The sequence below is a fragment of the Bacillus sp. EU63 genome, from assembly GCF_038592915.1.
Lineage (GTDB): Bacteria > Bacillota > Bacilli > Bacillales > Bacillaceae > Bacillus > Bacillus velezensis.
Genome location: NZ_CP151944.1, coordinates 345,515 through 403,185 on the forward strand (window position 1 = coordinate 345,515; position 57,671 = coordinate 403,185).

The window sequence follows — 57,671 nt, forward strand, 5'->3', positions numbered from 1 at the left end:
TGACGACAAACGTACATGAAGCCTATCACACCGAAATGAACGACATCCTGCTCACGGCGCTCGGACTGGCGCTGAAAGAGTGGACGGGTGAAGACACGATCGGCGTTCATTTGGAAGGCCACGGGCGCGAAGACATTCTTGACGGCTTGAATATCACCCGGACGGTCGGATGGTTTACGAGCATGTATCCGATGATCCTTGAGATGAAGCACGCCGACGATCTTTCATATCAGCTGAAACAAATGAAAGAAGACATCAGACACATCCCGAACAAAGGAGTCGGCTACGGTATTCTGCGTTATGTAACGGCGCCTGAGCATAAAGAGAATCTTTCATTTGAGATTGATCCGGATATCAGCTTTAACTACTTAGGCCAGTTTAATGAGATGTCGGATTCCGGCTTATTTACAAGATCCGGGATGCCGTCAGGACAATCGCTGAGCCCTGACACAGAGAAGCCGAATGCGCTTGATATTGTCGGATTTATAGAAAACGGGCAGATGACGATGACGTTTGCCTATCATTCTCTCGAATTTCATGAAAAAACCATTCAATCGTTCAGTGACAGCTTTAAAGGGCACCTCTTGAAAATCATAGATCACTGCCTGGCCCAAGACGGACCTGAGCTTACGCCTAGCGATCTTGGCGATGATGATCTGACGCTTGATGAACTTGATAAATTAATGGAAATTCTCTAACAGAAAAGACAGAGGTGACATATGAGCAAAAAATCAATTCAAAAGGTGTATGCACTCACACCGATGCAGGAGGGAATGCTGTATCATGCGCTGCTTGATCCGCATTCTTCCTCCTACTTCACACAATTAGAGCTTAGGATTCACGGAAGCTTTCAGCTGGAGCTTTTTGAAAAAAGCGTCAATGAGCTGATCCGGACATATGACATCCTGCGTACGGTATTCGTGCACCAGCAGCTTCAAAAACCGCGCCAAGTCGTATTGGCGGAGCGGAAGACGAAGGTGCACTATGAAGATATCAGTCAATTAGATGAAGCGCGCCAAACCGAATATATTGAACGCTATAAACGCGGCGTGCAGCAGCAGGGCTTTCATCTGGCGAAGGATATTCTCTTTAAAGCGGCGGTGTTCAGACTCAGTGAGAAGGAGCTGTATCTCGTCTGGAGCAATCATCATATCGTCATGGACGGCTGGAGTATGGGCGTTTTGATGAAAAGCCTGTTTCAAAACTATGAAGCGCTTCGTGCCGGCCGGCCCGCCGGGGGAAGCCAGGGCAAACCTTACTCTGACTATATCAAATGGCTCGGAGGCCGGGATTATGAGGAGGCGGAACAATATTGGAGCAGCCGCCTGGCGGATTTCGAACAGCCGAGCCTGCTGCCGGGCCGTCTGGCAGCAGAAAAGAAAGACTACCAAAATGAAGAATATTCTTTTGTCTGGGATGAGGAGCTGGTCGCGCAGATTCAGCAGACCGCCAACCGGCATCAAGTCACGGGGCCTAACCTGTTTCAGGCCGTTTGGGGTGCGGTGCTCAGCAAATACAACTATACAGACGATGTGGTGTTCGGCACCGTCGTATCAGGCCGTCCTTCAGAAATCAACGGCATTGAAACGATGGCGGGGCTGTTCATCAATACGATTCCCGTCAGAATCAAGATTGACAAAGATGCAGCCTTTTCGGACGTGATGGCGGCAGTTCAGAAAAACGCCGTGGAAGCCGAGCGCTATGATTATGTGCCGCTCTATGACATTCAAAAGCGCTCCGCCCTGGACGGCAGCCTCTTGAATCATTTGGTCGCGTTTGAAAACTATCCGCTGGACAAAGAGCTGGAAAACGGGGGCATGGAGGAAAGACTGGGCTTTTCCATTAAAGTTGAACATGCTTTTGAGCAGACGAGCTTTGATTTCAATCTCATCGTGTATCCGGGAAAAACGTGGACTGTCAAAATCAAATACAATGGAGCGGCTTTCGCTCATGATGCCATCGAACGAACGGCGCACCATCTGACCCGCATGATGAAAGCCGCGGTCGGAACGCCTGACGCGCCTGTGCGGGAACTCGGCCTTGTTTCAGGCAAAGAAGAGCGGCAGATTGTTGAGGTATTCAATGATACGAAAACGGCGCTTCCGGAAGAGGAGGCCGTTCACCGTTTGTTTGAAGCACAGGCAAACCGGACGCCTGCAAGCAGCGCAATAAAAGAAGCGGGACGCGAATGGACCTACCGTGAAGTGAACGAAGCGGCCAACCGCCTGGCGAGACGCCTTGTGAAGAGCGGGCTGGAAAAAGGCCGGACCGCCGCTATTATGAACGACCGGTCTGCGGAAACCGTTATAGGAATGCTTGCCGTCCTAAAAGCAGGCGGCGCATATGTGCCGATTGATCCGGCTTTTCCGGAGGACCGTCTCCGCTTTATGGCGGAAGACAGCTCGATTCGGCTCGTGCTGACGGTTCAGGCATATCAAGAACAAGCGGGCGCATTGCAAGTCCCGGTCGTCATGCTGGATGAAAGCGCGGATGAAACGGTAAGCGGAACAGACTTGAATCTTCCGGCCGGCGGCAACGACTTGGCGTATATCATGTATACATCCGGATCGACCGGCAAACCGAAAGGCGTCATGATTGAACACAGAAATATCATCAGGCTCGTCAAACATTCGAATTACGTGCCGGTTCATGAAGAAGACCGGATGGCGCAAACGGGAGCCGTCAGCTTTGATGCCGGAACCTTCGAAGTCTTCGGCGCATTGCTGAACGGAGCGTCATTGCACCCGGTGAAAAAAGAGACGCTGCTTGACGCCGGACAATTCGCCCAATTTCTGAAAGAGCAGCGGATCACGACCATGTGGCTGACGTCTCCGCTGTTTAATCAGCTTGCCCAAAAGGATGCCGGCATGTTTAACACGCTCCGGCACCTCATCATCGGCGGTGATGCGCTTGTGCCGCATATCGTCAGCAAAGTGAGGAAGGCATCACCGGAGCTGTCGCTTTGGAACGGCTACGGGCCGACGGAGAATACGACGTTTTCGACGAGTTTTCTCATTGATCAGGACTACGACGGCTCGATCCCGATCGGGAAGCCGATAGGAAATTCCACTGCGTACATTATGGATGAAAACCGCAGCCTCCAGCCGATCGGCGCGCCCGGTGAGCTGTGCGTCGGCGGAAGCGGAGTGGCAAGAGGCTATGTGAATCTGCCTGAATTAACGGAGAAGCAGTTTGTACGCGATCCGTTCAGACCGGATGAAATGATATACCGGACGGGGGACTTGGCGAAGTGGCTTCCGGACGGCACGATCGAGTTTCTCGGCAGAATTGACAACCAAGTAAAGGTCCGCGGTTTCAGAATCGAGCTCGGCGAAATCGAGGCGAAAATCAGCCAGGCGGAGAATGTGACGGAATCTGCGGCTGTGATCCGGAAAAATAAAGCGGATGAAAATGAAATCTGCGCTTACTTTACCGCAGACCAAGCCCTTTCGCCGGAAGACCTGCGCAAAACGCTTTCGGAATCACTTCCGGAATACATGATTCCGGCGCACTTCATCCAGATGAATCAGTTTCCGCTGACGGCGAACGGAAAGATTGATAAAAAAGCGCTGCCTGAGCCTCAGGCTGAAGCCGTTCAAAAAGAATACGTAGCGCCGAAAACGGAAGCGGAGCAGAAACTCGCGGACATTTGGGAAGGCATTCTCGGTGTAAAAGCGGGTGTGACTGACAATTTCTTCACGATTGGCGGACATTCTTTAAAAGCCATGATGATGACCGCTAAAATTCAGGAGCACTTTCAAAAAGAAGTGCCGATTAAAGTGTTATTTGAAAAGCCGACCATTCAGGAGCTTGCGCATTATTTGCAGCATGAGAGCGAGGAGGAGCAGCAGTTTGAACCGATCCGACAAGCGCCTTATCAGAAGCATTATCCTGTTTCCTCAGCACAGCGCAGGATGTATATCCTTAATCAGCTCGGACAGGCCAGCACGAGCTACAACGTCCCTGCTGTACTTCTGCTGGAAGGATCAGTAGACAAAAAGCGTCTTGAGGAGGCCATGCAGGCATTAATCAACCGTCATGAGACACTGCGTACGTCGTTTGACATGGCAGATGGAGAAGTCGTGCAGACCATTCATAAAAATGTGTCGTTTGAGCTTGAAACCGCCGAGGGCCGGGAAGAAGATGCAGAAGAGCTGACAAAAGCCTTTATCAGACCGTTTGCGCTCAACCGCGCGCCGCTTGTCCGTTCGAAGCTGATCCGGCTTGAAGAAGACCGGCATCTTCTGCTGATTGACATGCACCACATTATTACGGACGGAAGCTCAATGGGCATTTTCATCGGTGATCTTGCGAAGCTTTATCAAGGCACGGAGCTTGCGCTGCCAAAGATTCATTATAAGGATTTTTCAGTCTGGCAGCGTGAAAAAGCAAATCTCGAACAGCACGAAGCCTACTGGCTTGAGACGTTCAAAGGCGATCTGCCGGTGCTGGATCTGCCGCTTGATTTCCCGCGTCCTGCCGAGCGCAGTTTTGAAGGGGAACGCGTCATCTTCGGGCTTGATAAACAGGTGACGGCGCAGATTAAGAAGCTGCTGGCTGATACGGATACGACGATGTACATGTTTTTGTTAGCCGCTTTTCAAGTGCTGCTGTCCAAATATTCGGGGCAGGAAGACATCGTAGTCGGGTCTCCGGCGGCCGGTAGACAGCATCCTGATCTCCAAGACGTGCCGGGCATGTTTGTCAACACAGTTGCGCTTCGGTCGCATCCTGCCGGCAAAAAAACGTTCAAACAATTTCTGGATGAGGTGAAAACAGCGAGCCTTCAAGCTTTTGAGCATCAAAGCTATCCGCTTGAAGAATTAATTGAAAAACTGCCGTTAACGAGGGACACAAGCCGGAGTCCGCTGTTCAGCGTGTTATTTAATATGCAGAACATGGAGATCCCGTCCCTGCGGCTCGGAGATTTGGAGATTTCTTCTTACTCCATGCATCATCATGTCGCTAAATTTGATCTTTCCTTAGAAGCGGCTGAGCGCGGAGAAGAGGTCGGATTGAGCTTTGATTACGCGAAAGCCTTATTTGCGGACGAAACCATCCGCCGCTGGAGCGCTCATTTTGTCAATCTGATTAAAGCCTGCGCTGAAAATCCGGATATTCAGCTGGCCGACGCAAGCCTGCTGTCCGCTCCTGAACGGGAAGCGCTCCTTTCTGATGAAAAACGTACGGAAGCGGATCTGCCTGAGGGCACTTTTGTTTCGCTGTTTGAACGGCAAGCGCAAAAAACGCCTGATCTCACGGCGGTTGCGGGCGGAACAAGTCTGACATATCGTGAGCTTGATGAACGCTCGAACCGGTTTGCCCGCCACCTTCAGTCTTGCGGAACGGGCAGTGAGGACATCGTGGCCATTATGATGGATCGTTCGGCCGACTTGATTACCGCGATTCTCGGCGTCATGAAAGCCGGAGCGGCATTTCTCCCGATTGATCCGGAGACTCCTGAAGAGAGAATCCGCTACTCTCTTGAAGACAGCGGAACGAAGCTTCTGGTCGTCAATGAGAGAAACATGACCGCGGCCGCAGTTTATAAAGGAAAAACGGTCGTAATGGAAGACGGAGAATGGCGGAACGAAAGCGCCGATCGGCTTGAAACGGAGCCCGGCGCCGACCAGCTTGCATATATCATTTATACTTCGGGAACAACGGGCAAACCGAAAGGCGTCCAGCTGGAGCACCGCAATCTAATCAATTATGTTACATGGTTCAGCCGTGAAGCCGGTTTGACCGAAGCTGACAAATCCGTGCTGCTGTCTTCTTACGCATTTGATCTCGGCTATACGGCCATATTCCCGATTCTTCAGGCGGGCGGCGAGCTGCACATTGTGCCGAAAGAGACGTACACCGCGCCTGATCAGCTTGGTGAGTATATACAGAAAAACGGCATTACGTATATGAAACTGACGCCGTCATTGTTCCATATGATCGTCAACACAGCCCGTTTTACGTCAGAACGCCGTTTCAGCCCGCTTCGTTTAGTGGTGCTCGGCGGAGAAAAGATCATCACGTCCGATGTCCGCAAGTTTCATGACGTATACGCCCATACCGACTTCATCAATCACTACGGGCCGACGGAAACGACGATCGGCGCCATTGCGGAACGGATCAATATGGAGCGTCTTGATCAATATGAGCAGCGTCCCGTCATCGGCCGCCCGATCGCAAATACCGGCGCGCTTGTATTGGACGGAGCAATGCAGCTCGTTCCTCCGGGCGCAAGCGGCGAGCTTTATATTACCGGGAAGGGGCTTGCCAGAGGATATCTTCACCGTCCGCAGCTGACGGCGGAGAAATTTCTCTCAAATCCTTTTTCACCGGACAGCCTGATGTACAAAACGGGAGATGTCGTCCGCAGGCTTTCTGACGGGACGATTGAATTTATCGGCCGTGCGGATGATCAAGTGAAAATCCGGGGCTACCGCATTGAATTAAAAGAGGTTGAAACTGTGCTGTTAAGCGTAAACGGCATTCAGGAGGCGGTCGTTCTCGCAGTCAGCGAAGGCGGGCTGCCGGAACTGTGCGCGTACTATAAAGCCGACAGCGGGCTGAAAGGCTCTGAGCTTCGCAAACGGCTTTCCGAAACACTGCCGTCTCATATGCTTCCGGCTTACTTCGTGCAGGTAGACCGCATTCCGCTCACAGCCAACGGAAAAACCGATAAAAACGCCCTCCCGAAACCGGGCGTCAGCCAAACGGCGCAAATTGCTTCAGCCTTGCCGGAAACGGAATTGGAGGAAAAGCTGTGCCGCATTTGGAAACAGACACTCGGTACGGATACGCTCGGCATCGACGATAATTTCTTCGATTACGGCGGGCACTCTTTAAAAGGCATGATGCTCCTCGCCAATATTCAGGCTGAACTGGACAAAACGGTTCCGTTAAAAGCGCTGTTCGAACAGCCGACTGTCCGCCTGCTTGCCGCATATATCGAAAAATCGGCGGTATCTGAGGGATATCGGATGATCACACCGGCAGACAGTGCAGACGCGTACCCGTTATCATCCGCCCAAAAACGGATGTACGTCCTGAACCAGCTTGACCGGGAGACAATCAGCTATAATATGCCGTCCGTTCTTCTGATGGAAGGAGAAGTCAATATTTCAAGGCTTCAGGAAGCGCTCAATCAGATGATCAATCGCCACGAATCTTTGCGGACGTCCTTTATCGATCAAAAAGGTCAGCCGATGCAGAAGATCGCAGAACAGGCTGACATTGACCTGCACATTTTTGAAGCAGCGGACGAGGAGAAAGCGGATCTTATCATTCAGGCATTCATTAAGCCGTTTGATCTGAGCGCGGCTCCGCTCATTCGGGCCGCTCTTGTCAGACTGAATGAAAAGAAACACCTGCTGCTGCTGGATATGCATCATATTATTGCCGACGGCGTGTCCAGAAGCATGCTGGTCAAAGAGCTCGCTCACCTTTACAAAGGCGGGAGCCTGCCGTCGCCGAACCTGCACTATAAAGACTTCGCCGTCTGGCAGAATGAACCTGAGCAGGCCGAACGGATGAAAGACCATGAGCGTTATTGGCTCTCCGCATTTTCCGGCGAGCTTCCTGAATTGAATCTGCCGACTGATTTCCCCCGTCCGCCGGTTCAAAGTTTTAAAGGACAATACGTCCGTTTCAGAGCGGGGCGTGAAACGGAAAAAGCGGTGCGTGAATTAATGGAATCATCAGGAGCGACTCTTCATATGGTGCTTCACGCCGCGTTCCATGTCTTTTTGAGCAAAATCACGGGGCAGCGCGATATCATTATCGGCTCGGTGACCGCCGGAAGAACGAACGCCGAAGTTCAGGAAATGCCGGGGATGTTTGTCAATACGCTTGCGCTTCGCAATGAAACGCGCAAAGAGCAGACCTTCGCCGGGCTGCTCGAACGGGTGAAACAAACCAATCTCGACGCGCTGGCGCATCAGGATTATCCGTTTGAGGATCTGATCGGAAAGCTTGACCTGTCGAGAGATATGAGCCGAAATCCGTTGTTCCAAGTCATGGTGACGACAGAAGATCCGGATAAAGAAACACTGGAACTGGAGAACCTGCGCATCACTCCGTATGAGTCAAACCAAGGCACGGCGAAATTCGATCTGACACTCGGCGGATTTACGGATCAAGAAGGCCTCGGCCTTCAGTTTGAATATGCGACTGATCTGTTTAAAAAAGAAACAATTGAAAAGTGGAGCGCCGGGTTCCTGCGGATTCTGAAGCAAGCGGCAGAAAGTCCGGACAGAAAGCTGCCTGAGATTTCACTGATCAGCGATGCTGAAAAACAAGCCCTCCTTGACGAATGGAAAGGAAAAACAATTTCTGTGCCGCGGGACAAAACGGTTCACCGTCTCTTTGAAGAAACGGCCGCCCGCTACGCGAACCGGCCGGCCGCGGCATATAACGGCGCGAAATGGACGTACGGCGAGCTGAACGCAAGGGCGAACCGGATCGCGCGCATTCTCATGGACTGCGGCGTCACGGCTGACGAGCGTGTCGGCATCCTGACGAAACCGTCCTTGGAAATGGCCGCGGGCGTACTCGGCGTCTTGAAAGCGGGCGCGGCATTTGTGCCGATTGACCCCGACTACCCGGAAGAGCGGATCAGCTACATTCTGCTGGACAGCGGCGCCAAGCTTCTTCTCACACAGGAAGCGCTGGACGTGCCGGACAGCTACAACGGAGAAACGATTCTGCTTGACGGCGGACGCTCCATTCTGAGCCTGCCGCTTGATGAAAACGATGAAGCGAACCCGCAGACGGAAACAACGGCGGATCATCTCGCTTATATGATTTACACGTCAGGAACGACCGGACAGCCGAAAGGTGTCATGGTCGAACACCATGCGCTGGTGAACCTGTGCTTCTGGCATCACGACGCATTCGCCATGACGGCGGATGATAAAAGCGCCAAATACGCGGGCTTCGGTTTTGACGCCTCCATCTGGGAGATGTTCCCGACATGGACCATCGGCGCGGAGCTTCACGTCATTGACGAAGCGATCCGGCTGGATATCACCCGCTTAAATCACTATTTCGAAGAGCACGGCGTGACCATCACCTTCCTGCCTACGCAGCTCGCCGAACAATTTATGGAGCTGGAAAATACCTCTCTCCGCATGCTTCTCGTCGGCGGCGATAAGCTGAAGCGGGCGGTGAAACAGCCGTACACGATCGTCAACAACTACGGCCCGACGGAAAACACCGTCGTCGCGACAAGCGGCGTCATCAATCCGGAGGAAGGGTCGCTTTCGATCGGACGGGCGATTGCCAATACGAGAGCTTATATTCTCGGCGACGGCGATCAGGTGCAGCCGGAAGGCATTGCCGGTGAATTATGCGTGGCAGGCCGCGGACTTGCGCGCGGATACCTGAACCGTGAAGAAGAAACGGCGAAGCGGTTTACCGCCGATCCGTTCGTGCCCGGCGAGCGCATGTACCGGACCGGCGACCTCGTCAAATGGAACGCGCAGTGCGGCATCGAATACATCGGGCGTATCGACCAGCAGGTCAAAGTGCGGGGCTACCGGATCGAGCTTTCAGAAATCGAAGTCCGCCTCGCCCAGCTTGCGGACGTTCATGACGCAGCGGTGACGGCGGTGGAAGACAAAGCGGGCAATACCGCGCTTTGCGCCTATGTCGCGCCTCAGCAGGACGATATCGAAACGCTCAAAGCCGCGCTGAAAGACACGCTGCCTGACTACATGGTGCCGGCGTTCTGGGTGGAGATGGACGAGCTTCCGGTCACCGCAAACGGAAAGATTGACAAAAAAGCCCTGCCGGAACCGGACATTGAAGCGGGAAGCGCCGCGTACAAAGCGCCGGAAACGGAGATGGAGACGCTGCTTTCTGACATTTGGCAGGAAGTGCTCGGTCTTGACCAGATCGGCGTAAGCGATAATTTCTTCACGCTCGGCGGCGACTCGATCAAAGGCATCCAAATGGCGAGCCGCCTGAACCAGCACGGGTATAAATTGGAGATGAAAGACCTCTTCCAGCACCCGACCATCGAAGAACTCGTCTCTTATGTGGAGCGGACGGAAGGCAAGCAGGCCGACCAGGGCCCTGTCGAAGGTGAAGCGGAGTTAACGCCGATCCAGCGCTGGTTCTTTGAACGAAACTTTACCGACAAACACCACTGGAATCAATCCGTCATGCTTCACGCGAAAGACGGCTTTGATCCGGACCTGGTGGAAAAAACCCTGCAAGCATTGATTGAACACCATGATGCGCTCCGCATGGTTTACCGTGAAGAAAGGGAAGGCATCATTCAGACATACCTCCCTGTCACAGAATGCAAGGCAAGCTTTGACATCGTTGATCTGTACGGAACTGACGAGGATATGCTGAAAAGCCAGATTCAGCGGCTTGCCGATCATCTTCAGGGCAGTCTTGATCTGGAGAACGGCCCGCTGTTAAAAGCGGAGCAATACCGGACAGAACAAGGCGATCATCTGTTAATCGCGGTTCACCATCTCGTCGTGGACGGGGTTTCATGGAGAATTCTGCTTGAGGATTTCGCTTCAGGTTATAAACAGGCGCAGCAGCAAAACAGCATCGTCCTCCCGCAAAAAACCCACTCCTTTAAAGATTGGGCGGAGGCGCTGAACACATTTGCGCAATCAGAAGAGCTGAAAAAGCAGGCGGATTATTGGGCACAGGCAGATGCGGAAGAACTCCGGCCGCTGCCGAAAGACCATGATCCGAACAAACGGCTCGTCAAACATACGGCGGCCGTGAAATGTGAATTAACTGAGGAAGAAACGGCACAGCTGCTTACAGATGTTCATCATCCGTACGGAACGGAAATCAACGACATTCTGCTCAGCGCGCTCGGCTTAACGATCGGTGAATGGACGGAAAACGGCAAAGTCGGCATCAACTTAGAAGGACACGGCCGGGAAGAAATCATACCGAATGTCAATATTTCACGGACGGTCGGCTGGTTTACTGCCCAATATCCTTTGATTCTGCAAATCAGCAAGGAAGACGGCGTCTCTTCCGTCATTAAAACGGTAAAAGAGACGGTGCGGCGCGTTCCTGATAAAGGTGTAGGATACGGGATTCTCCGGTATCTGTCATCCGATGAAACAGAACAAGGCGCCGCGCCTGAAATCAGTTTTAACTACTTAGGGCAGTTTGACAATGAAGTGAAAACGGAATGGTTTGAGCCGTCTCCATATGATATGGGACGTCAAGTCAGCGAAGAGTCAGAGGCGTTATACGCACTGAGCTTCAGCGGGATGGTTACAGGCGGCCGCTTCGTCATTTCCTGCTCATACAATCAGGAAGAATATGAAAGAAGCACCGTCGAAACACAGATGCAGCGGTTTAAAGACAATCTCTTAATGATCATCCGCCATTGCACGGCCAAAGAAGAGAAAGAATTTACGCCGAGCGATTTCAGCGCGCAGGATCTTGAAATGGATGAAATGGGAGACATCTTTGACATGCTTGAGGAGAATTTAACGTGACAAAAACAGATCACAGAAGGGGGGAGCGGAGCAGATGAGCCAATTCAGCAAAGATCAGGTTCAGGACATGTATTATTTGTCGCCGATGCAGGAGGGAATGCTGTTTCATACTCTCCTGAATCCCGGCCAAAGCTTTTATATCGAACAAATGACAATGAAAGTAAAAGGCAGCTTGAATATCAAATGCCTTGAAGAAAGCATGAATGTGATCATGGACCGGTACGATGTATTTCGTACCGTGTTCATTCACGAAAAAGTAAAAAGACCGGTCCAAGTCGTATTGAAAAAACGTCAGTTTCAGATAGAAGAAATCGATCTGACACATGTAACGGACAGCGAGCAAACAGCCAAAATCAATGAATACAAAGAACAGGATAAGATCAAGGGCTTTGATTTGACGCGGGATATTCCGATGCGGGCAGCCATTTTTAAAAAATCGGAAGAAAGCTTTGAATGGGTGTGGAGCTACCACCACATCATTTTGGACGGCTGGTGCTTCGGCATCGTCGTGCAGGATCTGTTTAAGGTATACAATGCCCTGCGCGAACAAAAGCCGTACAGCCTGCCGCCGGTCAAACCGTATAAAGACTATATCAAGTGGCTTGAAAAGCAGGATAAACAAGCATCACTGCATTACTGGCGCGGGTACTTAGAAGATTTTGAAGGACAAACGACATTTGCGGAGCAAAGAAAGAAACAAAAGGACGGCTACGATCCGAAAGAGCTGCTCTTCTCACTGCCGAAGCAGGAAACAAAAGCATTTACCGAGCTTGCAAAATCGCAGCATACCACTTTGAGTACGGCGCTGCAGGCGGTTTGGAGTGTATTAATCAGCCGCTACCAGCAGTCCGGCGATTTGATCTTCGGCACAGTCGTTTCCGGGCGCCCCGCAGAAATCAAAGGCGTTGAACATATGGTCGGGCTGTTTATCAATGCTGTTCCGAGGCGGGTGAAGCTGTCTCGGGATACCACATTTAACGGCTTGCTCAAGCAGCTGCAGGAGCAATCGCTGCAGTCTGAGCCGCATCAATATGTGCCGCTCTATGACATCCAAAGCCAGGCCGATCAGCCAAAGCTGATTGACCACATCATTGTGTTTGAAAATTATCCGCTTCAGGATGCAAAAAATGAAGAGAACAGTGAAAACGGCTTTGATATGGAGGATGTACACGTTTTTGAGAAATCGAATTATGATCTCAACCTGATGGCTTCTCCAGGTGATGAGATGCTGATTAAGCTTGCCTATAACGGGAATGTGTTTGATGAGGCGTTTATCCTGCGCTTGAAATCTCAGCTTCTCACAGCGATTCAGCAGCTCATCCAGAAGCCGGATCAGCCTGTCAATACGATCAGACTTGTTGATGAAAAGGAAAGAGAGCTTCTGCTTACCGGCTTAAACCCGCCGGCTCAGACTCATCAGGCGAAGCCCCTGACGGATTGGTTCAAGGAAGCGGTGAATGTAAATCCTGATGCGCCGGCGCTTACGTATTCCGGCCAGACTCTTTCCTATCGTGAATTAGATGAGGAAGCGAACCGTCTTGCGCGCCGTTTGCAAAAGCAAGGTGCGGGCAAAGGCTCCGTTGTCGCGTTGTACACGAAGCGCTCGCTTGAGCTGGTGATCGGCATTCTCGGTGTATTAAAAGCAGGAGCGGCTTATCTGCCGGTTGATCCGAAGCTGCCGGAGGACCGAATCTCGTACATGCTGGCTGACAGTGCGGCAGCCTGTCTGCTGACACATCAGGAGATGAAAGAAAAAGCGGCTCAGCTGCCGTATACAGGAACAACACTTATCATCGATGATCGGGCACGGTTTGAGGAACAGGCAAGCGATCCTGCAGCCGCAATTGATCCCGATGATCCGGCGTATATTATGTATACGTCCGGCACAACCGGAAAGCCGAAGGGCAATATCACCACTCATGCCAATATTCAAGGATTGGTCAAGCATGTAGATTACATGGCATTTTCTGAAAAAGATACGTTCTTATCTGTTTCCAATTACGCCTTTGACGCATTTACCTTTGATTTCTACGCATCAATACTGAATGCGGCACGGCTCATTATCGCAGATGAACATACACTGCTTGATACAGAACGGCTCACTGATCTGATCCGGCAGGAGAATGTCAATGTCATGTTTGCGACAACCGCACTTTTTAATCTTCTCACCGATGCGGGAGGGGAGTGGCTGAAGGGGCTTCGCTGTGTGTTATTCGGGGGTGAGCGCGCGTCAGTGCCTCACGTCAGAAAGGCGCTTGAGATCATGGGGCCTGGCAAGCTGATTAATTGCTACGGGCCGACTGAGGGCACGGTGTTTGCGACAGCTCACGTCGTGCATGATATCCCGGATTCCATTTCCTCATTGCCGATCGGAAAGCCGATCAGCAATGCCAGTGTTTATATTCTGAACGGGCAAAATCAGCTTCAGCCGTTCGGAGCTGTCGGTGAACTGTGCATCAGCGGAATGGGTGTATCAAAAGGGTATCTGAACCGTCCTGACCTGACGAAGCAAACGTTTATCCCAAATCCGTTCAAGCCGGGAGAAACGCTTTACCGCACAGGGGATTTAGCACGCTGGCTGCCGGATGGAACAATTGAATACGCCGGGCGTATTGACGACCAGGTCAAAATACGCGGACACCGGATTGAGCTTGAAGAAATCGAAAAGCAGCTGCAGGAATACCCGGGTGTGAAAGATGCGGTCGTTGTTGCAGACCGCCATGAGTCCGGAGATGCATCAATCAACGCCTACCTCGTGAACCGGACGCCGCTTTCAGCTGATGACGTAAAGAGGCGCCTGAAAAAACAGCTTCCTGCTTACATGGTGCCGCAAACCTTTACTTTCTTAGAGGAGCTTCCTTTAACGACAAACGGGAAGGTCAATAAACGGCTGCTGCCGAAACCGGATCAGGCTCAGGCGGCGAAAGAATGGATCGGGCCTCGAAACGCGACGGAAGAAACGATTGCGCGCATCTGGTCCGACATCCTCGGCAGACAGCAGATTGGGATTCATGATGATTTCTTCGCGCTCGGAGGACATTCCTTAAAAGCGATGACGGCAGCGTCGCGCATTAAAAAAGAGCTCGGTGCTGATATCCCGGTGCAGCTGTTGTTCGAAGAGACGACAATCGCAGACATTGCCGGTTATCTGCTTCACGGTGAAGAAAAAGGAATGAAAGATCTCACCATCATGAATAAAAATCAGTCTGACACACTGTTTGCGTTCCCGCCGGTTCTCGGTTACGGGCTGATGTACCAGCCGCTGGCAAAACAGCTGTCCGGCTATCGAATCTGCGCGTTTGATTTTATCGAAGAAGACAACCGCATCGAACGCTACACAGAGCTGATCAATCAGCTCCAGCCGGAAGGACCGGTCAAGCTGTTCGGATACTCGGCAGGCTGCACGCTCGCCTTTGAAACGGCCAAACGGCTTGAAGCCGAAGGACGTGAAGTGGAGCGGCTGATCATGGTCGATTCCTATAAAAAACAAGGCGTCAGCGACTTAGAAGGCCGCACCGTAGAAAGTGATGTCCAGGCGCTGATGAAGGTAAACCGGGACAATGAAGCGCTGAATAACGAAGCCGTCAAAGAAGGTCTCGCCAAAAAAACAAACGCGTTTTATTCTTATTTCGTGCATACCGTCAGCACCGGCACGGTCAATGCGGATATAGATCTATTAACGTCAGAACCGGACTTTGTAATGCCGCCGTGGCTCGCTGCGTGGGAGGAAGCCACGACAGGTGAATACCGTGTGAAAAAAGGCTGCGGCACTCACGCAGAAATGCTTCAGGGAGAATGTCTCGAAAGGAATGCGGCATATTTGCTCGAATTCCTAAGGAAGGAACATCTGAAGCTGACAACTTCACGATAGAAAAGGAGGAAGCCCGCCAATGGTCCAGCTCTTTAAATCGTTCGATACCACGGAAAAAACGCAGCTTATCTGTTTTCCGTTCGCAGGAGGCTATTCCGCATCATTCCGCCCGCTCCACACCTATCTTCAAGGTGAGTGTGAGATGCTTGCCGCGGAACCGCCGGGACACGGAACAAATCAAATGTCCGCCGTTGAGGATTTTGAACAGCTTGTCAGTTTATACAAGCAGGAGTTGAATCTCCATCCTGACCGCCCGTTTGTGCTGTTCGGCCACAGTATGGGAGGCATGGTCGCTTTCAGGCTGGCGCAAAAGCTGGAGCGGGAGGGCATTTACCCGCAGGCCGTGATCATCTCAGCCATTCAGCCGCCGCATGTGGAAAGGAAAAAAGTGTCTCATCTTGATGATGAAAAATTTCTCGCTCATATTATCGAACTGGGCGGAATGCCGCAGGAGTTAGTGGAGAATAAGGAGGTCATGTCATTTTTCCTGCCTTCTTTCAGATCCGACTACCGCGCGCTTGAAAGCTTCCGTCCGTCTGATTCTCACATGATTCAATCACCCGTCCATATTTTTAACGGGCGGAAAGATAAAAAATGTATCAAAGATGCGGACGGATGGAAAAAATGGGCCGGCAATCCCGTATTTCATGAGTTTTCGGACGGCCACATGTTCATATTAAGTGAAACTGAAAAAGTGGCGGAACGAATCTATGAGATTATTAACAGGAGCACTGCAGGCCAATTGTTATAGGATATGACAGACAGCATTCGCTGTCTGTTTTTTGTAACAAAATCCGCCCGTGAGTTTTCTCATTTATCAAAAATTTTATGTTATGATTTGATGGAATATAATTTTGAAGGGATTGTCGTACATGAATGATGCAGCAAAAGAGCTGAACAGAACATTATCTGAAGAAAACCCGTACGTGCTTCATATGCTTTCTGATTTGGGCAGAGAGTTGTTTTATCCGAAAGGGGTGCTGACACAATCGGCGGAAGCGAAAGCCAAGGCCGGAAAGTATAATGCCACGATCGGGATTGCCACCTCACAAGGCGAGTCCATGCACTTTTCCCATATTCAAGAGACACTGTCCGCCTATAACCCCGATGATATCTACGATTATGCTCCGCCGCAGGGAAAAGAGCCGCTCAGACAGGAATGGCTGAAAAAAATGCGTCTCGAAAATCCTTCATTAGCCGGCAAAGACATCAGCACGCCGATCGTGACAAACGCTTTAACACACGGGCTGAGCATTGCCGCCGACTTGTTCGTCAATGAAGGGGATGCGCTGCTTCTGCCTGATAAATATTGGGGAAATTACAATTTCATTTTCGGTGTCCGGCGCAAGGCATCCATTGAGACGTACCCGCTTTTTCAGCAGGATGGGCGTTTTAATGCGGCGGGGCTATCCGAGCTGCTGAAAAAGCAGAAAGAAAAGGCGATTGTTGTGCTGAATTTCCCGAATAATCCGACAGGCTATACGCCGGGGGAAGAGGAAGCGTCAGAAATCGTCAGCGTGATTCTGGAGGCGGCGGAGGCCGGCAAAGAGATTGTCGTGCTCGTAGATGATGCGTATTACAATCTGTTTTACGATGAAACGGCCATTCAGGAATCCATCTTCAGCAAACTCGCCCAAGTGCACGACCGGGTGCTTTGCGTGAAAATAGACGGCGCGACGAAGGAAAATTACGCATGGGGATTCCGCGTCGGTTTTATTACGTACAGCACAAAAAGCGAAAAAGCGCTGCGCGTGCTCGAGGAAAAAACAAAAGGGATTATCAGGGGAACGATTTCAAGCGCCCCGCACCCGTCCCAAACATTCATGCTTCGGGCGATGCAGTCACCGGAATACGAGAAAGAAAAATCGCTGAAATATAACATCATGAAAAAACGGGCTGACAAAGTGAAAGCCGTTCTTGCAGAAAACAAGCATTATGAAGACGTATGGACGCCTTATCCGTTTAACTCGGGTTATTTCATGTGTGTCCGGCTGAAAGACATAAACGCCGGCGAATTGAGAGTGTCGTTGCTTGAAAAGAGAGGAATCGGAACGATATCCATTAATGAAACCGATTTGCGAATCGCATTTTCATGTGTTGAAGAAGAACACATCGCGGATCTGTTCGAAGAAATTTATCAAGAAGCAAAGCAGCTGCAGAAACAGGCGGAAATATCAGGCTGACAAAAAAGGAGGGGGCCACCCTCCTTTTTCTATGCTTACAGCAGCTCTTCATACGTTTTCATCTCAATCCCGTCACAAAAATCGGGATGCGCCGCACAAACGGCCAGCTTATACTCCTCGTCCGCATCATATGTGCGGATGAAACAAGGTTCATGTCCGTCCGGGAGCTCAATGGACACATGGCCGTCGTCTTTAAGGCGGACGCTGAATGAATCAAGCGGCAGGGAAAGCCCTTTTCCGGCCTGTTTGATAAAGCTTTCTTTCATCGACCACAGGTGGTAAAAATAATCGGTCTGCTGATCGGGGTGTTTCGCTTGCAGATCACTGTATTCCGTCGGCGAAAAAAAACGTTTGGCGATATCAATTGTGCCGGGCTTCATTTTTTCAATATCAATGCCGATCGGTTTTGAATCAACGGCACACACGATCCAGCGCCCGGAATGGGAAATGTTAAAGTGCATGTCCGGAAGCGCGGGGATGTACGGCTTTCCGTATTCCTGGACGCTGAATGAAATCCCGGCCGGATCAAGTCCGTAAGCCTTCGCCGCAGCGGTGCGGATCAGCATGTCGCCGATCAAGGTGCGGTGAGCATCCTCCTTATGGTAAAAGCGCCGGCATTTTTCCCGCTTTTCGGCGGACACGGCCGCCATCATCCGATCCTCTTCCCCTGCAGAAAGCGGGCGGTCCATATATACTCCGTAAATCTTCATGTCCAGATCCTCCGTCTGAAAATATTGTCAAAACCATCCTATCATATCAGACGAAAGCTGTCCGAAAATAAAAAAACAAAACCGTTTCGGCTTTGTTTTTAATGAACGGACGTTGCCCGCCCGGAGATCGCGTATGTTAACAGTTTAGAGGACTGCGGCAAAGAAAAACGCAGAATCAGCCCCGTCAAAACAGCCGTAATAATGGTACCGGCGCCGATCGGTCCGCCCATCATCCAGGCTGCGGCAAGAATCGTCAGCTCAATGCCGTTCCGCACCCATTGCACGTTCCAGCCCGTTTTTTCAGATATCAGCATCATCAGAGAGTCCCGGGGGCCCGCGCCGAGCCCTGCTGATACGTAAATACCGACGCCGCAGCCGATTAGCAGCAATCCGATCGAAAAAAACACGGCCGCTAAGGAAAAAGCGTGCGCCTCAGGAAGCAGAAACGAAAAGAAATCAATAAACATTCCCATCAGCACCATATTTAAGATAGCGCCGATTTTCGGGAGCGTCCTCGTGAACAGGCAGGTTAAAGCCACGATGACCGCGCCGACCACGATGGACCATTGTCCGACAGAAAGCCCGAAATGCTGAAAAAGCCCATAATGAAAGGCATCCCAAGGGCTGATGCCGAGAGCTTTTCCTTTAATGGTTAACGATACCCCGAAAGACAAAATCAACAGACCGGCAAAATAAAACGTCCAGCGCATCACGAATTCCCGCTTCAAAGAGGTCCCTTCTTTCATAAAATTTCATTAATTGTCATTGTAGCATAACCGCCAAAAAAAAGAAGAAGCGAAATCAGTGTTTCGCTTCTTCTCCCGCTCCTACAAAGGATTCAGTATACGATTTAAAAACCGCTGCGTGCGTTCTTCTTTCGGCGCGGAAAAAATGTGGGACGGCGGTCCTTGTTCCACAATGACGCCGCCGTCAATGAAAATGACTTCATCGGCCACTTCCTGCGCGAATTTGATTTCATGGGTGACGACGACCATCGTCCAGCCTTCGTTTGCCAAATCCTTAATCACTTTGAGCACCTCGCCGACCAGCTCCGGATCAAGCGCTGACGTCGGTTCGTCAAACAGCATCAGCTCGGGCTGAATCGCAAGCGCGCGGGCGATGCCGACACGCTGCTGCTGACCGCCGGAAAGCTGGAACGGATATAAATCCATTTTGTCTTTCAGTCCGACTTTTTCCAGAAGCTCCATCGCTTCTTTTCTGACTTGCTCCTTGTCGCGCTTTTGCACTTGAATGGGTCCTTCCATGACGTTTTCAAGCGCCGTGCGGTGAGGAAACAGATGATACGCCTGAAAGACCATGCCTGATTTGCGGCGGAGGCGAAGAATATCAGCCTGCTTCACTTTTTTGGAGAAATCTATTGCAAAATCTGAGAATGCCAGCTCGCCGCGATTGGGGATCTCAAGCGCGTTCAGACAGCGCAGAAGCGTCGTTTTTCCTGAACCGGACGGTCCCAGAATGGCGATGACTTTCCCTTTTTCTATCTCCATATCTATCTTTTTTAAAATTTCATTCTGTCCGAATGATTTATTTAATCCTTTGACGGAAAGCATATCGAAACCTCCTTATTTGGCCACATAACGGTCGAGACGCCGTTCGATCACATGCTGTACGATTGACAGCAAGAAGCAGATGATCCAATAAATAAAGGCGGCTTCAATATAGATGACCAAGATTTGATCAAGGTTTTGCGCGCCGATTTCCTGCGCTTTTCTGAACAGCTCCGCGACGAGAATCTGTGACGCGAGAGATGTATCCTTGATCAGGCTGATAAATGTATTTGATAATGGCGGAATGGACACGCGAAACGCCTGCGGCAGGATCACGCGGAACAATGTCTTGCGATAGGTCATGCCGATCGTATAACCGGCTTCCCATTGCCCTTTCGGCACGGATGAAATAGATGCCCGGATGATTTCAGAAGCGTAGGCGCCCACGTTTAATGAAAACGCGATGACTGCGCTTGGGAAAGGGTCCAGCGTAATATTAAATGTCGGGAACAGATAAAAAATGATGAACAATTGAACGAGAAGAGGAGTGCCGCGCACCGCTGATACGTATACGCTGAACACCCATCTCAATGGTTTCATATTTGACATTCTGGCGAGCGCCGTAATCAGCGCGATGATCATTCCGAAAATAAAGGAAAGAATGGTAAGGGGGATCGAGTAATAGATTCCCCCGGAAAGAATCGGCCAGAATGACTGCTGCACCAAATCCCATGGAATGGCTGTTGCAATCACGGGCTCCGGCATGTTACTTAGAAACATCTTCCCCGAACCATTTTTTCGCTATTTTAGAAAGAGTCCCGTCCTCTTTCATTTCTTTTAATGCTTTGTTGACGTGAGTCACAAGTTCGCCGCTTCCTTTTCGGAATGCGAAATACGTCTGCTGCGGCTGGCCTGCTTCAAACGCGATTTTCACGTTTTTATTGCCGGACGTTTTTAAGTAGTTCAGTACGGCAAGTTTATCGTTGTAAGTCAGATCAGCGCGGCCCTGCTGAATGAGCTGAAGGGATTGAGCCATGCCTTCAACGCCTTCAATTTTCGCGCCGGCTTCTTTCGCTAATTTATTGTAATTGCTTGTTAATGACTGAGCCGCTGTTTTTCCTTTGACATCAGCCTCTTTCGCAATCGTGCTGTCTTTTTTCGTCACGACGACTGCATTTGACGTTGTGTATTTATCAGAAAAATCATATTGGTTTTCACGGCCTGTTTTGCCGACTTGGTTGGCGACGACGTCAAACCGTTTCGCGTTTAATCCGGCAAACATGCTGTCCCATTGCGTTTCTTTGAAGTCAGCTTTCAGACCGAGGCGTTTCGCGACTTCTTGAATCACTTCAACATCATATCCGGTCAGTTTGTCACTCTTTTTATCATGGAAGGTAAACGGTTCGTACGTTCCTTCTGTGCCGACGGTCAGTACGCCTTTTTTCTTGACAGAAGCCCAAAGATCGCCGTCTTTTGACTTAGATCCGCTGTCCTGTGAGTTTCCGCAGGCTGCAAGCACCGCGATGCTGACCATCATGAACAAAGCGAATAATGCTTTTTTCATCTTCTTTATTCCCCACTTTTCTGAGTAGTTTTATTGAGAAAAAATAGCTCCCAATTGTAAAGGATAACTTTTTTTTAGTATGAGTCAAGTAATTGGTTTTCATAAGCGGGAATTCTTCGTGTTCTGAGATCAAAATAATTCCAAAAACTGTCTGACAGGCTTCGGCAGGTAGCTGTCTTTCCTCCAGATGACGGCCGGTGTCATGACAAACGGGTTGTCTTCGATGATAACCGTTTTGACATGCGAGCGCATATGGACGGGAATCATCGTCAAAGGCAGAATCGTGGCGCCGAACCCTGACGATACGAGGCTCAAAAGCGTCGCGGAGTCATGACATTCACAGACAACCTGAAGGTCGAGACCGTACTGTTCACAAACTTGGAGGACTTGGTCATACACACCTCTTCCATTGACGGTACGCAAAAGGATCAGAGGCAAAGAGGCGATGTCATTCAGTTTAATCGTTTCACCGCACAGTCGTTTTGAATGCTCGGACAGCACCAATACACACGGAATGTCTTCAAGCTCCTTCGATTCAATGCCGTCGTTTTTAATCAAGGTGGTGGTCACGGCGGCGTCAATCTGCCGGGTTTCCAGAAGCTCGAGCAGTGAGACGGGTTCATCTTCCCAAATGTTAAAGGTGAGATGCGGAAACCGCTCTTTCATCTGTGACACTTTCTCAAGCATGAGCGCTGCGCAGTAAATGGTTGACCCGACGGCAAGTGTGCCGGCCACTTCTTCCTTCAGCTCTTGTACCTCGATTATGGCATCCTCAAACTTATGAAGAATCTCTTTCGCTCTTTTCAAAAAGACATTTCCTTCATATGTAAGGGTCATTTGTTTCTTTTTATTGCGGTCAAACAGAATGACGCCCAATTCTTCTTCGAGCTGTTTCAGCTGTCTGCTTAAAGGCGGCTGTGCCATATGAAGCTTTTTGGCGGCCGTCGTGATTTTCTGCTCTTGGGCAATGGTGATGAAATAACGCAATTGCCGGATATCCATGAGAACGCGCTCCTTTCTTTTATACCTTTAAGGTATGATACATAGATTTAACGAATATTTTTCATATGGATATATCAGGAGTATGATGGTTTTGACACCACATTTCAAGCGTAAAGGAGGGGTCAATATGAAGCTCGTCATCGGAATGACCGGGGCAACGGGAGCCATATTCGGGATCAGGCTTTTAGAATATTTAAAAGCCGCGGAGATCGAAACCCATCTTGTCGTGTCTCCTTGGGCAAATGTCACCATTACACATGAAACCGATTATACGTTAAAAGATGTCGAGAAACTCGCATCCTATACGTATTCTCACAAAGACCAGGCGGCGGCGATTTCAAGCGGTTCGTTTGAAACGGACGGGATGATCATCGCTCCGTGCAGCATGAAATCACTGGCAAGCATCCGCACCGGAATGGCTGACAATCTGCTGACAAGGGCGGCTGACGTCATCCTGAAGGAGCGGAAAAAACTTGTGCTGCTGACTAGAGAAACGCCGCTCAGCCAAATCCATTTAGAAAATATGCTAACGCTTACAAAAATGGGTTCCGTCATTCTTCCGCCGATGCCGGCATTTTATAACAAGCCGGCTGACATGGATGAATTGATCGACCATATTGTGTTCCGGACGCTCGATCAGTTCGGCATCCGTCTGCCGGAAGCGAAACGGTGGTACGGAATTGAAAAACAAAAAGGAGGAATCTGATAATGGCCTATCAGGATTTTAGGGAATTTCTCGCCGCTCTTGAAAAAGAAGGGCAGCTCTTAACCGTCAATGAAGAGGTAAAACCGGAGCCGGACCTGGGCGCCGCCGCGCGTGCAGCCAGCAATCTCGGGGATAAAACCCCTGCGCTTTTGTTTAACAATATTTACGGACATCACGATGCTCAGGTGGCTCTGAATGTCATCGGCTCGTGGCCGAATCACGCGATGATGCTCGGCATGCCGAAAGATACGCCTGTAAAAGAACAATTCTTTGAGTTCGCCAAACGGTACGATTCATTTCCGGTATCGGTCAAACGGGAAGAAACCGCGCCGTTTCATGAAAATGAAATAACGGAAGACATCAATCTTTTTGACATCCTTCCGTTATTCAGAATCAACCAGGGAGACGGCGGCTATTATTTGGATAAAGCGTGCGTCATTTCCCGCGATCTTGAAGACCCGGACAATTTCGGCAAGCAGAATGTCGGCATTTACAGAATGCAGGTGAAGGGAAAAGACCGCCTCGGCATCCAGCCCGTGCCTCAGCATGATATTGCGATTCATCTTCGCCAGGCTGAAGAACGGGGCGTGAATCTTCCCGTTACGATCGCGCTGGGCTGTGAGCCGGTGATTACGACGGCCGCGTCAACTCCGCTGTTATACGATCAATCCGAGTATGAAATGGCCGGAGCGATTCAAGGGGAGCCTTACAGAATCGTCAAATCCAAGCTGTCCGACTTAGACATCCCGTGGGGCGCCGAAGTCGTTCTGGAAGGAGAGATTCTCGCGGGAGAACGGGAATACGAAGGCCCTTTTGGTGAGTTCACGGGTCATTATTCAGGCGGCCGCAGCATGCCGGTGATCAAAATCAAACGTGTATATCATAGAAACAATCCGATTTTTGAACATTTGTACTTAGGCATGCCGTGGACGGAGTGCGACTATATGATCGGCATTAATACATGTGTGCCTCTTTACCAGCAGCTGAAGGAAGCATATCCGAACGAAATCGTCGCCGTCAATGCCATGTATACGCACGGTCTGATCGCCATCATTTCAACGAAAACACGATACGGCGGCTTTGCTAAGGCGGTCGGCATGCGCGCCCTGACAACACCGCACGGACTCGGCTACTGCAAAATGGTCATTGTCGTGGATGAGGATGTCGATCCGTTTAATCTGCCGCAAGTCATGTGGGCGCTTTCAACGAAAATGCATCCGAAACACGACGCAGTCATTATTCCTGACCTGTCCGTTCTTCCGCTTGACCCGGGGTCTGATCCGGCAGGGATGACACACAAAATGATTCTTGACGCCACAACGCCTGCCGCGCCGGAAACAAGAGGCCATTATTCGCAGCCGCTTGATTCTCCGCTGACAACAAAAGAGTGGGAACAAAAACTGATGGACTTAATGAATCAATAAGAAAGGATGAGTTTGCAATGAAAACATGCCCGCGCTGTGAATCGAAAAAAGGAGAAACCGTCAGCCAATCGCCGGTCAAAGGCGCTTGGGAAATATACCAATGCCAAACCTGCTTTTTTACATGGAGATCCTGTGAACCGGAAAGCATCACGAATCCGGAAACATTCAACCCGGCATTTAAAATTGATCCGAAAGAAACGGAGACGGCCACACATGTTCCCGCTGTTCCGGAAAGAAAAGCGTAATGCTGACGGAGCATTTGCCGGAAGCCCTTTACACGCTTTTAGACGGGACGGAGCTTGAGAAAAAGCAGCACGATGCATTTGTACTGCAATCCGTGACAAAACAAGGCCGTCCGCACGCGGCCATGATCAGCGCCGGTGAGATTCTGGCCGTGAGCAGCACAAATCTCCGGATCGCCTTATGGAAAAACACGACGACTGTAAAAAGCCTGCTGCATTCGGGACAAGCTCTTTTCATCGCCTGGCACGGTGGAGCCGCCTATTACGTCACATTGGAATGTAAGGCGCTTCCGCCGCTGAAAGAGGCGAAACACGAGCGGGAACGGTTCAGCTGCCGCGTGATCACCGTCAAGGAAGATCGGGCGAAATACGCGGATCTGACATCCGGACCGGCCATCCAGCTCCACGAACCGGAAGATGTCTTGAAGAGATGGAGAGAAACACTTGAGGAGTTAAAACGATAGACGCATAAAAAAAGCCTGCGGACGATTCCGCAGGCTTTTCTTTTATTGTACGCCTTTCATCGCCCGTTTAATGACGGGAGACAGAAGAATTAAAATAATACCGAGAATGATCGAAACAAGACCGATTGAGCCGAAGTAGGCCGCTTCAGAAATCTTATCAAACAAACCGACTACTTTTGCGTTCAGGGCTTGACCGCAGGCGTTTGTTAAAAACCACATGCTCATCGTCTGCGCTGAGAAAGCGGCAGGCGCAAGTTTCGTTGTGACGGATAAACCGACCGGTGAAAGGCAAAGCTCACCAAGCACAACCAAAAGGAAGCTGAGCACAAGCCAAAGCGGGCTCACAAGCTCGCCGCTTCCGCCCATAACCGGAAGCACCATGACTAAAAATGATAATCCGGCAAGGATAATGCCGATCGCGAATTTAATCGGTGTTGAAGGCTGGCGTTTGCCGAGCTTCATCCAGATCCACGCGAACACCGGCGCGAAAATAACGATGAATAACGGGTTCAGAGACTGGAACCATGAAGACTCAAGATGCATGCCCGCAAAGGAAAGTCTCGTGCGCTGATCCGCATATAAAGCAAGAATCGTCGCGCCCTGCTCCTGAATCGCCCAGAACATTGCCGCTGCAATAAACAGCGGAACATAAGCCGCAAGCCGTGATTTTTCCGTTTTCGTCGCTTTTTTGCTTGTGAACATCACGATAAAGTAAATAACCGGAATGACAATGCCGAGGATACTGACGGTGTCAATCACACGCTGGATCGTCAGCCAGCCGGTTTGAATCAGAACGATAATAACGGCTGCTGCGATGACCACTCCGATTCCCGTGCCGATCACTGATGATTTAGAAATCGGATTCGGTACATTGGAGCCTGCTTTGCCGAGGTATTTCTTTCTCGTAAGAGCGAAAACAATCAGTCCGAGGAACATACCGGCCGCGGCGCATCCGAAGCCTAAGTGGTAGTTGTACTTCTGTCCGAGTGTTCCGACAATTAGCGGCGCAAGCAATCCGCCGAGGTTGATCCCCATGTAAAAGATGCTGAAACCTGAGTCGCGGCGCTCGTCTTCCTTCATATATAAATCTCCGACAACGCTGGATACGTTTGGTTTAAGCAGGCCGGTTCCGATAATGATCAGAGCCATGCTGGTAAAAAACGCCGCCGTGCTGCCGGGGAAGGCAAGAGCGATGTGCCCGAACATAATTAAAATTCCGCCGTAAAATACGGTGTTTGCCGTGCCGAATACCCGGTCGGCCAGCCATCCGCCGATGACGCTCGACATATATACGAGAGATCCGTATATGGACATGATGGCAACTGCGGTCGTTTTATCAAAGCCGAGACCGCCATGAGCGACTTCCGTGTATAAATAGTAAAGCAATATGGCTCTCATACCATAGTAGGAGAAACGCTCCCAAAATTCGGTGAAAAACAGTGTGAACAAGCCGCGGGGATGACCGAAAAAGCCTCGTTGCGGCACAGTTTCTGTTATAGATTCCTTATCAATAGATGCCACCTGAGCCAACCCTTTCTTAAAAAAGTGTATTACAAAAATCATATTCTTATATAATACTTGTGTCAATATAATTTATACTGAATTCAAAAAAATCCAGAATGAAAAGATATTAAAACGTTTAATATAGACGAATTTTCCTGATTCCAATGACTTATTTTGTTATATTATCTGACTAAACTATCTTTATAAACTTTTTTAATAAAATTTAAAGTATGTACAGGCGGAGCGGGATATGGCGGAATAAGATGACAATAAGAGAGGAAGGAGGAGATTATCACTTGCCGAATCGTATATTGGATATTACGGATTGCGGTGTGGCAGCAGACGGGACTGCCGATGTGACGGCCGCCATCAATCAATGCTTGGCCAAAGCTGTCAGTGAGGGCAGTCATACGGTGTTTTTTCCGCCCGGAACATATAAAATCAACGGCACGCTCGGCGGTGACAAAAGCCAGCCGTTTAGGAACGCGGGAATTAATGTGCCGAGCCATCTCTCCATCATCATGGATCCGGAATGCACGATTAAAGTGTCGCCGAACAGCTCCTGGGGTTATTCGGCTTTCTATATAGGCAGGCGGGAAAATGTCACTATCACCGGCGGCCGCATCATCGGGGAACGGGATGAACACACGTATACCAATGTTCCTTTACGGTCGACTCATGAATGGGGATTTGGTATCTGTATTGAAGGCAGCAGCAATGTGCTGATCGAAAATGTGAAAATATCGGATTTTACGGGAGACGGCATTATTGTCAGCCCGCTCGGTTTAAAAACAAACAGTGATTACGAAACATCAGAACGTGTGACCATCCGCCGCTGTGAGATCAGGCAGTCAAGACGGAACAACATTTCAATCACCGGCTGCAATACCGTTACGGTGGAAGAATGCGTGATTGAAGACGCCGGGCAAGGGAACGGAACGGCTCCGAAATTCGGAATCGATATTGAATCGTACGGAGAAGGCGATATTGATTATGAAGAAGCTCTTTATATTACGGTCCGCAACAACTTCTTTTCCGGAAACGCCGCAAGCTCAGTCACCAATTTTAACGGATATAATGTGTTAATTGAAGGAAATCATTGCGATAACACAATCAGCTACGGGTACGGGGCACATACCGTCATTTCGGGGAATGTCTTCTTTCGGTCAGACGGCGGCTCAAGGACCGCAGTCGCCGGACAAGGTGTGTCACAAGGACAGGACAGCAGCAATGCCGTCATTTCCAACAATCTGATTACCGGGTTTTCCACCGGAATAGATGTAAGGGGAAAAAGCGTCCTCGTCACCCACAACAAAATTAATCAATTTGAAAATACGGGCATTTCCGTCTATCAGGCAGAAGATGTGACCGTTGACGGCAATGTCATTGAAAACGGACGTTCCGAAACGAGACGAAGCACGGGGATGCGGGCGACGCTTTCGGAGAACGCCGTCTTTACGAATAACACTCTGAATCAGGTGACAGACGGAATCAGCATGTCGGCCGGCAGTATCATTGTAAAACAAAATGTGCTGAAATCGTTCAGCCGGGGCATATGGGTCACAGGCGGAAATGCCGTTATTGAAGGAAATACGCTGATTCCGAATGCGTATCAGGGCGCCGCGGAGTCCTATGCCGTATCTGTGACAAATGACGCCGGGGCTGTCATCAAAGGCAATCTCTTTAAGAACTATAAAAACTATCCCATTTTCAGTTCAACATCCTCGGGAACCTCTGTCATCAGCAACCGCTTTGAATCATCACCGCTTATCGTTACCGTGTATCTGAACTCAGGCACGCATGAAGTCATAGACAATACGCTCACGATCAACCGAACGGCGGGCAGCCCGATCGGCATCTATCTGAACGGAGCCTCCAATTCCCTCGTGTCGGGCAATACCATCAACAACCTTTCCGCCGCTTCTGCTTCCGCCATCCAAACCAATTCCTCCGTAAGTACTAAAATCATCGGCAACCGCATTATCAAAGGCGTCATTGTGAAACACACGACAGATACGGAAAGCGGAAATATCGTCATCTGAGAACAATCTGCGCCGGAAACATAAAAAGAACACATGAACTCCGAAAGAAGGAGGGATGTGTTCTTTTTTGACACAATACAGCCGTGCGCCTGTCAGGCATCTTTTTTACCTGATTTATATAAAACGATCATTTCTCTGATTAAAAAGAGGGCGAATAAAAACAGCATCAGCCATTCTGAGAAGGTGGTCAATTTAAAAGCGGACAGGTTGTTTTGGACCGCTCCATAGAAACTGAAACCTTGCAGCATATCCATCGTTACTGAAATGATCAGACAGGCAGCAAGCAAAAAAAATGAAACCCCCAATATTTTCATGCGCATCACTCTCCCTTTTTATCCTTTTCGATTACGCAGAACTTATACAGACTTTCCGCCGTGCATAATCTTTTGCCGTACAGGAAGAATATGAAAAAAACGAGGAAAGGTTTTTTGCGATATGCCGCCATTTTTTAAGCAGAAGAAACAAAAAAAAGCCGATCAAAACGACCGTGGCAATGAAGACAGAAAAGAACCGGAAAACAAATCAGACAAAGAGCGGGAGGAGCCGATCTCCCTCAGCTTAGAGAAAAATATGAAGAAGCTGTCTGCGAGGTTCGGCAACAGTGCTGATGTCGTTATCCGCCGGCTGAAAATCGGAAAGGAAGAGCTTCCGGCCGCGATTGTGTATATCGCCGGTTTGGTAGACGAACAGCTTGTCAGCCAATCTCTTCTGGAAGATTTAATCGATATTCCGTCCGTTCAGCCGGAACAAGCGGTCTGCCTGATATACGAAAAAACGCTTGCGATCGGCGGAGTAAAAGAGGAAGAGAAATGGAAAAGCCTTTTTGCCGGGCTGGTGGCGGGCAGCACGCTCATTTTTGTCGACGGGGCTGACAAGGCGCTGATCGCCAGTACGGAAGGAGGGGAACACCGGTCCATTCAAGAGCCGAGCACTCAGGTGTCCTTCCGCGGCCCGCGGCAGGGATTCACAGAATCTCTGCAAACCAATATTTCCATGATCCGCAGGTATGTAAAAACGCCTGATGTATGGGTTGAAAAAATGGAGATCGGACACGAGACGAATACGGACGTCGCGCTGATGTATATCAACGGAATTTGTGAAAAAAAGCTGATTAAGGAAGTCCGCAAGCGGCTGAAGCACATTGATATCGACAGCATTCTGGAATCCGGCTACATTGAGCAGCTTATAGAAGACGCGCCGTTTTCCGTGTTTCCCACTGTGTATCATACGGAACGTCCGGACGTTGTTGCGGGAAATCTGCTGGAAGGAAGATTTGCGATTATCGTGGATGGAACGCCGTTTGTTCTCCTCGCACCGGCCTTATTTATTCAATTTTTTCAATCAGTTGAGGATTATTATTCACGATTTGATATCGCTACAAGCATCAGGCTGCTTCGGGTTTTGATATTCTTCATTTCACTGGTGGCGCCGGGGATTTATGTGGCGGCGGCGACCTTTCATCAGGAAATGATTCCGACGCAGCTGCTGATTGTCATCGCCGCCCAGCGGGAGACGGTCCCGTTTCCGGCCGTCATTGAAGCGCTGACGATGGAAGTGGCCTTCGAGATTCTCAGGGAGGCGGGCGTCCGTCTTCCGAGAGTTGCGGGTTCCGCCGTTTCTATAGTTGGAGCGCTCGTCATCGGCCAGGCCGCCGTACAGGCCGGCATCGTTTCCCCGGCCATGGTTATCGTCGTCGCGCTGACGGCGATTGCCAGCTTTGCGACCCCGGCTTTTGACATGGCGATATCTGCGCGCCTGATCCGGTTTGTCTTTATTCTGTCGGCGGCGGTGATGGGATTTTACGGGCTGATTCTGGGCATTATCATGATGTTTGTTCATCTGTGCAGCCTGCGTTCATTCGGTTTTCCGTATATGTCCCCGCTCGCTCCTTTGTCCCCGGGCGGGCTGAAGGATTCCCTTCTCCGCGCTCCGCTGTGGGCGGATGAAAAAAGGCCGGGACTGCTCGTGCAGAAAAACAACAGGCGCCAAGGAGAACATCAAAGACCGAAACCGGAGACATCCAGAGGAATGGTTAATAAAGATATAGAAGAGGGCGACGGTAATGAAAAGACGTAAATGGATACTCCTCCTTTGTACGATGGTTTCCCTCATGTTTGTATCCGGGTGCTGGGATAAAAGAGAGCTGACCGATTTGGCGGTGATCTCCGCCATCGGTATTGACCGGACCGAATCGGGAAAATACGTCCTTCACTTTCAAATTATCAACCCGGGAAACGTGGCCGGCGGTCTGCAGGGCGGCGGAGCGGGAGACCGGCCTCCGGTTTCCGTCTATTCGGTGTCCGGAGACAATATGACGGAAGCTTTGAGAAAAGGCTCGATGAAAGTGTCCAGAAGGCTCTATTTTGCGCATACGAATCTCGTGGTGTTCAGTGAAAAACTGGCGAAAGAGGAAGGGCTCAGTTTTATTCTGGACAATCTTGACCGCGACACCGAATTCAGGACGACCGCAACCGCGGTTATCGCGCATAATTGCAAGGCTGAAGACATTATTAAAGTGCTGACGCCGATTGATAAAATCCCTTCCAATAAAGTGAACAAGACGCTCAGCTTCACGCAGGAACAATACGGCAGAGTCATTAAAACCAGCCTTCAGGACGTTCTGATTGATCTCGCTTCTCCGACCGGGTCGCCGTTTATACCGGGTTATGAAATGCACGGAGACGAAAAAGCCGGCCCTACAATGGAAAATACGCAGACGACTGAACCGAAAGCAGTGCTGTCAGCGGACGGATTGGCTGTGTTCAAAAAGGATGGGAGACTCGATTACTGGATCGAGGATGACGACAGTGTGGGCGCGGTATGGCTGCTGAACAAAATCAAGCATACGTTCATCAATGCGGATTGGAAGAACGTGAAGCATGCAATCAGTCTGCAGGTCACCCGCCAGAATACAAAGGTGACGGCCACTTTTCCGAACGGAAAACCGCATATTCACGTTCATGCTGAGGTCGAAGGACTGGTGGACGCCGTCAGATACCCTTTCCATCTGTCTGATCCGAAAGTGCTGATGACCATGCAAAAGGCGCTCAGCGCGCAGCTTGACAAAGATATCACCAAATCTATTGAAGATATTAAGGCTCATAAGAATGATTTCATCGGCTTCGGAGACCTGATTTATCGGCAGCATCCGCATAAATGGAAAAAGTTAAAAGGGAAGTGGGATGAAGAAATCTTTCCTAATCTCCCCGTGGATGTAAAAACGGAAGTCATCATCAGAAGAACGGGCTTGCGGAATAATCCTCTTTCAGACGAGCTCCAGCATGATTGATTTGAGGAGAAAGGAGCAAAGCACATGGAAAATGCCAAAATCGGCACGCGTCAGCTGTTTATTATGATCATTTTGTTTGAATTGGGCAGTTCGTTATTGATCCCGCCGGGCACGATGGCCGGACGGGATGCATGGCTGTCCGTGCTTCTCGGGTGCGTTGTCGGTCTCGGACTTTTCTACGTTTATCAGGCGCTGTATCAGTATTTTCCTGAGTCTTCTCCGAGAGATTACATGAACGAACTGATCGGCAGGCATCTGAGCTGGGTGGTCTTTCTTCTCTATATTCTCTATTTTGCTTATATCGCCGCCCGTGTATTGAGGGATTTTGGCGAAATGCTTGTCACCTTCGCCTATCAGGACACACCGCTTGTCATTGTGAATGCCATGCTGATGATTGCTGCGATATTTGCGGTCAGAAAGGGAATTGAAGTCATAGCGAGAGCCGGCGAGCTGCTGTTTGGCATTATGTATTTCCTGACGGCCATCGGGCTGATCCTCCTTATCAGCTCCGGCACGATAAACCTCAGATTTCTCCAGCCTGTCTTAGCGGAAGGCATGGGGACAGTCATTTATTCCGTGTTTAAACAGACCATGTTCATCCCGTTCGGTGAATTAATCGTGTTTGTCATGATTTTCCCTTACTTAAAAGATCGGAAAAAAGTGAAGAAAACAGGATTTCTGGCGATTATCATCAGCGGTCTGTTTTTGGCGATGTCGGTGGCGATTAATATTTGTGTGCTGGACGTCAACTTAATGCTCCGCTCTCAATTCCCGCTGCTGAGCACCATACAGACGATTAAAGTGGAAGAGTTTTTAGACCGGCTGGATGTCTTTTTTATGCTCGTGCTCGTCATCGGCGGTTTTTTCAAAGTCAGTCTTTTTACATATTCGGTTGTCGTGGGGGTCTCCACGCTGTTTAAAGAGAAAAATCCGTCCCAGCTGGCCTTGCCGGTCGGATTGGGAGTACTGATTCTCTCCATCAGCATCGCAAGCAATTTTTCGGAACACATGAATGAAGGCTTAAAAATTGTGCCGATCTATATTCATCTTCCGTTTCAAGTGCTGTTCCCCGTTTTGCTGCTTATCATTGCCGTGATCAAGAAAAAAGTCAAAGGGAGCGTCTATACAGTTTCGAAGAAATAACCCGGCCGGTGCGCCGGGTTTTTTTAAATATCATGATTTTTGTCTTCATGCATTGACAAACTTGCCTGACAATTGTACATTTTGATTTATTCTTATAAAATTACTAGGAAATATAGGTTTAGTGGTGTTAATATTTTCCGAACCGTATTTCAGAATAGAAGGAGATCCATCATGACAAAGAAAAAAGAAATCAAACTCGGTGTGTTTCTCGCGGGCACCGGCCATCATGTCGCTTCTTGGAGACATCCTCAGGCACCGGCGGACGCGAGCATGAATTTGGATTATTTCAAAGAACTGGCGAAAACGGCTGAGCGGGGGAAATTGGACATGCTGTTTTTGGCGGACAGTTTATCAATAGACGGCAAATCACATCCGAATGTGCTGACGCGCTTTGAGCCGTTTACGCTGCTGTCGGCGCTCGCTCAGGTCACATCCCGCATCGGTCTGACGGCGACCGCATCTACCACATACAGCGAACCGTTCCATATCGCGAGACAATTTGCATCGCTTGATCATCTTTCCAACGGCCGCGCGGGCTGGAATGTCGTCACATCTTCGATTGAATCGACCGCGCTTAATTTCAGCGGCGAAAAGCATCTTGAGCACCATCTCAGATATCAGCGCGCGGAAGAATTCGTTGAAGTCGTCAAAGGATTATGGGATTCGTGGGAGGAAGACGCCTTTATCCGTGACAAAGAATCAGGAGCATTTTTTGATAAAGACAAAATGCATGAATTGAACCATAAAGGAACATATTTCTCCGTGAGAGGGCCGTTAAATGTCGCCCGCACACCTCAAGGGCGCCCGGTCATTATTCAGGCCGGATCATCAGGAGACGGAAAAGCGCTGGCCGCCAAAACGGCGGAGGTCATTTTCACCGCGCAAAATCATTTGGAATCCGCGCAGGATTTCTATCAATCTATTAAAGAACAAGCGGCTTCTTTCGGCCGTGATCCTGAAAAAATCGCGATCATGCCGGGAATTTTTCCCGTTATCGCCGATACCGAAGAAGAAGCAAAGGCAAAATATGAAGAGCTCCAAGACCTCATCATTCCGTCTGTCGGCCTGAACATTCTGCAAAACTATCTGGGCGGCGTCGACCTTTCCGCCTTCCCGCTTGACGGCCCGCTGCCTGAATTGGATGCGGATGCGTCGAATGCCGTTAAAAGCCGGTTCAAGCTCGTTCAGGAGATGGCCAAACGCGATAACATGACCATCCGCGAACTTTACAAATATGTGGCGGGTTCAAGAGGCCATCATATCTTTGTCGGAACGCCGGAACAGCTTGCCGATAAGATGGAAGAATGGGTCGGAAAACAAGCTTGTGACGGTTTTAACATCATGCCGCCGCTTTTGCCTGAAGGTCTCACTCTTTTTGTAGACAAAGTGATTCCGATTTTACAAGAACGGGGCGTGTTCAGAAAAGAGTATGAAGGAACGACGCTCAGAGAACATTTCGGACTGGAAAAACCGGCAAACCGATATGCCGGCTAAAGGAGGGCTCATCATGTCAAGACAATACCGGCTCGCAACGGAGGCAGACGCTGATGAGCTGCTTTCACTGACACTGCGGGCGTATGAACCGATCCGCAAGCTCGGCATCAACTTTGCCGCTGCCACGGCGGATAAGGAGCTCGTTTTGAATAACATACAAAAAAACGCCTGTTACGTTTTGGAAGAAGACGGACGGATTCTGGCGACGATTTCTCTGCGGATGCCGTGGGGGCCGAATCCCGGGCCGTATGGTGTCCCTCATATTTGGTGGTTCGCCGTCGATCCTGAAACCGGAAAAAAAGGGACGGGCTCGGACATGCTGGAGTGGCTGGAGAATACAGTGCTCCGCGATACATTAAAAGCGCCTTTCGTGTCACTGGGCACAGCGGACAAGCATCCGTGGCTGATCGGCATGTACGAGCGGAAAGGCTACGTCCGTGCAGGCGAAAAGGATTTAGGAAAAGGGCACATCACCATTTATTTAAAAAAACAATTGCAGGATTAACATTTTAATAGGAAAAGGCGGGATTTCAATGAAGAAGAAAACATGGGCTTTGCTGCTGTCTGCCGCGCTTTTGGCGGTCTTATCAGCATGCGGAAACGGAAAAGAAAGCGAAGGCGGCGATAACGTACTGCATGTAGGCGCCACCGGACAAAGCTATCCGTTCGCATATAAAGAAAACGGCAAGCTGACCGGCTTTGACGTGGATGTCATGGAAGCCGTCGCGAAAAAAATCAACATGAAACTGGACTGGAAGCTGCTTGAATTCAGCGGTCTGATGGGAGAGCTCCAGACCGGTAAACTCGACACCATCTCTAACCAAGTCGCTGTCACGGACGAACGCAAGAAAACGTATAACTTCACAGAACCGTATTCGTATGCGGGCACTCAAATCGTCGTCAAAAACGATAACAAAGACATCAAATCAGTCAACGATCTGAAAGGAAAAACAGTGGCGGCCGTTCTGGGCTCAAACCACGCGAAAAACCTTGAGAGCAAGGACCCGGATAAAAAAATCAACATTAAAACATATGAAACACAAGAAGGCACGCTGAAAGACGTGGCTTACGGACGGGTTGACGCTTATGTAAACAGCCGCAGCGTCCTGATCGCCCAGATCAAAAAGACCGGTCTGCCTCTGAAATTAGCAGGAGACCCGATTGTCTATGAAAAAGTCGCTTTCCCGTTTGCGAAAGATGCGGCTCACGATAAAATCCGCAAAAAAGTAAACAAAGCCATTGAAGACCTGCGGAAAGACGGCACTCTGAAAAAGCTGTCTGAAAAGTACTTTAACGAAGATATCACAACGGAAGCAAAGCATTAAGAAACGGCGGTGAAATTCGAGAATGAACAGCATTGATTGGGGATTTATGTTTTCAGCTTTTCCCGCGTTAATCGAAGCCTTGCCGATCACATTACTTATGGCCGTCGCGGCCATGGTATTTGCCGTGATCGGCGGCCTTATATTAGCGCTTATCACAAAAAATCGTGTTCCTGTGCTTCACCAGCTGTCAAAGGTGTATATTTCATTTTTCCGGGGCGTGCCGACGCTCGTGCAGCTTTTCTTAATTTATTACGGCCTGCCTCAGCTGTTTCCCGGAATGAGCAAGATGACGGCGTTAACTGCGGCGATTATCGGGTTAAGCCTGAAAAATGCCGCCTACTTGGCTGAAATCTTCCGCGCGGCGCTCAACTCAGTCGATGAGGGGCAGCTTGAAGCCTGTCTGTCTGTCGGAATGACAAAATCCCAGGCGTACAGACGGATCATTTTCCCGCAAGCCGTCAGAAACGCGCTTCCCGCGACGGGAAATACGTTTATCGGCCTGTTAAAAGAAACATCACTCGCCTTTACATTAGGAGTGATGGAAATGTTCGCCCAAGGAAAAATGTACGCATCAGGCAACCTCAAATATTTTGAGACGTATTTAGCCGTCGCGGTCATGTACTGGATTCTTACGATTATTTACAGTGTGCTGCAGGATCTGCTCGAACGGGCGATCAGCAAGCCTTATCGCACATAGGAGGAGGCTCAGGATGATACAAGTCAGACATATTCGAAAAGCATTTAAAGACCTTACCGTACTTGACGGGATCGATCTTGAGATCAAAAGCGGCGAAGTCACGGCCATCATCGGCCCGTCAGGCTCGGGAAAATCAACGCTCCTCCGTTGTTTGAATCTGCTGGAGCGCCCGGATGACGGCATCATTGAAATCGGTGATGCAAAGCTGAATGCCTCGTCCTATTCGCGCAAAGACGTTCATAAGCTTCGCCAGCAGACGGCGATGGTGTTTCAGAATTACAACCTGTTCAAAAACAAAACCGCCCTGCAAAATGTGACAGAGGCGCTGATCACCGCGCAAAAGAAACCGAAAAAAGAAGCGGAACAGATCGGTATGGATCTGCTGCGGCAAGTCGGTTTAGAACACAAAGCGGACAGCTACCCGATTACGATGTCAGGCGGGCAGCAGCAGCGGATCGGGATTGCGCGCGCCTTGGCCGTTGATCCTCACGCGATTTTACTGGATGAACCGACTTCGGCCCTTGACCCTGAGCTTGTAGCCGGGGTGCTCCAAGTCATCAAATCAATTGCCGAAAAACAGACAACCATGATCATTGTCACGCATGAGATGGCTTTTGCTCGTGAAGTGGCCGACAAGGTTATTTTTATGGCGGACGGACGCATCATCGAACAGGGAACGCCGGAAGAGCTGTTTGACAATCCGCAGAACGAACGGACGAAAAAATTCATTAAGCAAGTGGGAGAGCCCGCCGAACTTGTCTAAGAAGGGAAGAAGAAGAAATGGCAAATGAAACGTATGAATCATTAAACAAACGTTTAATCAATATCCGCCGCGACCTTCATGAACACCCTGAGCTGTCAGGCGAGGAATACGAAACGACGAATAAAATCCGCCGCTGGCTGGAGGAAGAAGGAATCACGGTTCTTGATGTGCCGAAACTTCAAACCGGAGTGATCGCTGAAATCAAAGGAGACAAAAGCGGCCCCGTCATCGCCGTCAGAGCGGACATCGACGCACTGCCGATCGAAGAGAAAACAAACCTTCCGTTTGCTTCGCGAAACAGCGGCGTGATGCACGCCTGCGGCCATGATTTCCATACGGCATCTATTCTCGGCACGGCTTTCTTATTAAATGAGAGAAAGCATGAGCTGAAAGGAACGGTGCGGTTTATTTTTCAGCCCGCAGAAGAAATCGCCGCCGGAGCAAGACAGGTCATTGAAGCCGGCGCGCTTGACGGTGTATCGGCGATATTCGGCATGCATAACAAACCTGACCTCCCCGTCGGCACGGTCGGACTGAAAGAAGGCCCGCTGATGGCGAGTGTCGACCGCTTTGAAATCACCGTTAAAGGAAAAGGCGGCCACGCCGGAATCCCTGATAACAGCATTGATCCGATTCAGGCGGCAGGGCAGATCATCGGCGGCCTGCAATCAGTTGTCAGCAGAAATATCAGCTCGCTTCACAATGCCGTCGTCAGCATCACAAGAGTTCAGGGCGGCAGCTCTTGGAATGTCATCCCGGACCATGTTGAAATGGAAGGCACCGTCCGGACGTTTCAAAAGGAAGCGCGTGACGCTGTTCCGAAACATATGAAGCGGGTTGCCGAAGGAATCGCGGCAGGGTTCGGGGCAGAAGCCGAATTCCGCTGGTATCCCTACCTTCCGTCAGTGATGAACGACGCTCGTTTCATACAGGCGGCGGAGCAAACGGCTGAAGATCTCGGGCTTCAAACCGTTCGGGCAGAACAGTCGCCCGGCGGCGAAGACTTCGCATTATATCAAGAAAAAATCCCCGGCTTCTTCGTCTGGATGGGAACAAACGGAACAGAAGAATGGCACCATCCCGCCTTCACACTCGACGAAAAAGCGCTCCCGGCAGCGGCTGAGTTTTTCGCCCGGCTGGCCGTCAACGTATTGGAGCAGACGGATTGAATACGGAAAATCTGACGGCCGGGCTTGCTCAGGCCGTCATGTCGTCTGTGCCGGAAACATCCGCTGAAGCGATGAAAGAAGCGCGCAAAGGACTGCTTGATTTTACAGCGGCAGCCTTTGCGGGGAGACGGGATAAAGGGGTTGAGAAGCTGGTAAAACTGGCCGAAGAAGAAGGCGGGGTGCCGATAGCGCCGCTTATCGGCAGAAATCAAAAAACCACGCCGTCCCAATCCGCGCTCATTAACGGCTTCATCGCACATGCGCTTGATTTTGATGATGTTCATTCTGATGTAAGAGGACATCCGAGCGCCGTCATCCTTCCGGCTTTGATTGCAGCCGCATCAGCCGGCCGTATAGACAAAAGCCGTTTTCTCGGTGCTTATGTGACGGGAATCGAAGTGATGGCGCGGCTCGGCGAGTCAGCTGGAAGGCATCATTACGAGAAAGGCTGGCACAATACAGGAACGTTAGGTGCCATTGCGGCTGCATGCGCCGTCGGATTCGCGGAGAATCTGAATCAAACCCAATTGCAGAAAGCAATCGGGTTTGCGGCTGCCCGCTCCGGAGGCATGAGAGTGCAATTCGGGACAGAAATGAAGCCGCTCCACGCCGGACTGGCCGCTCAAGCCGGGTTGTTCGCCGTAAAGCTTGCAAAGGCCGGTTTCGGCGGCTCAGTTCATGCGCTCGACGGGGAGAAAGGTTTTTTCGGACTGTACGGCGATCTTGAACGGGCAGAAACCCTGCTTGTAAACGGGTGGGGAAAACCTTGGCGGATTGTGAGCCCGGGACTTTGGTTTAAGGTTTATCCGTTTTGCTCGGCGGCTCATCATGCGGCGGACGCCATTCTCAAGCTGAAGGCCGAACATGGTCTCACTTTCGGCCAAACGGAACGGATCGAAGTGATTTATCCGCCGGGCGGGGACGCCGCATTGACAGAACGGCGCCCGAAAACAGGCGAAGCGGGACGGTTCAGCGTGGAATATGTGATCACCTTAGCTTTGCACGGTAAGGATTTTTCAGTTGAACATTTCACATCCGAGCCGATTCCGGAATCCTTTCAAAAAGGATTTGAGCGGATTCACCGCAGCTGCGATGAACAAATTCAGCCGGCTGAAAACGCCGTTCCGAAGGGCCGTTTTACAATTGTACGGGTTACGGCTTCCGGCGGTCATGTCTATGAAACACGTATCGACTGTCCGAAGGGAGCGCCGGGAAACGGCCTTTCTGAAAAAGACATTGAAGACAAACTCCGGCTCGCTTTGCCGGGGGAAGAGGAAAAGGCGGAAGAATTGATCAAAGCAGCCCGACAATCAAATATGGACCGTTATTTACAGCTGATATAAATAAAAAGAGCGGGGGGATGCAGCCCTCGCTCTTTTTACGTTCACTTCTATTGAATAGGGGGATATAGGGTGCGCCCCTGTCTGCGCTGGCAGGGGCGCGGTATCAGGAAACGGCCGTGCCGTTTTCTGATACCGTGAAACCTCCTCTTAATAAGCGGATGTTGATATCCGAAACTTTGGCAATTTGTTCGTCGTGCGTAACCATGATGACGCATTTGCCGTCTTTATGCGCCAAGTCCTGAAAGAGCCGGACGATTTCCTTTGACGTATCCTCGTCGAGATTTCCCGTCGGCTCGTCCGCGCAAATCAAATCCGTGTCACAGCAGAAAGCCCGCGCAATTGAAACGCGCTGCTGCTGTCCGCCGCTTAATGTCAGCACCCGCTGACGGGCCTGCTGTTCGGTGAAGCCGACTTTTTTCAGCATGCTGAGCGCGAACGCATCTTTGTTGTTCTCCTTAGAGCCGGTGATCTCCATCGCCGTTGTGACATTCTGGAGCGCCGTCATATACGGGATCAGATGATAAGATTGAAAGACGATAGAGACATATTGATTTCTGAATTTGGTTAATCCGATTTTGGAGATGTCTTCTCCGTTATAAAGGATGCTTCCCTCTTTAGGTGTGTCAAGGCCGCCCGCCAGAGACAGAAACGTTGTTTTTCCCGTTCCGGAGGCGCCGACAATTGTATAAAACTTCCCTTTTTCAAAGCTGATCGTTATATCCTGAAACAGCGGCTGTGATTTGTCTTGGTACCAGTAGCCGGTCTGTTGAAAGGTTAATAGGCTCATTATGCTGCCTCCTCTTATTCCTGCTTGGTCAGGATCGTTTTAGGGTGAAGCCGCATGACTGATACAGACGGCAGTAATGTGGCGATGACGGCAATTGCGACGCCGATCCCGCCAAGAATCAGAAGGTCATTCAGCGAGACGTTTACCTGCATTGTACTGATGACATCCGCGCCGGATGAATGCTGACCGAACATGCCGCCTCCCCGCAGCATTTCTCCTCCGCCCCAGCCGCTTGTTTGCTGCGAATCACCGGCTGAGCTGACCTGCTGGGAAAGAAGCTGATTTCCGAGCTGATTCGCCACAAGGCTGCCCGTGACGGATGCGATCCCGATGGCGATAACCGCGACAACCAGAATTTCTGTTAAGAATTGTCCGATGAGCTTCCAGCGCTTTTCGCCGATCGCCATCAAGACACCCATTTCATACTTACGTTCCCTGATCGACATCATCACGATCAACCCAAGAATGACCGCGCCCGCGATGGATACAAGGTATACCACGTTTTTAGAAAATGACGCAACATTTTCAATCGGGCCGACCATTTGCTGATACACCTGATCATTTGTCGTCAGCGCGTAGGTTTTATCATCTATAGATGTTTTTTTCGCAGCCGCAACGAATGAGTCAATATATTTGGCATCATCCATATAATAAACGGCTGAGCTGATTTTGTTTTTGTTATCAGACCCTTTTAACGCCGCCGCGGCGGTGTAAGGCGTATAGATTTTATTGTCAGGATTTAAGAATGAAAAATGCTGTGCCTGGTCGTCTCCTGATGATGTTGTTTTATAGATTCCCACAATTTTAAGCTTCGTTTTCACAGAATCAGCCGCTGCTGAGGAAACGGTAATGGAGCCTCCGACCTTCAGCTTGTTTTGATCTGCCAGCGTTTCATTAATCACGGCGACTTTTGTGTCCGCATCTGTTTTTGTGATGGCGCGTCCGTCAGTGATTTTTGAGCTCCCGTCCGTGAAATCATCAAGCAATGCCGTAGAGAGCACGCCTTCGATCGAGATATCCGCTGAAATCATCTGTCTTCCGCCGCCTTGAAAACGGCCGGCGCCGGAACTGTTATCGGCTGATTCGCCTGAGCTTTTTATCGCATCAAAGCTTTCTGCATTTGCTGACGCTGTCGTGAGGAAGTTGTAATTTTTAACATGCTGTAAAGATGTAAGCTTCTTGGCATCTGAGACGGAAATCGGTGTTGATTCAAACGTCCTCTTTTCACCGTCTTTTTGCTGCTGCGCCATTTGCTTTTGGCGGTCAGCCTGGAGTGTGACGCTCCCGCCGAGCTGCTGCCTTGCCAGTTCGCTTGATTTCTTTGCCGCTGACTGGATCGCAAGACCGGACAGGGCAAAAATGCAAATCACTGAAAACACAACCAGCTGCAAAAATGTTTTTCCCTTTTTTGCCTTCATGCTCCAAAAGGCTCTTTTTATAAAGTTCATGTCTGTTCCTCCGTATGGATGTCAGATCTTGTAAAACCGGCCTCCTTTAGCACCGGCCATCCGATATGTATATAGTAGGAGAAATGTATGAAAAAAATATGAACAAACTATTTCCGGGTGATGAAATAAAAACTAACATTTGTGAAACCCGAAAACATCCGGGTAAAATGGTGCTATTATAAGAAAAAGCGTCAAGATAAGCGGAGGAACAAATGAAGATATTAATGATAGAAGATAATATAAGCGTATGCACCATGACGGAAATGTTCTTTTTTAAAGAAGGATTTGAAGCCGAATTTGTCCATGACGGAGTGGAAGGCTATCAGCGGTTCACGGAAGAGGACTGGGATTTGGTCATTCTGGACATTATGCTCCCATCCATGGACGGAGTGACGATCTGCCGGAAAATAAGAGAGACGAGCAGTGTGCCGATTATTATGCTGACCGCAAAGGACACGGAGTCTGATCAGGTGATCGGGTTTGAAATGGGGGCCGACGACTATGTCACCAAGCCGTTCAGCCCGCTGACACTAGTAGCGCGGATTAAAGCGGTGATCAGAAGATACCGGGCGACGGGGCAGGCCGTAAAAAGCGACGACTTGATCGAAACGGCGTGTTTTTCAATCAATAAGAAGACGCGGGAAGTGTTTCTGCACGGAAAACCTGTCGAGAATCTGACGCCGAAGGAATTCGATCTGCTCTTTTATCTCGCACAAAACCCGCGCCAGGTCTTTTCGAGAGAGCAGCTGCTTGAGCAGGTGTGGGGCTATCAATTTTACGGCGATGAACGTACGGTTGATGTTCATATTAAACGGCTGCGCAAAAAACTGTCCAGTGACGAAAAACCGTTTTTATACACGGTGTGGGGGGTAGGATACAAATTTGATGAGGATTAAATACTTATATCAGCTGCTGTTAAGCCATGTCAGCATTTTGATTTTGGCCTTTTTCATCATCATTTCCCTGTTTTCGCACTTTGTGAAAGATTTTGCGTATCAAAATAAAGTGGATGAGCTGTCATCTTACGCCCAACAGATCACAAGTGAGCTGAACAGCCGCGATCTTGATCTGCGCCGCCTGTATCCGTATCAGGACATGTTAAAAACGCGCGAGACCAGGTTTATTATTTTTGATGAACATCAGCAGCCTTACTTTTTTCCTGACGATATGCCGCCGCGCGAGAAGCTGAAAAGTAAAGAGTGGCACATGCTGAAGCAAGGGAAAACCGTTCAGATCAGAGCAGAAATGAACCGTTTTAATACGGAAGGCTTGGAAGTATCGCTTGTCGCAAAACCGCTTTTTATCAACGATCAATTTAAAGGAGCGGTGCTGCTCGTGTCTCCCGTCAGAGGGGTTGAACAGATGATCAGCCAGGTCAACCGCTATATGATTTACGCGATCATCAGCACCCTTATCATCACGATTCTGCTGAGCTGGCTTTTATCTAAATTTCACGTCAAGCGGATTCAGACATTGCGGGATGCGACCGGAAAAGTGGCATCCGGTGATTACGATATTTCGCTCAAGAACAGCGGCGGTGATGAAATCGGCATGCTGGCGTCCGATTTCAACACCATGGCCAAAAATCTGAAGCAATCAAGAGAGCAGATTGACCGCCTCGAAAAACGGAGGCGCCAATTTATCGCCGATGTCTCCCATGAGCTGAGAACGCCTTTGACGACCATTAACGGACTTGTGGAGGGGCTTAACAGCAACACCATCCCGGAAAAAGATAAAGAGAAATGCTTCTCGCTGATCAGCGAAGAAACGAAGCGGATGCTCAGGCTCGTGAAAGAAAACCTGGATTATGAAAAAATCAGATCCCAGCAAATCAAACTGGATAAGCTCAGCCTGCCGCTCATCGAGGTGTTTGAAATTATTAAAGAGCATCTCAATCAGCAGGCGGAGGAAAAACAAAATCAGCTGCGGATTCAAGTGGAGGACGGCGTCAAAGTGTTCGCCGATTATGACAGGCTGATCCAGATTCTCGTCAACATCACGAAAAACAGCATACAATTTACGCAAAAGGGAGACATCACGCTGCGCGGGTATGAAGGCTATAAAGAAACGGTGATTGAAATCGAAGACACCGGGATCGGCATCTCCAAAGAGGAAATTGAGCATATATGGGAGCGGTTTTATAAGGCGGACGTGTCCCGGAGGAATACCGCATACGGCGAATACGGACTCGGCCTGTCCATCGTCAGGCAGCTCGTCGAAATGCACAAGGGCACGATAGATATTGACAGCGAAAAAGGAAAAGGCACGACCTTTACAATCCGCCTTCCGCTGAATACGAAAAATGAATAATCTTGAAACCGGCGGTCCCGTCTGGCCGCCGTCTGTTTTAACTCCACTCGGAAAATTGCGCTCTGCCGAAACAAAGTTTGCGTGTTTTTCGGGATGGAAAGAGACGGAAACGTGATAAAATAACTGGTAAACAGGTCTTGGATGGGGAGGGTGAAGGAATGAAGAGCGGGTTAATTCCTTCTTCAGCAGTCGGGCAGAAAATTAACGAGTGGTATCGATACATCAGAACATTCAGCGTGCCGGATGCGGAGATCTTGAAAGCCGAGATCAAACAAGAGCTTGACCGTATGGAGCCTGATTCGAACTTAGTGCTTTATTATTCCCTCATGGAATTTCGCCATCAGCTGATGCTGGACTACTTGGAGCCGCTGGAAAAACTGAAGATAGAAGACCAGCCGACCCTGTCGGAAATTCTTGATAACATTGATAACAGCCAGGCCGGCCTCAAAGGGCTTCTCGATTATTACGTCAACTTTTTCAAAGGCATGTTTGAATTTGATAAAAGAGAATTTATCTCAGCGATTACATATTATAAACAAGCTGAGAAAAAACTGGCCTTCGTATCGGACCATGTGGAACGGGCGGAGTTTTATTTTAAAGTGGCCGAAGCTTATTATCATATGAAACAAACGTATTTTTCTTTGATACATATAAAAAACGCTTATGAAATATACGTAGAGCAGGACACATATAACGTCCGGATCATTCAATGCCATTTTGTATTCGGCGTCAATTTAATGGATGAAAGGCGCTTTGAACAGGCGGCCAAACATTTTCAGCACGCTCTGCAAATGGCCGAAAAAGAACAAAAAGCGCAGCTTGTCGGGAGGGCGCTGTATAACCTCGGACTGTGCTACTACAATCAGGACCGCATCGGCGAAGCGATTCCGTACTTTGAACGGGCGGTCGATACATTTGAATCACAAAGAATCGTCAATTCTCTTCCTCAAGCATATTTTCTAATCACACTCATTTACTTTAAACTCGGAAAAAAAGAAAAAGCGTCGGAATATCACAAGCGGGGATATGAATATGCTAAAGAAACAGACGATCCCGTTTACACGGTAAAATTCGAATGGCTGCAGGCTCTGTATCAGGCGAAACCGGACGAGGAAAAAATCAGCGCATGTTTCCGTTACCTGGAAGATAAAAATTTATACGCCGATATAGAGGATTTAGCACTAGAAGCAGCTAAATATTACTATGAACAAAATTGCTTTAAGATTTCTTCTGACTATTTTCTGAAAGTCGAAGAGGCAAGGAAACAAATACAAAGGAGTGAGGGTTTGTATGAAATTGAAATCTAAATGGTTTGTTATTTGTTTAGCAGCCGCCGCGATTTTTACAGTGACAGGTGCAGGCCAGACAGATCAGGCTGAATTCCATGTAGCTGAAAGAGGAATGACGTGAGAAGAAAATAACCTGAACAAAGGAAAAGACTGCCCGGGAATGTTCCCGGTAGTCTTTTTTTTGCGCGGCCGGACTTGGACAGCGGCGGAAAACAAAAGAAAACGCCGCAGGTCAAAACCCGCAGCGTCCTCATATAGACGGAGTGATGCTTAGAAACCGCCAACATAGGCAGTACCTACAATAACCAACAGGATAAATAAAACAACGATCAAAGCGAAAGAGCTGATTCCAGAATATCCTGACATGAGCTTCACCTCCATATTGTCTATACCATACAATATGTAAAAGAAGCTGCTTTGTAAGGGATATTAGTGGACAAGAGAAAAAAGAGGCGGTGTCCTATGAGAGTAAGACTCCGGCGAAAAACTCGTCATACAGCGCCCGCACCGCGTGTTTTTCCTGTTCTTCTTTCACCCCGAACATCATGCTGACTTCCGATGACCCCTGATTGATCATCTCGATGTTGACGCCGGCTTCGGACAGTGCTTTGGATGCCCTGGCGGTTGTGCCGACATTATGGCGCATCGCTTCCCCGACGACCATAATCAGCGCCAGATTGTGCCTGACTGTGACTTCATCTGCTTGAAGTTCCTGCTTCAGACGGGTGACGAGCCTGTGTTCCAGTTCTGAGTCCATCTGATTGTGCCGAAGGATGATCGTGATGTCGTCAATGCCGGATGGAACGTGTTCATACGTCAATCCTTCTTCCTCCAAAATGTGAAGGGCTTTGCGGCCGAAACCGATTTCCCGGTTCATTAAATATTTGCTTATGTAAATGCTGCAAAAGCCCGTGTCGCTTGCGATGCCGATGACTGGCCCGTTCGTATTGTCACGGCTGCTGACGACGCGCGTTCCTTTCGCATCCGGATTATTCGTATTCTTAATCTGAACGGGAATGCCGGCCCGAAATGCGGGAATCAGCGCTTCATCATGAAAAACGGAAAACCCGGCATAGGAGAGCTCACGCATTTCCCGATACGTCAGTTCGTTAATTTCTTTCGGATGCCGCACGATTGACGGGTTGACGGAATAGACGGCGTCCACATCAGTAAAGTTTTCGTACAGGTCGGCTTTTAAGCCGTTAGCGAGAATGGAGCCGGTAATATCAGAACCGCTCCGGGAAAACGTCACAATCTCATGCTCCTTCGTGTAACCGAAAAATCCCGGAAAAATGATCAAGCCTTCCCGGTTTCTCAGACGGTACAAATGATCATAAGACTCAGGGAGCACCTGCGCGCTTCCGGGTTCATTCGTCACAAACAGCCCCGCTTCTTTCGGACTTACGTATTCCGCTTTCACGCCCCGGCGCCGGAAGTAGGCTGCGATCAGCTTCGCGTTGTTGTCCTCGCCGCTCGCCTTCACCGCATCCATATATTGTTCGGGATTGGTTTTACAGCTGTTTAAGAGAGCGAATAGGTCACTGCGGATTCTTTCTATAATAGAGAAATCCAGGTTCAGCTCACGCGCGATGGCGGCGTACCGCTCAATGACCGTTTCGGCAAGCTCGGGCGCTGCACCTTTTTGTAAATAATGCTCCGCACAGCGGATTAACAGATCCGTCACCTTTGTATCGTCCGAGAAGCGTTTTCCCGGTGCCGATACGACGACGGCTTTCCGCGCGGGATCAGCCGTCACGATTTGAAACACTTTCTCAAGCTGGGCTCCTGACGCAAGAGAGCTGCCTCCGAATTTTACAACTTTCATGATTTACATCCCCTAATATTTAAATTTTCTCACAAATTTAATTTTTATTATCTCTCTTTCAAACATGTAAATCAAGGATTTTTTCTACGTGGGGAGAACATTTGTATTTTCATGGAGGAATTTTGCCGCTGTTTGTCAGATTGTTTCCCTCAAGCGTGTCATCATGTGCAAAAAATGATAAGCAGCCAAATGAAGGTTATAGAAAATCCTGCAAATTCTTGATAGACTGATTGTAAGACAATTTAGTGTACGGCCCGCGGATGACCGCTTTTGAAAGCAAAACTGTATTGACTGCGCTTGGAAAGATGATAAGATTATAATTGTCGTTGATAATGATAATCATTACGAGTGGGATATATGGGAGTTGTTTGGCAATCAGTCATACCGTTTGTGATGGGTGCAGGGAGGCAGCATGAAGCTACGTTACTTACTTTTGCTACTGGCGGTTTTGGCGTGTACTTCTATATTTATCGGTGTAGAAGATTTGTCGCCGCTGGATATTTTTCATTTAAATAAAGAACAGGCAGGTACATTGTTTGACAGCCGGCTGCCGCGTTTGGTGAGCATTATCATCGCCGGCATGAGCCTGAGCATCTGCGGATTAATCATGCAGCAGATCAGCCGGAATAAATTTGTATCGCCGACGACTGCGGGAACGATGGACTGGGCAAGGCTCGGAATTTTGATTTCATTAATGCTTTTTACGTCAGCGAGTCCGCTTGTGAAAATGTCTATCGCTTTCGTTTTCGCGTTGGCGGGAAATTTCCTTTTCATGAAAATCCTCGAGAGAATCAAGTTCAATGATGCGATTTTTATTCCTCTCGTCGGTTTAATGCTTGGGAACATCGTCAGCTCAATCGCCACGTTTATCGCATATAAATACGATCTGATCCAAAACCTGTCATCTTGGCTGCAGGGAGATTTTTCACTGGTCGTCAAAGGCCGGTATGAGCTTTTATATCTGAGTATCCCGCTGGTGATCATCGCTTATGTGTATGCGGATAAATTTACGGTGGCGGGAATGGGAGAGAGCTTTTCCGTCAATCTCGGCCTGAAATACAAACGCGTCGTTAATATCGGTCTGATTATCGTGTCGCTCATCGCTTCACTGGTGATCCTGACCGTCGGGATGCTGCCGTTTCTCGGTTTGATCATTCCCAATATGGTGTCGATTTACAAAGGGGACAACCTGAGGAGCAGCCTGCCCCACACCGCTCTCTTGGGCGCTGTTTTTGTACTGTTTTGCGACATTTTGGGAAGGTTGATCATTTTCCCGTACGAAATTTCCATCGGCCTGATGGTCGGTGTTATCGGCAGCGGCATCTTCCTGTATATGCTGTTAAGGAGAAAAGCATATGAGTCATAATAAAAAAATTACGCTGCTGGCGGCGCTCGCCATGATATGTATCGGATTCTTCCTGTTCTACGGACTGGGCAATTGGGAATACTCCCTGCCGAGACGATGCTTCAAAGTGCTTGCCATGATGCTTACCGGAGGAGCGATCGCGTTTTCAACGGTCATCTTCCAGACGATTACAAATAACCGCATACTGACACCGGGCATTTTAGGCCTCGATTCCCTGTATATGCTCATTCAGACCGTCATCGTGTTCCTGTTCGGTTCAATGAATATCGTCATGATGAACAAAAATCTTAATTTCGTCATCTCCGTCGGGCTGATGGTGCTCTTGTCACTCGTTTTGTATCAGCTCATGTTTAAAGGCGAGGGGCGGAACGTGTTTTTTCTTCTGCTTGTCGGCGTCGTGTTCGGCACGCTGTTCAACAGTCTGTCATCCTTTATGCAGATGCTGATTGATCCGAATGAGTTCCAGGTTGTTCAGGACAAAATGTTTGCCAGCTTTAACAATATCAACACCGATCTTTTATGGTTTGCCGGTGCTGTCTTTCTTCTGACGGGCATTTATGTCTGGCGGTTCACGCGGTTTTTTGACGTGCTGTCGCTCGGCAGGGAGCACGCCGTCAACCTGGGGATTGATTACGATAAGCTTGTGAAACAGATGCTCATTGTCGTCGCCATTCTTGTGTCTGTCTCTACGGCTCTTGTGGGGCCGATTATGTTTTTAGGACTGCTTGTCGTCAATCTGGCGAGAGAGTTTTTAAAAACCTACAGGCACACGTATTTAATCGCGGGTTCTGTCCTGATCAGCATTGTCGCGCTCGTCGGAGGCCAGTTCGTCGTGGAGAAAGTGTTCACGTTTTCCACGACGCTGAGCGTCATCATTAATTTTGCCGGCGGGATTTATTTTATCTATCTGCTGTTAAAGGAGAATAAATCATGGTAGAGGTCAAAAATGTAAGCAAACAATACGGAGGGAAAACCGTCCTTGAGAAAACGTCTCTATCCATTCAAAAGGGCAGGCTCACCTCATTTATCGGTCCGAACGGCGCGGGAAAAAGCACGCTGCTGTCTATCATGAGCCGGCTGATTAAGACGGATTCCGGGGAAATCACGGTCGACGGGCAAGAGATCGGGGCCTGCAAAAGCAACGATCTGGCGAAAAAAATCAGCATCTTGAAGCAGACGAACCAAATCAATATCAGACTGACAATTAAAGACCTGGTCAGCTTCGGCAGATTTCCGTATTCCCAAGGGAAACTGACGGATGAAGATTGGGTGCATATCAACCAGGCCCTCAGTTATATGAAGCTGGATGAATTAAAGGATAAATACCTCGATCAGCTCAGCGGAGGCCAGTGCCAGAGGGCGTTTATCGCGATGATCATCGCTCAGGATACGGACTATATTTTTCTCGATGAGCCGCTGAACAATTTAGATATGAAGCATTCCGTTGAAATGATGAAGCTGTTGAAGCGGCTTGTGGAAGACTTCGGAAAAACGGTCGTCGTAGTGATTCACGATATCAACTTCGCATCCGTATATTCAGACCATATCGTCGCTCTGAAAAACGGCCGGATCGTCAAAGAAGGGCCGGCGGAGGAGATCATTGAAACCTCCGTGCTTGAAGATATTTATGATATGACCATCCCGATTCAAGAGATTGACAGTCAGCGGATCGGTGTGTACTTTTCTTAAAAACCAGATGAGGTGAAAATCATGAAAAAAATCGCATTGCTATTCATTGCGCTAGTTACGATTTTTGTTGTTTCTGCATGCGGAAACGGGGACAAAACATCAGGCAAATCAAAAGAAACAATCACAATCAAAGATGACCTGAACAAAGAAGGAGTCAAAGTGCCGAAGAATCCGAAAAAAGTCGTCGTATTCAACTTCGGAATGCTGGACACGATGGATGAACTCGGTTTACAGGATCACGTGGCGGGACTTCCGAAACAAAACCTTCCAAAATACTTATCTTCATATAAAAGTGATAAATACGCCAATACCGGCGGTTTAAAAGAACCGGATTTTGAAAAAGTCGCGGATATTGATCCGGATTTAATCATTATCGCCCACAGACAATCTGATTCTTATAAAGAGTTCTCAAAAATCGCGCCGACGATTTATCTTGATGATGACTATACAAACTACGTTGACAGATTCAAGCACAACACCGAAGTGATCGGCAAAATCTTTAACAAAGAAAATGAAGTGAAAGATAAGCTTGCGAAAATTGACAAATCCATTGCCGATCTGAAGAAAAAGACAAGCAGCACGGATAAAAACGGGTTAGTGGTGATGGCGAACGACGGCAAAATCAGCGCGTTCGGATCTAAATCAAGATACGGCTTCATTCATGATGTGTTCGGCGTCAAACCGGCTGACAAAAACATCGAAGCCTCACTGCACGGACAAAGCATTTCCTATGAATATATCGCCAAAACAAACCCTGATTACATGTTTGTCGTTGACCGCGGAACAGCGATCGGCACAAAATCTTCAACAAAACAAGTTGTTGAAAATGATTATGTAAAATCGGTGAAAGCCGTGAAAAACAACCATGTTGTCTACCTTGATTCAGCTACATGGTATTTATCAGGAGGCGGCCTGGAATCCATGGCGCAAATGGTGAAAGAAGTAAAAGACGGAATCGAGAAGTAAAAAAAGAACCCGGTCACATACGTGATCGGGTTCTTTTTGGTTTACCGCGTAACGGCCTGCTGCTGCTCGGGCTGACGCGGTTTTTTCTTCAATGTAAAAGATAGGAGGAAGCCGGCCAGCGCGATGCAGGCGGCTACGACAAATGCCGCATTCATGCCGTGCAGGGCGGCGTTTGCCGGAGTTGACGCATTTGCGTGCGCGGCCTGGCTGCTCATCACGGAAACTAAAAGTGCCGTACCGATAGAACCGCCGACTTGGCGGACGGTATTGTTCATGGCTGTGCCGTGCGGAATTAAGTGGCGCGGCAGGGCGTTGATTCCCGCTGTCGTTACCGGCATCATAATCATGGCTGTTCCCAAAAGCCGCGCGGTATAAACGACGACAATCCAAATGAGAGACGTCGAGTCCGTCAGATTCATAAACGGCAGGGACGTGAGCAGGATGATGAAGAATCCGGTCATCGCAAGGCCTTTTCCGCCGATTTTGTCAAACACCCGGCCGATAAACGGAGACATCATCCCCATCACAATCGCGCCCGGCAAAAGCATTAATCCGGTATCAAACGCGGATACGCCCCGGACTTTTTGCGTGTAAAGCGGGAGAATGGTTTCCGTTCCGATCAGCAGCGCGAAAACAAGCGTTCCGAGCAGGGTGGTCAGGCTGAAAATCCCGAAAGAAAACACGCGGAATTCCAGCATCGGTTTTTTGAGCTTCATCTGTCTTGCGATAAAGAAAATCAGCGCGACCGCTCCGACAAGCAGTGAAGTCAGCACTTCAGTACTGGTCCACCCTGATGAACCGGCGCTTGAGAAGCCGTAAAGCAGACCGCCGAATCCGAGGGTCGATAAGATCACAGATAAAATATCAATCTGTGTTTCTCGTAATGTCGTGACGTTTTTCATCAGAATAATCGCTAAAAGCAAATCGATGACTGCGATCGGGAAGATAATATAAAACAAAGACCGCCAAGAGAATGCTTCGACCGCCCAACCGGAAAGCGTCGGGCCGATCGCCGGCGCGAACGAAATAACCAAGCCGACCATACCCATGGCGCGGCCGCGCTTTTCCATCGGGAAAATCGTGAGAAATACCGTCTGCATGAGAGGCAGCATAATTCCGGCGCCGGCCGCCTGAATAATCCGGGCCGTTAAGAGCACCGGAAAGTTCGGGGCGAATGCGCCGACAATGGTGCCCGCCGTGAAAATACTCATGGCGGAAATCAAGAGGGTGCGGCTTGTGAATTTCTCTATTAAAAACGCGGTAATCGGAATCAAAATCCCGTTCGTCAGCATAAACGACGTTGTCAGCCATTGCGCTTTGTTGGCGTCTATATTGAAGTCATTCATAATGTGCGGCAGCGCCGTGATAAGCAGTGTCTGGTTCAAAATGGCGACGAACGCACCCGCCAAAAGAATCCCGACAATGACAGAGCGGTTGTATGGTGCAGTTTTAATACTCTTATTCAAGCTGATTCCTTCTTTCTTTATAGTTTGAGCAATGTTTTAACGGCTGCAAGCGGCTGGTGCAGCGGTCCGGCCTGCTCCAAATAACCGATGAGCGCTTTGATGAGAAAATCCCGCGGCTGTTTGTCCGCTGATTCTTTCTCCAACATAGCCGCCGCGGAAGCGAGTCCTGCGGCGTCATATTTTTCCTCCGGAAGGGCTGAGACGGCTTCTTTCAGTTCCTTCAGGCTTTCAGCCAGCAATACGGTTTTGCCTTTCGGCTCAAATGAGGAAGCGGAGGCGATATAAAGGTCAATCATCTCCTGAGGCAAAGCGGTTTCGGTTGTCCTGTTTTCGACGATGAGATTGAGATGGCGGATGATAAACTCCGTGAGCGGCTCCAGGGCGAGCGGTTCTTTTTCCAGCTTAATCAGCGTGATGCATTCTCTCAGGAGCCCCTGCAGGACGATCACCAGCTCCCATACATAAGGAATAATGTCTTCGCCGTACGTCTGAATCAGTGAATCGCGATGCCAGCAGATAAAGGTGGAGCGGGCCCTGTGAATATGCCGTTTTACCCGCTCATTAATGGAAGAGGGGCTTCCGTACATCAGCATATTAAAAAACTGCTGATTGCGCCTGAAGCCTTCAAGCTCAGCCATCAGTTTTTTGGCAAACCGTTCCTCAGGGGAGAGGCTTGTTTCTTCATTCAATAATGAAGCCGCGGCTACCATCTGTTTCTGGTTAAAGTCGAGCAGCTCCAGGAGCAGGTCTTCCTTTGATTCAAACAGCTTATATAAAGATGCTTTGGAGACTTTGCACTCCTCTGCGATCGCCTGCATCGAAACTGACGAAAAGCTTTTCCCGGAAAAAAGCTTTCTTGCCGCCAGCAGAATATCCGTTTTCTTATCATTCATAAGCCCAGATTCCTTCTTTCGTCACAATAGAAAACCCATCGGTTCACAGAAAACCAATGAGTATATGATGAAAATATTAACAAAAATTTTTACATAGTGTCAACGCTTTTGTTTGAGAAATAGAAAAAACCTGCCGGAGTGTTCCGGCAGGCTGATCCGCTTATTTATCCGTCTTAAATCCTTGTTTTTCAAGCATTTCACGAATGTGAGGATAATAAAGCTGCTTATAGTAGGAGGTGATGCCTTGTGACCAGTTTCTCGTTTCCTGTCCGTCGGTGCGTTTTTTCATGTATTCGGACATCTGCTTGTCATAGGCCTCGATATGTGTTCTTACATCTTCTTCTTGATACGTTTCATGATGCAGAACGGCTGCTTGCGGCAGACGCGGTTTTTTCGCGGAGCGGTCTGCCGGATGGCCGATGACGAGACCGGAAACCGGGAAAACGTATTTCGGAAGTTTCAGCAATTCAATGAGTTCGTCCGGCTTGCCGCGCACGGCGCCGATCGGCACAGTGCCGAGTCCCATTGATTCAGCTGCAGCCGTTGCCGTACCCAGCGCAATCCCGACATCTACGGCTCCGACAAGTACGGACTCTAAACCGTTCGTGATCTCAAGCGGTGTATCATTATATTCTTCAAGCGCAATTTTGGCGCGGTTAAAATCAGCGCAGAATAAAAGGAAAACCGGCGCTTGGTCAATCCACGGCTGGCCGCCCGCCAATTCGGATATTTTTTTCTTCCGTTCCTTATCTTTCACCGCTATAACGGTAAATTGCTGGCCGTTAATGGAAGTCGGCGCTGCTTGAGCGGCTTGGATGATAAGGTCCAGCTGTTCATCCGATACGGGTTCATCTGTGTAGCTGCGGATGGAACGGTGGTCTGTTAATAATTGAAGGACTTCGTTCATGTCATTCATCCTTTCGTTACTCTGACAGTTCTGTGCGGACGACGTCAAGCGGCGCACTCAGCAGTTCTTTTGCTTTTGCCACGAATCCTTGGAAATGGTCAGTTGCGTTGTGGAATTTCATCGCTTCTTCATCTTTCCATTGCTCAAGCATGACGAATGTATTTTCCTCACCGACTTTTTCGAAAAGGTCGTATTGCACATTTCCTTCTTCCGCGCGTGAATGCTGAACAAGTGATTGCGCTTCTCCTAAAAATTCCTCGCGTTTATCCGCTTTTACTTTCATGTAAGCCTGTAAGACGATCATTGTTATTCCTCCTGATTGGGTTTATTTGTTATAGTTCGAATATTATCGAACTAACTGTAACATGTTTCGCAGTGAATGGTAAAGGAAAAACCCTCACCGCCTAAATTGTCACCCGCCGCTTTTATGTGTTACATTTGACTTATGAACATTCCAAACCATCCTGAAACCGACCGCTTACAGCTGACAAAGGTTCTTCATGCTCTGAGTGATCCGCTCCGCTTAGAGCTGGTCAAACAATTGGCGGAAACAACAGAAAAAACGTGCGGAACCTGCGCTGATGTCCGGGTCGCTAAATCAACGCTGTCCCATCACTTCAAAGTGCTGCGGGAAGCGGGGATCGCCCAAGTGCGCATAGACGGGAAGCACCGTTATTATTCCCTGCGCAAAGATGATTTACAAGCGGCGTTTCCCGGCCTGCTGGAGGCGATTTTGCAGACAGAACAGGACCGCTGGTAAATAAGTCCCCGAATTCCGGGGGTTTTTTTATGCGCCGAAAACCGCCCGGTAAAGCCTGAGGACGCCTTCTTGAATATCGCTCTCCTTCAGGCGGGCGAACCCCAGAATGAGCTGCGGCTTATTTGAATCGCCTCCCGTTTTCAGACGGAACCGGCTCATCGCAAACAGATCGAGCTGTTCTGCATCCGCCCGTGCCAATATCACTTTTTCTGAACGGGCGCAGTCAAACTCAGTGACAAAATGAAGCCCCGCATTGGCGCCCTTTACACTGATTCTTTCTCCGAATGTTTCTTCCAAAGCCGAAATGAGGCGTTCCCGCATGTTCTTATAATGCTGCTTCATCTTTTTAATATGTTTCTGATATTCACCTGAGTCGATAAATTCTTTCAGCGCGAGCTGGGCAAGCGTGCTGCACGTATGCAGGTCATACGTTCTCTCTTTGAACGTCCGCAAAAGCCCGGGCGGCAGAACCATATAGCTGATGCGCAGACCTGGGAAAAGGGATTTTGAAAAGGTCCCCATGTAGATGACATTTTGAAACCGGTCAAGGCTTTGAAGCGCCGGTATCGTATCGGCGTCATATTTAAATTCACTGTCATAATCATCTTCAATGATGAAGCGGCCGTTCTGTTCGGCGGCCCAGTTTAAAAGCTGAATCCGCCGGGAAGCGGGCATGATCACGCCTGAGGGGAATTGATGGGAAGGCGTGGTGATCAATACACAGGGCCGGCGTTTTTCGATTTCGGCCATGGACATGCCTTTTTCATCAAGGCAGATCGTCGCAACCTTTTTCCCGAGGTTTTGCAGCAGCCGATACATCCTCATATATCCCGGGTTCTCCATGGCGTACAGCGCGTCTTTTGGCAGCAGTTCCGTCAGCAGCTGCATCAGCATTTGCGTGCCCGCCCCGAGCACGATTTGTTCCGGGCGGCATGTAACGCCCCTTGTCAGGGAAATAAGCCGCGAAATGGTTTCACGGACTTCATATAAGCCTTGCGGATGGACGAGGTCTCCGAGTGTATAAAATGAACGGGCGGCTGCTTTATGCTCACAGCGGAACCAGCTTTTCAGGGGAAAATGCGCCGTATCCACGCTCATATGAGAAAACGAAATCCAGCCGCTCTTATCCGTCTCCCGCTCTTTCAAATCATCAGGCAATAGAAGCGAAGGCGCTTCTTCATGATAAACCGTATCAATTTCCTCCACGAAAAAGCCTTTTCTTTCGACTGCATATAAATAACCTTCCGAAAGCAGCTGCTGATAAGCTGAATTCACTGAATTCACGCTGACCTTCAGCGTCTCGGCAAGCTCCCGTTTAGACGGCACCTTTGTATGAGGCATCAGGCTGCGTTTCAAAACGGCCGCTTTTATGTGCTGATAGATCTGCTGATAGATATAATCCGCCGTTTCCGAATGGTCAATGGAAATCGTCAGCATCCAGACCCTGCTCCTTTCTGATACCATGGAAAAATTGATTTTGGTACTTTTCATCATACCAAAAAGAAGTCAGAATGATAAGAAAACAATGCAGGGGGATGGAATCTATGAGTCGAACAGCATCATCGGAAGTGACAACAGCCCAGTGGCAGCAAAAACGGGATCAATTCGTTTCCAAGGGGGTCGGCAACGGAAACCGCAGCATGGCGGTAAAAGGGGAAGGGGCGCTTTTGTACGATTTGGACGGCAGACGATTCATTGATTTTGCCGGAGCGATCGGAACGCTGAATGTCGGCCATTCCCATCCGAAAGTGGTGGAGGCCGTGAAGAAACAGGCGGAGGATCTGATTCACCCGGGATTTAACGTCATGATGTATCCGTCTTATATTGAGCTGGCCGAAAAACTTTGCGGCATTGCGCCGGGAGATCATGCGAAAAAAGCGATTTTTCTCAATTCGGGGGCGGAAGCGGTGGAAAACGCCGTGAAAATCGCCAGAAAATATACGAAGCGCCAGGCTGTCGTGTCATTTACAAGAGGGTTCCACGGCCGCACGAACATGACGATGAGCATGACGAGCAAGGTGAAGCCTTATAAATTCGGTTTCG

General features: G+C 49.3%; 47 protein-coding genes and 2 pseudogenes (2 of these 49 running past the window's edge). 32 read left to right on the forward strand and 17 right to left on the reverse strand.

Going from position 1 to position 57,671, the window contains the following annotated elements; translation table 11 throughout:
* From srfAA to NYE38_RS01805, 7 genes and pseudogenes are all read left to right on the forward strand, one after another.
* Positions 1-698: the final stretch of a surfactin non-ribosomal peptide synthetase SrfAA gene (srfAA, locus tag NYE38_RS01775; RefSeq protein ID WP_340801379.1), read on the forward strand. 10,057 nt of this gene lie to the left of the window's left edge; only the last 698 of its 10,755 coding nucleotides appear in the window; its start codon lies beyond the left edge, outside the window; its stop codon occupies positions 696-698.
* Positions 699-719: 21 nt separating this feature from the next.
* Positions 720-3,812: pseudogene (gene srfAB / locus NYE38_RS01780) on the forward strand (surfactin non-ribosomal peptide synthetase SrfAB); the annotation flags it as partial.
* Between the two features lie 16 nt (positions 3,813-3,828).
* A complete protein-coding gene (comS, locus tag NYE38_RS01785; protein WP_269194677.1) occupies positions 3,829-3,993 on the forward strand; it encodes a competence protein ComS in 165 nt (54 codons plus the stop codon).
* Positions 3,939-11,480: pseudogene (gene srfAB, locus NYE38_RS01790) on the forward strand (surfactin non-ribosomal peptide synthetase SrfAB); the annotation flags it as partial. The gene comS and the pseudogene srfAB (NYE38_RS01790), both read left to right, overlap by 55 nt.
* 34 nt (positions 11,481-11,514) lie before the next feature.
* Positions 11,515-15,351 (forward strand): surfactin non-ribosomal peptide synthetase SrfAC, encoded by a 3,837-nt coding sequence (gene srfAC, locus NYE38_RS01795; protein ID WP_063637001.1) that lies wholly within the window; start codon positions 11,515-11,517, stop codon positions 15,349-15,351.
* A gap of 19 nt (positions 15,352-15,370) precedes the next feature.
* The gene (gene srfAD, locus NYE38_RS01800) at positions 15,371-16,102 is read left to right on the forward strand and encodes a surfactin biosynthesis thioesterase SrfAD (protein WP_061861841.1); all 732 of its coding nucleotides are present in this window, start codon (positions 15,371-15,373) and stop codon (positions 16,100-16,102) included.
* A gap of 121 nt (positions 16,103-16,223) precedes the next feature.
* Complete coding sequence (locus tag NYE38_RS01805) at positions 16,224-17,534, forward strand: aminotransferase class I/II-fold pyridoxal phosphate-dependent enzyme (RefSeq protein ID WP_025650007.1); 1,311 nt, start codon at positions 16,224-16,226, stop codon at positions 17,532-17,534.
* Between the two features lie 35 nt (positions 17,535-17,569).
* Here the strand turns inward: NYE38_RS01805 and NYE38_RS01810 are convergent, their stop codons facing one another.
* The 6 genes from NYE38_RS01810 to NYE38_RS01835 all read right to left on the reverse strand — a co-directional run bounded on the left by NYE38_RS01810 (position 17,570) and on the right by NYE38_RS01835 (position 22,318).
* Positions 17,570-18,244, reverse strand: coding sequence for a 4'-phosphopantetheinyl transferase superfamily protein (locus NYE38_RS01810; RefSeq protein WP_024084876.1), 675 nt, complete (start codon positions 18,242-18,244; stop codon positions 17,570-17,572).
* Between the two features lie 98 nt (positions 18,245-18,342).
* Positions 18,343-18,972, reverse strand: a complete 630-nt coding sequence (locus tag NYE38_RS01815) for a YitT family protein (RefSeq protein WP_017419384.1) — start codon at positions 18,970-18,972, stop codon at positions 18,343-18,345.
* 99 nt (positions 18,973-19,071) lie between these two features.
* Positions 19,072-19,815 carry a cystine ABC transporter ATP-binding protein TcyC gene (gene tcyC / locus NYE38_RS01820; protein ID WP_017419385.1) on the reverse strand — a complete coding sequence of 248 codons (744 nt, stop codon included), beginning with the start codon at positions 19,813-19,815 and terminating at the stop codon, positions 19,072-19,074.
* Positions 19,816-19,827: 12 nt separating this feature from the next.
* Positions 19,828-20,532 (reverse strand): amino acid ABC transporter permease, encoded by a 705-nt coding sequence (locus NYE38_RS01825; RefSeq protein WP_003156375.1) that lies wholly within the window; start codon positions 20,530-20,532, stop codon positions 19,828-19,830.
* Entirely contained in the window at positions 20,519-21,316 is a 798-nt protein-coding gene (tcyA, locus tag NYE38_RS01830) for a cystine ABC transporter substrate-binding lipoprotein TcyA (RefSeq protein ID WP_014416883.1), read from the reverse strand. Before tcyA ends, NYE38_RS01825 begins: the two co-directional genes overlap by 14 nt.
* Before the next feature lie 129 nt (positions 21,317-21,445).
* A complete protein-coding gene (locus NYE38_RS01835; protein ID WP_003156371.1) occupies positions 21,446-22,318 on the reverse strand; it encodes a LysR family transcriptional regulator in 873 nt (290 codons plus the stop codon).
* A gap of 91 nt (positions 22,319-22,409) precedes the next feature.
* Here NYE38_RS01835 and NYE38_RS01840 point away from each other — a divergent pair, with 91 nt between their 5' ends.
* From NYE38_RS01840 to NYE38_RS01855, 4 genes are read left to right on the forward strand one after another with little or no spacing between them, the layout of a single operon-like run.
* Positions 22,410-23,024 (forward strand): non-oxidative hydroxyarylic acid decarboxylases subunit B, encoded by a 615-nt coding sequence (locus tag NYE38_RS01840; RefSeq protein ID WP_104843074.1) that lies wholly within the window; start codon positions 22,410-22,412, stop codon positions 23,022-23,024.
* Between the two features lie 2 nt (positions 23,025-23,026).
* Positions 23,027-24,448, forward strand: a complete 1,422-nt coding sequence (bsdC, locus tag NYE38_RS01845) for a phenolic acid decarboxylase BsdC (protein WP_017419387.1) — start codon at positions 23,027-23,029, stop codon at positions 24,446-24,448.
* 17 nt (positions 24,449-24,465) lie between these two features.
* Positions 24,466-24,693, forward strand: coding sequence for a non-oxidative hydroxyarylic acid decarboxylases subunit D (locus tag NYE38_RS01850; RefSeq protein WP_017419388.1), 228 nt, complete (start codon positions 24,466-24,468; stop codon positions 24,691-24,693).
* Positions 24,693-25,154, forward strand: a complete 462-nt coding sequence (locus NYE38_RS01855) for a hypothetical protein (RefSeq protein ID WP_017419389.1) — start codon at positions 24,693-24,695, stop codon at positions 25,152-25,154. The genes NYE38_RS01850 and NYE38_RS01855 overlap by 1 nt, the downstream gene beginning before the upstream one ends.
* Before the next feature lie 42 nt (positions 25,155-25,196).
* Here the strand turns inward: NYE38_RS01855 and NYE38_RS01860 are convergent, their stop codons facing one another.
* Positions 25,197-26,675: a peptide MFS transporter gene (locus NYE38_RS01860; protein WP_017419282.1), complete on the reverse strand. Its 1,479-nt coding sequence runs from the start codon at positions 26,673-26,675 to the stop codon at positions 25,197-25,199.
* A 278-nt stretch (positions 26,676-26,953) separates the two neighbouring features.
* Between NYE38_RS01860 and NYE38_RS01865 the strand changes: the two genes are divergently transcribed.
* Positions 26,954-28,699 (forward strand): right-handed parallel beta-helix repeat-containing protein, encoded by a 1,746-nt coding sequence (locus NYE38_RS01865; protein ID WP_017419281.1) that lies wholly within the window; start codon positions 26,954-26,956, stop codon positions 28,697-28,699.
* A 92-nt stretch (positions 28,700-28,791) separates the two neighbouring features.
* Here NYE38_RS01865 and NYE38_RS01870 read toward each other — a convergent pair whose 3' ends face one another.
* Complete coding sequence (locus NYE38_RS01870) at positions 28,792-29,013, reverse strand: hypothetical protein (RefSeq protein ID WP_014720711.1); 222 nt, start codon at positions 29,011-29,013, stop codon at positions 28,792-28,794.
* Positions 29,014-29,134: 121 nt separating this feature from the next.
* Between NYE38_RS01870 and gerKA the strand changes: the two genes are divergently transcribed.
* The 10 genes from gerKA to NYE38_RS01920 all read left to right on the forward strand — a co-directional run bounded on the left by gerKA (position 29,135) and on the right by NYE38_RS01920 (position 39,922).
* A complete protein-coding gene (gerKA, locus tag NYE38_RS01875; RefSeq protein ID WP_014469741.1) occupies positions 29,135-30,775 on the forward strand; it encodes a spore germination protein GerKA in 1,641 nt (546 codons plus the stop codon).
* Positions 30,762-31,988, forward strand: a complete 1,227-nt coding sequence (locus tag NYE38_RS01880) for a Ger(x)C family spore germination protein (protein WP_017419280.1) — start codon at positions 30,762-30,764, stop codon at positions 31,986-31,988. Before gerKA ends, NYE38_RS01880 begins: the two co-directional genes overlap by 14 nt.
* Positions 31,989-32,012: 24 nt before the next feature.
* Entirely contained in the window at positions 32,013-33,131 is a 1,119-nt protein-coding gene (locus tag NYE38_RS01885; protein ID WP_014469743.1) for a GerAB/ArcD/ProY family transporter, read from the forward strand.
* 168 nt (positions 33,132-33,299) lie between these two features.
* Positions 33,300-34,625: an LLM class flavin-dependent oxidoreductase gene (locus tag NYE38_RS01890; RefSeq protein ID WP_025650003.1), complete on the forward strand. Its 1,326-nt coding sequence runs from the start codon at positions 33,300-33,302 to the stop codon at positions 34,623-34,625.
* Between the two features lie 13 nt (positions 34,626-34,638).
* Positions 34,639-35,130, forward strand: a complete 492-nt coding sequence (locus NYE38_RS01895; RefSeq protein ID WP_003156352.1) for a GNAT family N-acetyltransferase — start codon at positions 34,639-34,641, stop codon at positions 35,128-35,130.
* Positions 35,131-35,158: 28 nt separating this feature from the next.
* The gene (locus tag NYE38_RS01900; protein ID WP_014416894.1) at positions 35,159-35,950 is read left to right on the forward strand and encodes an amino acid ABC transporter substrate-binding protein; all 792 of its coding nucleotides are present in this window, start codon (positions 35,159-35,161) and stop codon (positions 35,948-35,950) included.
* 22 nt (positions 35,951-35,972) lie between these two features.
* A complete protein-coding gene (locus NYE38_RS01905) occupies positions 35,973-36,647 on the forward strand; it encodes an amino acid ABC transporter permease (protein ID WP_007410261.1) in 675 nt (224 codons plus the stop codon).
* A gap of 13 nt (positions 36,648-36,660) precedes the next feature.
* Complete coding sequence (locus tag NYE38_RS01910) at positions 36,661-37,410, forward strand: amino acid ABC transporter ATP-binding protein (protein ID WP_014416896.1); 750 nt, start codon at positions 36,661-36,663, stop codon at positions 37,408-37,410.
* Between the two features lie 17 nt (positions 37,411-37,427).
* The gene (locus tag NYE38_RS01915; RefSeq protein ID WP_014416897.1) at positions 37,428-38,579 is read left to right on the forward strand and encodes a M20 peptidase aminoacylase family protein; all 1,152 of its coding nucleotides are present in this window, start codon (positions 37,428-37,430) and stop codon (positions 38,577-38,579) included.
* Complete coding sequence (locus NYE38_RS01920; protein ID WP_110085401.1) at positions 38,576-39,922, forward strand: MmgE/PrpD family protein; 1,347 nt, start codon at positions 38,576-38,578, stop codon at positions 39,920-39,922. The genes NYE38_RS01915 and NYE38_RS01920 overlap by 4 nt, the downstream gene beginning before the upstream one ends.
* Positions 39,923-40,025: 103 nt before the next feature.
* Here NYE38_RS01920 and NYE38_RS01925 read toward each other — a convergent pair whose 3' ends face one another.
* Entirely contained in the window at positions 40,026-40,709 is a 684-nt protein-coding gene (locus NYE38_RS01925; protein ID WP_063636994.1) for an ABC transporter ATP-binding protein, read from the reverse strand.
* Positions 40,710-40,723: 14 nt separating this feature from the next.
* Entirely contained in the window at positions 40,724-42,157 is a 1,434-nt protein-coding gene (locus NYE38_RS01930) for an ABC transporter permease (RefSeq protein WP_340801362.1), read from the reverse strand.
* A gap of 212 nt (positions 42,158-42,369) precedes the next feature.
* Between NYE38_RS01930 and NYE38_RS01935 the strand changes: the two genes are divergently transcribed.
* The 4 genes from NYE38_RS01935 to NYE38_RS01950 all read left to right on the forward strand — a co-directional run bounded on the left by NYE38_RS01935 (position 42,370) and on the right by NYE38_RS01950 (position 45,877).
* The gene (locus tag NYE38_RS01935; RefSeq protein WP_014416901.1) at positions 42,370-43,053 is read left to right on the forward strand and encodes a response regulator transcription factor; all 684 of its coding nucleotides are present in this window, start codon (positions 42,370-42,372) and stop codon (positions 43,051-43,053) included.
* Positions 43,040-44,467 carry a HAMP domain-containing sensor histidine kinase gene (locus tag NYE38_RS01940; protein ID WP_103527150.1) on the forward strand — a complete coding sequence of 476 codons (1,428 nt, stop codon included), beginning with the start codon at positions 43,040-43,042 and terminating at the stop codon, positions 44,465-44,467. The genes NYE38_RS01935 and NYE38_RS01940 overlap by 14 nt, the downstream gene beginning before the upstream one ends.
* A gap of 158 nt (positions 44,468-44,625) precedes the next feature.
* Positions 44,626-45,774 carry a Rap family tetratricopeptide repeat protein gene (locus tag NYE38_RS01945; protein WP_003156336.1) on the forward strand — a complete coding sequence of 383 codons (1,149 nt, stop codon included), beginning with the start codon at positions 44,626-44,628 and terminating at the stop codon, positions 45,772-45,774.
* On the forward strand, positions 45,758-45,877 hold the full coding sequence (locus NYE38_RS01950; RefSeq protein WP_003156334.1) for a PhrC/PhrF family phosphatase-inhibitory pheromone: 120 nt from the start codon (positions 45,758-45,760) through the stop codon (positions 45,875-45,877). The genes NYE38_RS01945 and NYE38_RS01950 overlap by 17 nt, the downstream gene beginning before the upstream one ends.
* A gap of 149 nt (positions 45,878-46,026) precedes the next feature.
* Here NYE38_RS01950 and NYE38_RS01955 read toward each other — a convergent pair whose 3' ends face one another.
* Both NYE38_RS01955 and NYE38_RS01960 read right to left on the reverse strand, forming a co-directional pair.
* On the reverse strand, positions 46,027-46,122 hold the full coding sequence (locus NYE38_RS01955) for a YjcZ family sporulation protein (protein ID WP_012116800.1): 96 nt from the start codon (positions 46,120-46,122) through the stop codon (positions 46,027-46,029).
* A gap of 94 nt (positions 46,123-46,216) precedes the next feature.
* Complete coding sequence (locus NYE38_RS01960) at positions 46,217-47,581, reverse strand: aspartate kinase (RefSeq protein WP_053285479.1); 1,365 nt, start codon at positions 47,579-47,581, stop codon at positions 46,217-46,219.
* Between the two features lie 412 nt (positions 47,582-47,993).
* On the opposite strand from NYE38_RS01960, the gene NYE38_RS01965 reads away from it, so the two are divergent.
* Genes NYE38_RS01965 through NYE38_RS01980 form a run of 4 tightly spaced genes read left to right on the forward strand, consistent with a single transcriptional unit; the run spans position 47,994 to position 51,602 of the window.
* On the forward strand, positions 47,994-48,947 hold the full coding sequence (locus NYE38_RS01965) for an ABC transporter permease (protein WP_014416904.1): 954 nt from the start codon (positions 47,994-47,996) through the stop codon (positions 48,945-48,947).
* Positions 48,937-49,884 carry an iron chelate uptake ABC transporter family permease subunit gene (locus tag NYE38_RS01970; RefSeq protein WP_014416905.1) on the forward strand — a complete coding sequence of 316 codons (948 nt, stop codon included), beginning with the start codon at positions 48,937-48,939 and terminating at the stop codon, positions 49,882-49,884. The genes NYE38_RS01965 and NYE38_RS01970 overlap by 11 nt, the downstream gene beginning before the upstream one ends.
* On the forward strand, positions 49,878-50,636 hold the full coding sequence (locus NYE38_RS01975) for an ABC transporter ATP-binding protein (protein ID WP_012116804.1): 759 nt from the start codon (positions 49,878-49,880) through the stop codon (positions 50,634-50,636). The genes NYE38_RS01970 and NYE38_RS01975 overlap by 7 nt, the downstream gene beginning before the upstream one ends.
* A gap of 21 nt (positions 50,637-50,657) precedes the next feature.
* Positions 50,658-51,602: a siderophore ABC transporter substrate-binding protein gene (locus tag NYE38_RS01980; RefSeq protein WP_021495116.1), complete on the forward strand. Its 945-nt coding sequence runs from the start codon at positions 50,658-50,660 to the stop codon at positions 51,600-51,602.
* Between the two features lie 41 nt (positions 51,603-51,643).
* On the opposite strand, the gene NYE38_RS01985 is transcribed toward NYE38_RS01980, so the two are convergent.
* From NYE38_RS01985 to NYE38_RS02000, 4 genes are all read right to left on the reverse strand, one after another.
* On the reverse strand, positions 51,644-53,068 hold the full coding sequence (locus NYE38_RS01985; protein ID WP_025649997.1) for an MDR family MFS transporter: 1,425 nt from the start codon (positions 53,066-53,068) through the stop codon (positions 51,644-51,646).
* 17 nt (positions 53,069-53,085) lie between these two features.
* Complete coding sequence (locus NYE38_RS01990; RefSeq protein ID WP_014416907.1) at positions 53,086-53,961, reverse strand: TetR/AcrR family transcriptional regulator; 876 nt, start codon at positions 53,959-53,961, stop codon at positions 53,086-53,088.
* 160 nt (positions 53,962-54,121) lie between these two features.
* The gene (gene nfsA, locus NYE38_RS01995; RefSeq protein WP_014416908.1) at positions 54,122-54,868 is read right to left on the reverse strand and encodes an oxygen-insensitive NADPH nitroreductase; all 747 of its coding nucleotides are present in this window, start codon (positions 54,866-54,868) and stop codon (positions 54,122-54,124) included.
* Positions 54,869-54,884: 16 nt separating this feature from the next.
* A complete protein-coding gene (locus NYE38_RS02000) occupies positions 54,885-55,172 on the reverse strand; it encodes a putative quinol monooxygenase (RefSeq protein ID WP_014416909.1) in 288 nt (95 codons plus the stop codon).
* A gap of 141 nt (positions 55,173-55,313) precedes the next feature.
* On the opposite strand from NYE38_RS02000, the gene NYE38_RS02005 reads away from it, so the two are divergent.
* Entirely contained in the window at positions 55,314-55,628 is a 315-nt protein-coding gene (locus NYE38_RS02005) for a helix-turn-helix transcriptional regulator (protein WP_025649994.1), read from the forward strand.
* Positions 55,629-55,655: 27 nt separating this feature from the next.
* Here NYE38_RS02005 and NYE38_RS02010 read toward each other — a convergent pair whose 3' ends face one another.
* Positions 55,656-57,065, reverse strand: a complete 1,410-nt coding sequence (locus NYE38_RS02010) for a PLP-dependent aminotransferase family protein (protein ID WP_270354544.1) — start codon at positions 57,063-57,065, stop codon at positions 55,656-55,658.
* A 107-nt stretch (positions 57,066-57,172) separates the two neighbouring features.
* Here NYE38_RS02010 and gabT point away from each other — a divergent pair, with 107 nt between their 5' ends.
* Positions 57,173-57,671: the start of a 4-aminobutyrate--2-oxoglutarate transaminase gene (gabT, locus tag NYE38_RS02015; protein WP_025649992.1), read on the forward strand. It continues 809 nt past the right edge of the window; only the first 499 of its 1,308 coding nucleotides appear in the window; it begins with the start codon at positions 57,173-57,175; its stop codon lies off the right edge, out of view.

Coding starts and splice junctions, on each gene's coding strand:
- comS (WP_269194677.1), top strand. CDS start 3,829: ATGAGAGCGAGGAGGAGCAGCAGTTTGAACCGATCCGACAAGCGCCTT.
- srfAC (WP_063637001.1), top strand. CDS start 11,515: ATGAGCCAATTCAGCAAAGATCAGGTTCAGGACATGTATTATTTGTCG.
- srfAD (WP_061861841.1), top strand. CDS start 15,371: ATGGTCCAGCTCTTTAAATCGTTCGATACCACGGAAAAAACGCAGCTT.
- NYE38_RS01805 (WP_025650007.1), top strand. CDS start 16,224: ATGAATGATGCAGCAAAAGAGCTGAACAGAACATTATCTGAAGAAAAC.
- NYE38_RS01810 (WP_024084876.1), bottom strand. CDS start 18,244: ATGAAGATTTACGGAGTATATATGGACCGCCCGCTTTCTGCAGGGGAA.
- tcyC (WP_017419385.1), bottom strand. CDS start 19,815: ATGCTTTCCGTCAAAGGATTAAATAAATCATTCGGACAGAATGAAATT.
- NYE38_RS01825 (WP_003156375.1), bottom strand. CDS start 20,532: ATGTTTCTAAGTAACATGCCGGAGCCCGTGATTGCAACAGCCATTCCA.
- tcyA (WP_014416883.1), bottom strand. CDS start 21,316: ATGAAAAAAGCATTATTCGCTTTGTTCATGATGGTCAGCATCGCGGTG.
- NYE38_RS01835 (WP_003156371.1), bottom strand. CDS start 22,318: ATGGATATCCGGCAATTGCGTTATTTCATCACCATTGCCCAAGAGCAG.
- bsdC (WP_017419387.1), top strand. CDS start 23,027: ATGGCCTATCAGGATTTTAGGGAATTTCTCGCCGCTCTTGAAAAAGAA.
- NYE38_RS01850 (WP_017419388.1), top strand. CDS start 24,466: ATGAAAACATGCCCGCGCTGTGAATCGAAAAAAGGAGAAACCGTCAGC.
- NYE38_RS01855 (WP_017419389.1), top strand. CDS start 24,693: ATGCTGACGGAGCATTTGCCGGAAGCCCTTTACACGCTTTTAGACGGG.
- NYE38_RS01870 (WP_014720711.1), bottom strand. CDS start 29,013: ATGAAAATATTGGGGGTTTCATTTTTTTTGCTTGCTGCCTGTCTGATC.
- gerKA (WP_014469741.1), top strand. CDS start 29,135: ATGCCGCCATTTTTTAAGCAGAAGAAACAAAAAAAAGCCGATCAAAAC.
- NYE38_RS01880 (WP_017419280.1), top strand. CDS start 30,762: ATGAAAAGACGTAAATGGATACTCCTCCTTTGTACGATGGTTTCCCTC.
- NYE38_RS01885 (WP_014469743.1), top strand. CDS start 32,013: ATGGAAAATGCCAAAATCGGCACGCGTCAGCTGTTTATTATGATCATT.
- NYE38_RS01895 (WP_003156352.1), top strand. CDS start 34,639: ATGTCAAGACAATACCGGCTCGCAACGGAGGCAGACGCTGATGAGCTG.
- NYE38_RS01900 (WP_014416894.1), top strand. CDS start 35,159: ATGAAGAAGAAAACATGGGCTTTGCTGCTGTCTGCCGCGCTTTTGGCG.
- NYE38_RS01905 (WP_007410261.1), top strand. CDS start 35,973: ATGAACAGCATTGATTGGGGATTTATGTTTTCAGCTTTTCCCGCGTTA.
- NYE38_RS01910 (WP_014416896.1), top strand. CDS start 36,661: ATGATACAAGTCAGACATATTCGAAAAGCATTTAAAGACCTTACCGTA.
- NYE38_RS01915 (WP_014416897.1), top strand. CDS start 37,428: ATGGCAAATGAAACGTATGAATCATTAAACAAACGTTTAATCAATATC.
- NYE38_RS01925 (WP_063636994.1), bottom strand. CDS start 40,709: ATGAGCCTATTAACCTTTCAACAGACCGGCTACTGGTACCAAGACAAA.
- NYE38_RS01930 (WP_340801362.1), bottom strand. CDS start 42,157: ATGAACTTTATAAAAAGAGCCTTTTGGAGCATGAAGGCAAAAAAGGGA.
- NYE38_RS01935 (WP_014416901.1), top strand. CDS start 42,370: ATGAAGATATTAATGATAGAAGATAATATAAGCGTATGCACCATGACG.
- NYE38_RS01945 (WP_003156336.1), top strand. CDS start 44,626: ATGAAGAGCGGGTTAATTCCTTCTTCAGCAGTCGGGCAGAAAATTAAC.
- NYE38_RS01950 (WP_003156334.1), top strand. CDS start 45,758: ATGAAATTGAAATCTAAATGGTTTGTTATTTGTTTAGCAGCCGCCGCG.
- NYE38_RS01955 (WP_012116800.1), bottom strand. CDS start 46,122: ATGTCAGGATATTCTGGAATCAGCTCTTTCGCTTTGATCGTTGTTTTA.
- NYE38_RS01960 (WP_053285479.1), bottom strand. CDS start 47,581: ATGAAAGTTGTAAAATTCGGAGGCAGCTCTCTTGCGTCAGGAGCCCAG.
- NYE38_RS01965 (WP_014416904.1), top strand. CDS start 47,994: ATGAAGCTACGTTACTTACTTTTGCTACTGGCGGTTTTGGCGTGTACT.
- NYE38_RS01970 (WP_014416905.1), top strand. CDS start 48,937: ATGAGTCATAATAAAAAAATTACGCTGCTGGCGGCGCTCGCCATGATA.
- NYE38_RS01975 (WP_012116804.1), top strand. CDS start 49,878: ATGGTAGAGGTCAAAAATGTAAGCAAACAATACGGAGGGAAAACCGTC.
- NYE38_RS01980 (WP_021495116.1), top strand. CDS start 50,658: ATGAAAAAAATCGCATTGCTATTCATTGCGCTAGTTACGATTTTTGTT.
- NYE38_RS01990 (WP_014416907.1), bottom strand. CDS start 53,961: ATGAATGATAAGAAAACGGATATTCTGCTGGCGGCAAGAAAGCTTTTT.
- nfsA (WP_014416908.1), bottom strand. CDS start 54,868: ATGAACGAAGTCCTTCAATTATTAACAGACCACCGTTCCATCCGCAGC.
- NYE38_RS02000 (WP_014416909.1), bottom strand. CDS start 55,172: ATGATCGTCTTACAGGCTTACATGAAAGTAAAAGCGGATAAACGCGAG.
- NYE38_RS02005 (WP_025649994.1), top strand. CDS start 55,314: ATGAACATTCCAAACCATCCTGAAACCGACCGCTTACAGCTGACAAAG.
- NYE38_RS02010 (WP_270354544.1), bottom strand. CDS start 57,065: ATGCTGACGATTTCCATTGACCATTCGGAAACGGCGGATTATATCTAT.